General features: G+C 70.4%; 56 protein-coding genes and 1 riboswitch (2 of these 57 cut by a window edge). Of the genes, 21 read left to right on the top strand and 35 right to left on the bottom strand.

From position 1 onward, the window contains the following. The 13 genes from KHU32_RS02900 to KHU32_RS23385 form a co-directional block, all read right to left on the bottom strand. A protein-coding gene (locus KHU32_RS02900) for a carboxypeptidase M32 (protein WP_213668527.1) crosses the window boundary here: on the bottom strand, positions 1–454 show its 5' portion. The gene continues 1,037 nt to the left of window position 1, outside the view; only the first 454 of its 1,491 coding nucleotides appear in the window; its start codon is at positions 452–454; its stop codon lies beyond the left edge, outside the window. Continuing rightward, positions 451–1,185, bottom strand: a complete 735-nt coding sequence (locus KHU32_RS02895) for an SURF1 family protein (protein ID WP_213668526.1) — start codon at positions 1,183–1,185, stop codon at positions 451–453. Before KHU32_RS02895 ends, KHU32_RS02900 begins: the two co-directional genes overlap by 4 nt. Before the next feature lie 109 nt (positions 1,186–1,294). Next, positions 1,295–2,131, bottom strand: a complete 837-nt coding sequence (locus KHU32_RS02890) for a cytochrome c oxidase subunit 3 (RefSeq protein ID WP_213668525.1) — start codon at positions 2,129–2,131, stop codon at positions 1,295–1,297. 205 nt (positions 2,132–2,336) lie between these two features. Beyond that, positions 2,337–2,957 carry a cytochrome c oxidase assembly protein gene (locus KHU32_RS02885; protein ID WP_249680516.1) on the bottom strand — a complete coding sequence of 207 codons (621 nt, stop codon included), beginning with the start codon at positions 2,955–2,957 and terminating at the stop codon, positions 2,337–2,339. Next, the gene (locus KHU32_RS23260; RefSeq protein ID WP_283771003.1) at positions 2,954–3,079 is read right to left on the bottom strand and encodes a hypothetical protein; all 126 of its coding nucleotides are present in this window, start codon (positions 3,077–3,079) and stop codon (positions 2,954–2,956) included. Before KHU32_RS23260 ends, KHU32_RS02885 begins: the two co-directional genes overlap by 4 nt. Beyond that, positions 3,076–4,029: a heme o synthase gene (locus KHU32_RS02880; protein WP_213668524.1), complete on the bottom strand. Its 954-nt coding sequence runs from the start codon at positions 4,027–4,029 to the stop codon at positions 3,076–3,078. The genes KHU32_RS23260 and KHU32_RS02880 overlap by 4 nt, the downstream gene beginning before the upstream one ends. Before the next feature lie 60 nt (positions 4,030–4,089). Beyond that, positions 4,090–5,691: a cytochrome c oxidase subunit I gene (gene ctaD, locus KHU32_RS02875; protein ID WP_213668523.1), complete on the bottom strand. Its 1,602-nt coding sequence runs from the start codon at positions 5,689–5,691 to the stop codon at positions 4,090–4,092. 73 nt (positions 5,692–5,764) lie between these two features. Next, positions 5,765–6,652, bottom strand: coding sequence for a cytochrome c oxidase subunit II (coxB, locus tag KHU32_RS02870; RefSeq protein ID WP_314076392.1), 888 nt, complete (start codon positions 6,650–6,652; stop codon positions 5,765–5,767). A gap of 207 nt (positions 6,653–6,859) precedes the next feature. After that, a complete protein-coding gene (locus tag KHU32_RS02865) occupies positions 6,860–7,189 on the bottom strand; it encodes an ArsR/SmtB family transcription factor (protein ID WP_213668522.1) in 330 nt (109 codons plus the stop codon). Between the two features lie 384 nt (positions 7,190–7,573). Then, complete coding sequence (locus KHU32_RS02860; RefSeq protein WP_314076390.1) at positions 7,574–8,188, bottom strand: class I SAM-dependent methyltransferase; 615 nt, start codon at positions 8,186–8,188, stop codon at positions 7,574–7,576. A 138-nt stretch (positions 8,189–8,326) separates the two neighbouring features. Then, positions 8,327–9,199, bottom strand: a complete 873-nt coding sequence (locus KHU32_RS02855; RefSeq protein WP_213668521.1) for a DMT family transporter — start codon at positions 9,197–9,199, stop codon at positions 8,327–8,329. Between the two features lie 136 nt (positions 9,200–9,335). Further along, complete coding sequence (locus tag KHU32_RS02850) at positions 9,336–9,842, bottom strand: GcrA family cell cycle regulator (protein ID WP_213668520.1); 507 nt, start codon at positions 9,840–9,842, stop codon at positions 9,336–9,338. Between the two features lie 198 nt (positions 9,843–10,040). Continuing rightward, positions 10,041–11,231: a TonB family protein gene (locus KHU32_RS23385; protein WP_213668519.1), complete on the bottom strand. Its 1,191-nt coding sequence runs from the start codon at positions 11,229–11,231 to the stop codon at positions 10,041–10,043. Positions 11,232–11,340: 109 nt separating this feature from the next. Here KHU32_RS23385 and KHU32_RS02840 point away from each other — a divergent pair, with 109 nt between their 5' ends. Continuing rightward, complete coding sequence (locus KHU32_RS02840) at positions 11,341–12,486, top strand: PQQ-dependent sugar dehydrogenase (protein ID WP_213668518.1); 1,146 nt, start codon at positions 11,341–11,343, stop codon at positions 12,484–12,486. On the opposite strand, the gene KHU32_RS02835 is transcribed toward KHU32_RS02840, so the two are convergent. Further along, positions 12,487–12,891 (bottom strand): GFA family protein, encoded by a 405-nt coding sequence (locus KHU32_RS02835; RefSeq protein ID WP_213668517.1) that lies wholly within the window; start codon positions 12,889–12,891, stop codon positions 12,487–12,489. Positions 12,892–12,956: 65 nt separating this feature from the next. On the opposite strand from KHU32_RS02835, the gene KHU32_RS02830 reads away from it, so the two are divergent. Beyond that, positions 12,957–13,574, top strand: coding sequence for a flavin reductase family protein (locus KHU32_RS02830; protein ID WP_213668516.1), 618 nt, complete (start codon positions 12,957–12,959; stop codon positions 13,572–13,574). Between the two features lie 14 nt (positions 13,575–13,588). Further along, positions 13,589–14,041 (top strand): DUF805 domain-containing protein, encoded by a 453-nt coding sequence (locus KHU32_RS02825; protein WP_213668515.1) that lies wholly within the window; start codon positions 13,589–13,591, stop codon positions 14,039–14,041. Between the two features lies 1 nt (position 14,042). Here the strand turns inward: KHU32_RS02825 and yddG are convergent, their stop codons facing one another. The 7 genes from yddG to KHU32_RS02790 all read right to left on the bottom strand — a co-directional run bounded on the left by yddG (position 14,043) and on the right by KHU32_RS02790 (position 20,862). After that, on the bottom strand, positions 14,043–14,882 hold the full coding sequence (yddG, locus tag KHU32_RS02820; protein ID WP_347265499.1) for an aromatic amino acid exporter YddG: 840 nt from the start codon (positions 14,880–14,882) through the stop codon (positions 14,043–14,045). Next, positions 14,879–15,928, bottom strand: a complete 1,050-nt coding sequence (locus tag KHU32_RS02815; RefSeq protein ID WP_213668514.1) for a DUF2252 family protein — start codon at positions 15,926–15,928, stop codon at positions 14,879–14,881. Before KHU32_RS02815 ends, yddG begins: the two co-directional genes overlap by 4 nt. 1 nt (position 15,929) lies before the next feature. Next, a complete protein-coding gene (locus tag KHU32_RS02810) occupies positions 15,930–16,562 on the bottom strand; it encodes a YciI family protein (RefSeq protein WP_213668513.1) in 633 nt (210 codons plus the stop codon). A 162-nt stretch (positions 16,563–16,724) separates the two neighbouring features. Further along, a complete protein-coding gene (locus KHU32_RS02805) occupies positions 16,725–17,543 on the bottom strand; it encodes an ABC transporter ATP-binding protein (protein ID WP_213668512.1) in 819 nt (272 codons plus the stop codon). Then, positions 17,540–18,325: an MlaE family ABC transporter permease gene (locus tag KHU32_RS02800; protein WP_213668511.1), complete on the bottom strand. Its 786-nt coding sequence runs from the start codon at positions 18,323–18,325 to the stop codon at positions 17,540–17,542. Before KHU32_RS02800 ends, KHU32_RS02805 begins: the two co-directional genes overlap by 4 nt. Beyond that, positions 18,322–19,362 carry an alanine racemase gene (gene alr / locus KHU32_RS02795; RefSeq protein ID WP_213668510.1) on the bottom strand — a complete coding sequence of 347 codons (1,041 nt, stop codon included), beginning with the start codon at positions 19,360–19,362 and terminating at the stop codon, positions 18,322–18,324. The genes KHU32_RS02800 and alr overlap by 4 nt, the downstream gene beginning before the upstream one ends. Beyond that, positions 19,363–20,862, bottom strand: a complete 1,500-nt coding sequence (locus KHU32_RS02790; RefSeq protein WP_213668509.1) for a replicative DNA helicase — start codon at positions 20,860–20,862, stop codon at positions 19,363–19,365. A gap of 309 nt (positions 20,863–21,171) precedes the next feature. Between KHU32_RS02790 and KHU32_RS02785 the strand changes: the two genes are divergently transcribed. Beyond that, positions 21,172–21,798, top strand: coding sequence for a hypothetical protein (locus KHU32_RS02785; RefSeq protein ID WP_213668508.1), 627 nt, complete (start codon positions 21,172–21,174; stop codon positions 21,796–21,798). Positions 21,799–21,802: 4 nt separating this feature from the next. On the opposite strand, the gene KHU32_RS02780 is transcribed toward KHU32_RS02785, so the two are convergent. After that, complete coding sequence (locus tag KHU32_RS02780) at positions 21,803–22,939, bottom strand: MFS transporter (RefSeq protein ID WP_213668507.1); 1,137 nt, start codon at positions 22,937–22,939, stop codon at positions 21,803–21,805. Between the two features lie 85 nt (positions 22,940–23,024). Here KHU32_RS02780 and KHU32_RS23255 point away from each other — a divergent pair, with 85 nt between their 5' ends. From KHU32_RS23255 to fdxA, 3 genes are all read left to right on the top strand, one after another. Then, positions 23,025–25,955 (top strand): helicase-related protein, encoded by a 2,931-nt coding sequence (locus KHU32_RS23255; RefSeq protein WP_213668506.1) that lies wholly within the window; start codon positions 23,025–23,027, stop codon positions 25,953–25,955. Between the two features lie 3 nt (positions 25,956–25,958). Further along, the gene (locus KHU32_RS02770) at positions 25,959–26,240 is read left to right on the top strand and encodes an RNA-binding S4 domain-containing protein (protein WP_213668505.1); all 282 of its coding nucleotides are present in this window, start codon (positions 25,959–25,961) and stop codon (positions 26,238–26,240) included. A 73-nt stretch (positions 26,241–26,313) separates the two neighbouring features. Continuing rightward, positions 26,314–26,646: a ferredoxin FdxA gene (gene fdxA, locus KHU32_RS02765; RefSeq protein ID WP_213668504.1), complete on the top strand. Its 333-nt coding sequence runs from the start codon at positions 26,314–26,316 to the stop codon at positions 26,644–26,646. A 75-nt stretch (positions 26,647–26,721) separates the two neighbouring features. On the opposite strand, the gene KHU32_RS22975 is transcribed toward fdxA, so the two are convergent. Next, positions 26,722–27,297, bottom strand: a complete 576-nt coding sequence (locus tag KHU32_RS22975; protein ID WP_249680515.1) for a hypothetical protein — start codon at positions 27,295–27,297, stop codon at positions 26,722–26,724. A gap of 130 nt (positions 27,298–27,427) precedes the next feature. Here KHU32_RS22975 and KHU32_RS22970 point away from each other — a divergent pair, with 130 nt between their 5' ends. Genes KHU32_RS22970 through KHU32_RS02745 form a run of 4 tightly spaced genes read left to right on the top strand, consistent with a single transcriptional unit; the run spans position 27,428 to position 29,652 of the window. Beyond that, positions 27,428–28,000: a CarD family transcriptional regulator gene (locus KHU32_RS22970; RefSeq protein ID WP_249680514.1), complete on the top strand. Its 573-nt coding sequence runs from the start codon at positions 27,428–27,430 to the stop codon at positions 27,998–28,000. 7 nt (positions 28,001–28,007) lie between these two features. Then, a complete protein-coding gene (locus KHU32_RS02755; protein ID WP_213668502.1) occupies positions 28,008–28,433 on the top strand; it encodes a SufE family protein in 426 nt (141 codons plus the stop codon). Beyond that, the gene (locus tag KHU32_RS02750; RefSeq protein ID WP_213668501.1) at positions 28,430–29,107 is read left to right on the top strand and encodes a Rossmann-fold NAD(P)-binding domain-containing protein; all 678 of its coding nucleotides are present in this window, start codon (positions 28,430–28,432) and stop codon (positions 29,105–29,107) included. Before KHU32_RS02755 ends, KHU32_RS02750 begins: the two co-directional genes overlap by 4 nt. Continuing rightward, entirely contained in the window at positions 29,104–29,652 is a 549-nt protein-coding gene (locus KHU32_RS02745) for a DNA-3-methyladenine glycosylase I (protein WP_213668500.1), read from the top strand. The genes KHU32_RS02750 and KHU32_RS02745 overlap by 4 nt, the downstream gene beginning before the upstream one ends. Before the next feature lie 15 nt (positions 29,653–29,667). Here the strand turns inward: KHU32_RS02745 and KHU32_RS02740 are convergent, their stop codons facing one another. After that, a complete protein-coding gene (locus KHU32_RS02740; protein WP_213668499.1) occupies positions 29,668–31,080 on the bottom strand; it encodes an MATE family efflux transporter in 1,413 nt (470 codons plus the stop codon). 4 nt (positions 31,081–31,084) lie between these two features. Then, a complete protein-coding gene (locus KHU32_RS02735; protein WP_213668498.1) occupies positions 31,085–31,864 on the bottom strand; it encodes an SDR family oxidoreductase in 780 nt (259 codons plus the stop codon). 151 nt (positions 31,865–32,015) lie between these two features. On the opposite strand from KHU32_RS02735, the gene KHU32_RS02730 reads away from it, so the two are divergent. Then, positions 32,016–32,591, top strand: coding sequence for a TetR/AcrR family transcriptional regulator (locus KHU32_RS02730; RefSeq protein ID WP_213668497.1), 576 nt, complete (start codon positions 32,016–32,018; stop codon positions 32,589–32,591). An 18-nt stretch (positions 32,592–32,609) separates the two neighbouring features. Here the strand turns inward: KHU32_RS02730 and KHU32_RS02725 are convergent, their stop codons facing one another. The 4 genes from KHU32_RS02725 to KHU32_RS02710 form a co-directional block, all read right to left on the bottom strand. Further along, entirely contained in the window at positions 32,610–34,412 is a 1,803-nt protein-coding gene (locus KHU32_RS02725; protein ID WP_347265498.1) for a chloride channel protein, read from the bottom strand. Between the two features lie 84 nt (positions 34,413–34,496). After that, positions 34,497–35,417 (bottom strand): homoserine O-succinyltransferase, encoded by a 921-nt coding sequence (locus KHU32_RS02720; protein ID WP_213668496.1) that lies wholly within the window; start codon positions 35,415–35,417, stop codon positions 34,497–34,499. 85 nt (positions 35,418–35,502) lie between these two features. Beyond that, a riboswitch (SAM-I-IV-variant riboswitch) is annotated at positions 35,503–35,609 on the bottom strand. A gap of 44 nt (positions 35,610–35,653) precedes the next feature. Next, on the bottom strand, positions 35,654–36,652 hold the full coding sequence (locus tag KHU32_RS02715; protein ID WP_213668495.1) for a glycosyltransferase family 4 protein: 999 nt from the start codon (positions 36,650–36,652) through the stop codon (positions 35,654–35,656). Then, complete coding sequence (locus KHU32_RS02710; protein ID WP_249680513.1) at positions 36,652–37,461, bottom strand: UDP-2,3-diacylglucosamine diphosphatase; 810 nt, start codon at positions 37,459–37,461, stop codon at positions 36,652–36,654. The genes KHU32_RS02715 and KHU32_RS02710 overlap by 1 nt, the downstream gene beginning before the upstream one ends. Before the next feature lie 196 nt (positions 37,462–37,657). Here KHU32_RS02710 and KHU32_RS02705 point away from each other — a divergent pair, with 196 nt between their 5' ends. After that, a complete protein-coding gene (locus KHU32_RS02705) occupies positions 37,658–38,518 on the top strand; it encodes a diacylglycerol/lipid kinase family protein (protein WP_213668494.1) in 861 nt (286 codons plus the stop codon). A gap of 68 nt (positions 38,519–38,586) precedes the next feature. Then, positions 38,587–39,261, top strand: a complete 675-nt coding sequence (locus KHU32_RS02700) for an RraA family protein (RefSeq protein ID WP_213668493.1) — start codon at positions 38,587–38,589, stop codon at positions 39,259–39,261. Positions 39,262–39,359: 98 nt separating this feature from the next. Here the strand turns inward: KHU32_RS02700 and KHU32_RS02695 are convergent, their stop codons facing one another. The 3 genes from KHU32_RS02695 to groES all read right to left on the bottom strand — a co-directional run bounded on the left by KHU32_RS02695 (position 39,360) and on the right by groES (position 41,815). Next, positions 39,360–39,560 (bottom strand): cold-shock protein, encoded by a 201-nt coding sequence (locus KHU32_RS02695; RefSeq protein WP_213668492.1) that lies wholly within the window; start codon positions 39,558–39,560, stop codon positions 39,360–39,362. Between the two features lie 275 nt (positions 39,561–39,835). Beyond that, positions 39,836–41,479, bottom strand: coding sequence for a chaperonin GroEL (gene groL, locus KHU32_RS02690; protein WP_213668491.1), 1,644 nt, complete (start codon positions 41,477–41,479; stop codon positions 39,836–39,838). A 48-nt stretch (positions 41,480–41,527) separates the two neighbouring features. Then, on the bottom strand, positions 41,528–41,815 hold the full coding sequence (gene groES, locus KHU32_RS02685) for a co-chaperone GroES (protein WP_213668490.1): 288 nt from the start codon (positions 41,813–41,815) through the stop codon (positions 41,528–41,530). A gap of 281 nt (positions 41,816–42,096) precedes the next feature. Between groES and KHU32_RS02680 the strand changes: the two genes are divergently transcribed. After that, the gene (locus KHU32_RS02680; protein WP_213668489.1) at positions 42,097–42,381 is read left to right on the top strand and encodes an usg protein; all 285 of its coding nucleotides are present in this window, start codon (positions 42,097–42,099) and stop codon (positions 42,379–42,381) included. A 14-nt stretch (positions 42,382–42,395) separates the two neighbouring features. Here KHU32_RS02680 and KHU32_RS02675 read toward each other — a convergent pair whose 3' ends face one another. After that, positions 42,396–43,082, bottom strand: a complete 687-nt coding sequence (locus tag KHU32_RS02675; protein ID WP_213668488.1) for a TVP38/TMEM64 family protein — start codon at positions 43,080–43,082, stop codon at positions 42,396–42,398. A gap of 10 nt (positions 43,083–43,092) precedes the next feature. Continuing rightward, positions 43,093–43,815, bottom strand: a complete 723-nt coding sequence (locus KHU32_RS02670) for a glycosyltransferase family 2 protein (RefSeq protein ID WP_213668487.1) — start codon at positions 43,813–43,815, stop codon at positions 43,093–43,095. A 107-nt stretch (positions 43,816–43,922) separates the two neighbouring features. On the opposite strand from KHU32_RS02670, the gene KHU32_RS02665 reads away from it, so the two are divergent. The 3 genes from KHU32_RS02665 to tldD all read left to right on the top strand — a co-directional run bounded on the left by KHU32_RS02665 (position 43,923) and on the right by tldD (position 51,041). Beyond that, positions 43,923–45,011 carry a COX15/CtaA family protein gene (locus KHU32_RS02665; RefSeq protein ID WP_213668486.1) on the top strand — a complete coding sequence of 363 codons (1,089 nt, stop codon included), beginning with the start codon at positions 43,923–43,925 and terminating at the stop codon, positions 45,009–45,011. Then, the gene (locus KHU32_RS02660) at positions 45,008–49,519 is read left to right on the top strand and encodes a PAS-domain containing protein (protein ID WP_213668485.1); all 4,512 of its coding nucleotides are present in this window, start codon (positions 45,008–45,010) and stop codon (positions 49,517–49,519) included. Before KHU32_RS02665 ends, KHU32_RS02660 begins: the two co-directional genes overlap by 4 nt. An 85-nt stretch (positions 49,520–49,604) precedes the next feature. Continuing rightward, the gene (gene tldD / locus KHU32_RS02655; protein WP_213668484.1) at positions 49,605–51,041 is read left to right on the top strand and encodes a metalloprotease TldD; all 1,437 of its coding nucleotides are present in this window, start codon (positions 49,605–49,607) and stop codon (positions 51,039–51,041) included. 12 nt (positions 51,042–51,053) lie between these two features. Here tldD and KHU32_RS02650 read toward each other — a convergent pair whose 3' ends face one another. After that, entirely contained in the window at positions 51,054–51,755 is a 702-nt protein-coding gene (locus KHU32_RS02650; RefSeq protein ID WP_213668483.1) for an SDR family oxidoreductase, read from the bottom strand. A 143-nt stretch (positions 51,756–51,898) separates the two neighbouring features. On the opposite strand from KHU32_RS02650, the gene KHU32_RS02645 reads away from it, so the two are divergent. The 3 genes in view from KHU32_RS02645 to lpxK are tightly spaced (at most 60 nt apart) and all read left to right on the top strand, a layout consistent with a single transcriptional unit that may run on beyond the window. Next, positions 51,899–52,582: a lysophospholipid acyltransferase family protein gene (locus KHU32_RS02645; RefSeq protein ID WP_213668482.1), complete on the top strand. Its 684-nt coding sequence runs from the start codon at positions 51,899–51,901 to the stop codon at positions 52,580–52,582. After that, entirely contained in the window at positions 52,579–53,850 is a 1,272-nt protein-coding gene (locus tag KHU32_RS02640) for a 3-deoxy-D-manno-octulosonic acid transferase (protein ID WP_213668481.1), read from the top strand. The genes KHU32_RS02645 and KHU32_RS02640 overlap by 4 nt, the downstream gene beginning before the upstream one ends. A 60-nt stretch (positions 53,851–53,910) precedes the next feature. Next, positions 53,911–54,313, top strand: partial view of a tetraacyldisaccharide 4'-kinase gene (gene lpxK / locus KHU32_RS02635; protein ID WP_213668480.1) — the 5' end (the start) only. It continues 545 nt past the right edge of the window; the window shows 403 of its 948 coding nt (coding positions 1–403); it begins with the start codon at positions 53,911–53,913; its stop codon lies off the right edge, out of view.

The following is a 54,313-nucleotide window of genomic DNA, read 5'->3' as shown; positions in this document are numbered from 1 at the left end:
CGTAGGCCGAAAGGCCGGTCACCGCCGAAAGCGCCTGCGCGGTCTCGCGCTGCAGGCGCAGCACCTCCTCCAGATAGGGGCGCACGGCGGCGAAGTCGGAACGCGCCTTGGCGTCGCGCCAGACCTTCTCGCAGGCGGAATTGGCGCGGGCGGCGGCCTCGACGAGCTCGGTCGAGAGCGCGGCGGAGCGGGCGTGGCTGCGGCGGATGAGCTCGAGATTGGCGGCCTGCCACTCGCCCTCGGCGGTCGCCTGGGCGAGGTCCGCCGCCATTTCGGGGGCGGTGAAGAGCTCGTGCGAAAGGCCGGCCAGGGCTGCGAGCTGCTCGCCGCGCGCCTCGCCGCCGCCACGCGGCATCATGGTGCTGGCATCCCAGTGCAGGACGGCCGCGGCCTCGCCGAGGGCGCCGATTCGGGAGAGGCGCTGCGTGACGCGCTGATAGGCGGCTTGGCTCATGTCTCGCTCAATCGCTTCCGGGACCAGAGGAGGAAGATCACCACCCAGGCTCCCGCGAGGCCGAACCAGGTGATGGCATAGCCGAGATGGGGGTTGTTCGGCTCGGGAAAGCCCGTCGCCGGATCCGGCAGCGCGCCGTGCCAGGGCGCGGGCGTGCTGCCGAGGCCGCTGGGCGCGGCCGGGCCACCCCGGGGAAGGACCACGGTCAGCGCGTATTCCAGCGCATAGGGGGCGCCCAGGGCAGCGGCCATGTCGCGGACGGCGAAGGTGTAATAGCGCTTCGCGGCGGCATCGTCCCGGGCGGCGAGGAAGCCGTGGCGCTCGGTGGGCCGTGCATAGCCGCTGACGGTGACCTCGCCCTCCGGGCGATCGATCCGGCCGCCCTCCAGCGGCACCCAGCCGCGCTCCACGAGCAGGGGAGGCTGGTCGCCGGGGCGATCCAGCACGGTGACGAGGCTGCCGCCGAGCGTGGTGCCGCGTACCTCCAGCCCGTAGATGGCCTCGGCGCCCGGGCGGAAGCGGCCGGTGGCGGTGATGCGGGTGAAGGCGGGCGTCTCGGCCACGGCGGGAACCGGCGGGCGGGTGGCGGCGACGGCGAGCTCGGCGAGGACGCCCTGCTTCCAGCTGAGGCGGTGGAGCTGCCACGTCCCGAGGCCGAGCAGCACCGCCAGGATCGGGAGGGCGAAGAAGCTCGGCAGGACGATGCGCTGCCAGGGGAGAGGGCGGCTCACGAAACGGTGCCCCTTGCCGGGCCCCGGGGGCCCTTCGGAAGTTCAGCTGCCCCGGGAAGGAAAAACCCGGGGCAGATAAAATTTGGGCCGGCTGAGCCGGCCCAAAAGATCAGTGATGCGCGATCTCGCCTGCGCCCCACCAGTAGATGGTGACGAAGAGGAAGAGCCACACCACGTCCACGAAGTGCCAGTACCAGGCGGCCGCCTCGAAGCCGAAGTGGCGCTCCGGCGTGAAGCCGCCGCGCATGGCGCGGAACAGGCAGACCGCCAGGAAGATGGTGCCGACGATGACGTGGAAGCCGTGGAAGCCCGTCGCCAGGAAGAAGGTCGAGGAGTAGATGCCGCCGCCATGGAAGGCGAAGGGCGCCTCGGCATATTCCCAGGCCTGCAGGGCCGAGAAGGTCATGCCGAGCAGCACCGTCAGCGCCAGGCCCCGCACCAGGCCCTTGCGGTCGCCCTGGATCAGCGCGTGGTGCGCCCAGGTCACCGTGCAGCCCGAGAGCAGCAGGATCATGGTGTTCAGGAAGGGCAGGCCGAACGGATCGAAGGTCAACGTGCCGGCCGGCGGCCAGATGGCGTTCACGGCGCCCGACACATGGGCCGGGTACAGGGCGAAGTGGAAGAAGGCCCAGAAGAACGCCACGAAGAACATCACCTCGGAGGTGATGAACAGGATCATGCCGTAGCGCAGGCCCAGCCGCACGACCGCCGTGTGGTAGAAGCTGTTCCGGCTCTCGTGCAGGACGTCGCGCCACCAGAAGAACATGCAGGCCAGCAGGGCCAGGACGCCGACGCCCAGGACCCAGTGGATGTTCTCATGGGCGAAGAGCACGATGCCGAACAGCAGCGTCGCGCCCGAGAAGGCGCTGAGCAGCGGCCAGGGCGACGGGTCCACCAGGTGGTACGGGTGTTTGTAGGGGGCGTGCCCCTCAACGTTGCTGGCCATGCTCGATCCTGCACAGTGTCGTTCCGGCGCCAGTCAGCGCCGGTCAATCGCGTCGCACCATCCATGGAAACGTGCGCGGAATCAAGGTGCGGGGCGTTGATATCCGGCCTGAAAGGCGCGTCAGGCCGCGTCGATGCGGGCGGCGGAGGAACTTCGCCCGGCGCGGGGCGCGATGGCGCCGCCGCGATCTGGAAAGCGGGAAGCCTCAGCGCTGGAAGCGCGCGTTCCCGACATGCTCGCCGGCATTGGCCAGCGCCCCGGCCCGCTCCGCGTCATGCAGGCTGCGGAAGAAGGTGTAGTTGATCGTGATGGTGCGGATGTCGCGCGTCTGCGGGTCCTCGGCGATCCGGGGATCCACCCAGAAGGCCAGCGGCATGTCCACGCGCTGGTTGGGCTCCAGCGTCTGGTCCTCGAAGCAGAAGCAGGCGGTCTTGTGGAAGTACCGGCCCACGATCTCGGGGGTGACGTTGTAGGTCGAGACGCCGGAGACGCTCTGGTCCGTCAGGTTGCGCGCCTCGTAGAAGGCCATCCCTTCCTCGCCGAGGCGAAGGTCCATGGACCGCTGCTGCGGGGCGAACTGCCAGGGCAGGGAGGGATGGGTGTTCGCGTTGAAGCGGATGGTGATGCTGCGCGAATCGGCCTGCGCCCCGGGGGCGGCCTGGCCTAGCATCGGCGTGCCGCCATAGCCGGTCATCTGGCAGAACATCGTGTAGAGCGGCACGGCGGCGAAGGAGAGGCCGACCATGAAGGTCACGAAACCCGCGGCGGCGAAGGCCACCCGGCGGTTGCGCTTCGAGACGGTGGCGGGGTCGGGACGTGGGATCATCGGACAAGCCTCACCATCGAGATGAGATAGAAGAGCAGCGCGAGACCGACGAGCGCCACGAGGATGGCCCAGTTCCGCCCGCGGCGGCGACGCTCGAACAGGGACTTTTCGTCAGGGGTCATGCCAGGATCAACCGGTCAGCCGCCAGGGCGGCGAAGAGAAGGAACAGGTAGTAGACGCTGTACTTGAAGCACTTCTTGGCCGCCGCGTCGCCCTGCAGGGAGACGCCGGACGCATCCTGCTCATCCTTCCAGACGAGCCAGGCGTGGCGGAGGAAGTTGGCGCCCAGCAGGGCAGCGACAACGCCATAGACGACCGTGTTGAAGCCCATCAGCCAGGGCGCGAGCGTGAGCGGCACCAGCAGGATGGTGTAGATCAGCACCTGGCGCCGGGTCTCGCGGGCGCCGGAGATGACCGGCAGCATGGGCACGCCGGCGCGCTGGTAGTCCTGATGCGCCCAGAGCGACAGGGCCCAGAAATGGGGCGGCGTCCACATGAAGATGATGGCGAAGAGGACCAGCGGCACCGCGTCGATCTGGCCCGTCACCGCGACCCAGCCGATGAGGGGCGGGAAGGCGCCGGCGGCGCCGCCGATCACGATGTTCTGGGGCGTCCGGCGCTTCAGCCACATGGTGTAGATGAAGACGTAGAAGCCGATCGAGCCCGCCAGGACGATGGCGGCCAGCCAGTTGGTGGCCAGGCCCATCAGGCCGATGGAGCCGATCGCGAGCAGGATGCCGTAGGCCAGGGCGGCGTCGGCGCCGATCCGGCCCGTCGGGATGGGCCGCTTCTGGGTGCGGCGCATGACCGCATCGATGTCGCGGTCGTACCACATGTTGATGGCGCCGGCGGCGCCGGCCGCGATCGTGATGCACAGGATGGCAGTCACGGCGAGGATGGGGTGCAGGTGGCCGGGCGCCACCGCCAGGCCGATGACCCCGGTGAAGACGACCAGGGACAGCACGCGTGGCTTGAGCAGGGTGATCCAGTCCCGCACCTCGGAGGTGTCGAGCGGGAGGGTTCCAGAAGCATCAAGGGGGGCTTGCGCCCCCCTTTCACCGTTTGCCGTCATGTCACTCATATCGGTTCCCGTGTGGCGCCCGATAAGGGGCCGGGCGCCGCAGCCGGGGTCTTACCTGATCCGCGGCAGTTCGTCGAAGGTGTGGAACGGCGGCGGGCTGCTGACCTGCCATTCCAGGGTCGTGGCGCCTTCGCCCCAGTAGTTGCCCGGCACCCGGACCTTCCGGCGGAAGGTGTCGAACATCACGTAGAAGAAGAACAGGAAGCTCGCGACCGAGATATAGGCACCCAGCGAGGCGACCAGATTCCAGCCCCAAAAAGCGTCAGGGTAGTCCGGGTAGCGGCGCGGCATGCCCTGGTTGCCCAGGAAGTGCATCGGGAAGAAGGTCAGGTTCACGCCGATGAAGGTCATCCAGAAGTGGATGCGGCCGAGCGTCTCCGAGTACTGGTAGCCGCTCATCTTGCCCATCCAGTAGTAGATGCCGGCATAGATGCCGAACACCGCACCCAGGCTGAGCACGTAGTGGAAGTGCGCGACCACGTAGTAGGTGTTGTGCAGGATCTGCGTGACGCCGGCATTGGCCAGCACCACGCCCGTGACGCCACCCACCGTGAACAGGAAGATGAAGCCGACGGCGAAGAGCATCGGCGTCTCGAGGCGGATGGAGCCGCCCCACATCGTCGCGATCCAGGAGAAGATCTTGATGCCCGTCGGCACGGCGATGACCATCGTCGCGGCCATGAAGTAGGCGCGCGTGTCGACGTCGATGCCCGACTGGTACATGTGGTGCGCCCACACGACGAAGCCGACCACGCCGATGGCGACCATGGCGTAGGCCATGCCGAGGTAGCCGAAGATCGGCTTCTTCGAGAAGGTCGAGATCACGTGGCTGATGATGCCGAAGGCCGGCAGGATCATGATGTACACTTCGGGGTGGCCGAAGAACCAGAACAGGTGCTGGAACAGCACCGGGTCGCCACCGCCGGCCGGGTCGAAGAAGGACGTGCCGAAGTTACGATCGGTGATCAGCATGGTGATCGCGCCGCCGAGGACCGGCACCGAGAGCAGCAGCAGGAAGGCGGTGACCAGCATCGACCAGGCGAAGAGCGGCATCTTGTGCAGGGTCATGCCCGGGGCGCGCATGTTGAAGATGGTGGTGATGAAGTTCACCGCGCCCAGGATCGAGCTGGCGCCCGCGAGGTGGAGCGCGAAGAGCGCCATGTCCATCGACATGCCCGACTGGTAGGTGTCGTCCGACAGCGGCGGATAGATCGTCCAGCCGGCGCCAGCACCCTGGCCCACGAACATTGAGCCGGCCAGCAGCAGGAAGGCCGGCACCAGCAGCCAGAAGCTGATGTTGTTCAGGCGGGGGAAGGCCATGTCCGGCGCGCCGATCATGATCGGCACGAACCAGTTGCCGAAGCCGCCGATCAGCGCGGGCATGATCACGAAGAAGACCATGATCAGGCCGTGGGCGGAGACGAAGACGTTCCACATCTGCCCATCGGAGAAGATCTGCATGCCCGGCTGCTGCAGCTCGAGCCGCATCAGGAAGGACAGGCCGATGCCGACGATCGCGGCGATGAGCGAGAAGATGATGTAGAGGGTGCCGATGTCCTTGTGGTTCGTGCTGAAGAACCAGCGGCTCACGAAACCTGGTGTGTGGTGATCGTGGTGGTCATCATGCCCATGCGCATTGGCGGAACTGGCCATGTCGAGGGTCGCCTTTCCTGTTCAGTAGCCCGCCCGGAGGCGGGTGAAGCTGTTCAAATCGGATGGCCGCGCGTCACTGACGCGCGGCGAGCTGGACCTCGGTGCCGGCATTGCCGCGGGCAGCTTCGGCGATCGCGACCGGGGCCGGGGCGGCGCCCGTCGAATCGGCGAAGCGCGTGCGGGCGCTGGCGACCCAGGCGTCGAACTCGGCCTGCGGGAGGGCGCGCACCACGATCGGCATGAAGGCGTGGTTGGTGCCGCAGATCTGGTTGCACTGGCCGTAGAAGGTGCCGGTGTGGTCGGCGCGCATCCAGGTCTCGATGGTCCGGCCGGGGATGCTGTAGCGCTGCACGCCGAGCGAGGGCACGAAGAAGCTGTGGATCACGTCCTGGCCGTGGGTGATGATGCGGATCGTGCGGTTCACGGGCACCACCAGCGGCTCATCGACATCGAGGTTGCGCAGCTGGCCGGGCTGGAGATCGGCGTCGGCGACCATGCGGCTGTCGAAGTTGAAGTTGCCGTTATCCGGATAGGCGTAGTTCCAGTACCACTGGCGGCCCGTCACGTTGATCGTCAGGTCGGCGTCACGCGCGCGGTCCTGGTAGTAGATCAGGCGGAAGGACGGGATCGCGATCACCAGCAGGATCAGCACCGGAACGACCGTCCAGGCGATTTCCAGCGCGGTGTTATGGCTGTTCTGCGAGGCGACCGGATTGGTCTTGTGGTTGTACTTCCACAGGCAAACGGCAAGCAGGGCCGCCACGAAGACCGTGGTGATGATGATGATCCACAGCAGCAGATCATTGAAGTCGTGGATGCGTTCCTTGATGGGGCCGCCGGCCGCCTGAAGGCCGATGCCCCAGGGCTGCGGCGCACCGACCATGTCCTGAGCCTGCGCTGCGGAGACGCTCGCTGCCGCGAGCACCGCCAATCCGAGATTTCGTCCGATACGCCCGATCACGCCGTCGCACCCTGCCTTCAACTGGAGGCGACGCCCGGGAGGGGGCCGCCCGGCAACCCCATCGGCCGCCAATTTCAAGCGTATCGCGTCGTTTCGCCTCAGGGGAAGCCATGTGGCGAAGGTCGCCGCGCCGCGCCCGGACCATAGAAGCAGCCAAAAGTCGCTACAAGCCTCGCTTCTGCGCGGCTGGATTGAATTTCAGCGAATTCAGCCCGCTTCGATCAGCTCTCCGTCGCCGCCCTCGGCCACATGGTCGACCATGTCCGTGAGCATGGAGCGGATGTGCGGATCGCCCACCATGTAGAAGACCTGCCTTCCGCGACGGTCCGCCTGCAGGAGCCGCGCCGCGCGCAGCAGGCGCAGATGGTGGGAGACGAGGCTGGGCGAGATGGCGAGCATTTCCGCCGTGGCACCGACCGAGACGGGTTGGTCGAGGCAGGCGAGGATGATCTTGAGCCGCGTGGGATCGCTCATCAGGCGGAACATCTCCGCCAGCTCCACCACCTCATCCTCGTCGATGCGCACGCCTGTCGCCATCCATGCAGCTTCGTCCGTGCTGCGGAACAATACAAGCCCTTGATACTGCAAAGGATTGATTTCATTGGAGACGTGAAGAAGTGAACAGCTATTCAGTGTTTAGCGAAGAGCTGTTTGGTCGCTTCTGTCGGCGGGCGGCAAAGGACTGGTTCTCTTCGCGGCGGGTCAACGAGAGGCCGATCTCGTCGCCTCGCTTGGGTGCGTGAATAAAGCGCGAATACAGAAGGTTATGGCTTGCGAGCAGGGCTGTTCGAATGATGGGCGCTAACCCTCGGCGCGGATCCATTCCGTCGGCGGCGATGCGAAGGCGAAGCGCCTGACCGATTCGCCGATGGGAAAAGCGCGGTCGGCGGCCAGGATCCTCCGGACGGAGGGTCGCCCCGATCAGCCCGGGTTCTTCACCTGGACGAGGGTGAAGAGCGACAGCGGCGGGCAGGATTCCATCCGCTCGATCGTGGCCTCGGCGCGGTCCAGCAGATCGCTGAGCATGAAGTCCGGGTGCCAGCCCAGGATTCGCGCAAGCGGCGCCGTGCTGCGCTCCAGCCACCAGCGGAAGCCCGAATCCGCGGCGAAATGGTTCACGAAGAGGAGCTGGCCGCCCGGGCGCACCACGCGCGACATCTCGGCGAAGAGCTTCTTGGCGTCCGGCACCACGGAGGCGGTGAACATGGCCACGGCGATGTCGAAGCTGTCATCGGCGAAGGCCATGCCTTCCGCGTCCATCTCCAGCAGCCCGTGGACGGCCGAAAGGCGCTCCTGCTTCACGCGCTCCTGCGCCTTCAGCAGCATGTCGCGCGACAGGTCGATGCCCACGACATCGAGGTCCCGGCGGTAATGCGGCAGGGCCAGCCCGGTGCCCACGCCCACCTCGAGCACGCGGCGGCCGCTGGATTGCGCGAGGCGGTTGACGGCGGCCACGGCGCGGCGCCGGCCGAAAGCGGAAACGCCCCCGAAAACCACGTCGTAGACGCCCGCCCAGCGGCGGTACGCATCCCGCACGGACGCAGCGTCCAGCGAAGCGCGAGGATGGGCGCGCTCACCCTCCGAGAGGCCGGAAATGGAAATGTGACTCGTCCCTCTGGTCGTCGAGTTGAACCGGGTTACTCCTCGCCCCCTGGTCGCGCAACCGCTTTATGCTCAGGCCTTGGGCAATCCGTTGCGCGGGCGTTGCGGCAGCGCGATGAGGACGCCGCCTGCGGCGATGATCGCCGCGCCCACCAGGGTCACCGCATCCGGCCAGTCACCGAAGACCAGCACGCCGGCGACGCTGGCCCAGATCAGCTGCGTATAGGAGAGCGGCGCCAGCAGGCTCGCCGGCGCGCGGGCATAGGCCAGGACCAGCAGCCCATGGCTGATGCCGCCCAGCACGCCGACGGCGATCAGCGCCGTCCATTCCAGGGCCGTGGGGGCGACATAGACGAAAGGCAGCGAGAGCGTGGCGATGGCGCCGGCGGTCATGCCGGTGTGCAGGATGGTGACGCGGCTGTCGTCCACCGTGGAAAGCTTCCGCGTCAGTATCTGATAGAAGCCGAACATCGTCGCCGTGGCGAGGGGCAGGAGATAGGCCCAGTGCAGCGGCGCGCCCGTCAGGAAGGGGGGACGGAGGGCGACCAGCACGCCCAGGAAACCGATCCCCACGCCCAGCCAGCGCCGGGCCGAGACGGCTTCCCGCAGGAAGATGGCGGCCAGCGCCACGGTGATCAGCGGTGAGGCGAAGCCGACCGCCGTGGCGTCCACCAGCGGAATATGGGCCAGCGCCGAGGTGAAGATGAGGCTGCTGCACAGCAGCAGCGCCGAGCGCGCCGCCTGCAGGCCAGGCGCGCGGGAGCGCAGCGGCAGCCGGCCGGAGGTGAGGCGAAGCAGCAGCGCCACGGTGAGGAAGGAGAAGAAGAACCGACCCCAGATGATCTGCAGCACGCTGAAATTGCTCGTCATGAGCTTCAGTGTGGTGTCCATCACCACGAAGATCATGAGCGCGCAAAGCTGGAGGAACACGCCCTGGAGCGTCATGGATGATCTTCGGGCGTCGCCGCCGCCTTCACCTGGGATGACGGGACGCTAACAACTTCGGAAGGTGGCGCGAAGCCACCCTGCCGTCAGGCCGGAGGCCGAAGCTCGGGCGGCGGCGGGGCCGCCCGGCGTGGGGTCAGGCGGCGTCCTCGCGGCGGTCCTTCACGCGGACATAGGCCAGGGAGGCATGCTCGGCGCAATAGGGCTTGCCCGGGATCGCGGCGTCGCAGCAGAAGCGGAAGCTCTCCGTTCCCGGCTCGCCGAGGGGCCAGCAGCAGGTCTTGGTGCTGACGCGCGGGAAGGCGCGGACCACCGCGACGGGCTTGGGCGGCAGTGCGGCCACCGGATGCGGGGCAGGCGGGGCGGCCTCGACCACGATCCGCGGCTCCTCGCGCCGCTGCGGCGTGGCGGCCGGCATGGCGGCGCGCAATGGCGGCAAGGTCGGCCGGCGGCCGGTCGCCACGGGGCGGGGCGCCGCCGGGTCGCGCCGGATGGGGCTGGGGCGGGCTGGCAACTGCAGCCGGTGCGCCTTGCCCACGACGGCGTTCTTGGAGACGCCCATGCGGCGCCCGATCTCGGCAGTCGAATGGCCCTCGGCCCAGAGCGCCCGGAGGCGGTCGATCGATTCCGTCGTCCAATCCATTGGGTAATCCCCCTCGCCTGACACCATATAGAGTAGCCAAACCAGGTATTGACACACAAGGTCTGGATTATCCCGAGTCGCCAGAAACTTGTGGAAAAGCGCTTGCACCGCGCTTTCGAGTCCGCCCGGAGCGTTCTGTGGGGCTTATGAATCACTTAGCGGTCTTCGGACAGTCTTGACGGCGCCGGAACTGCCCTCTCAGCGGCCCCCGCGCAGCAGCACGTAGTTCACCGTGAGGTCGATCGTGACATTGGGATCGGAGCCCGGCGGGAAGGCCGGCAGCCGCGCGCCGTTGAAGGGATAGGTCGTCCCGAAGTTCAGCGAGGGCGAGGTGGAGGGCCCCACCAGCTGCACGTTGCGCACCGTGCCATCCGCCGCGGCGGTGATGCGGACGCGGACCTGTCCGTCCTCGCCCCGGATGATCGCCTGCTGCGAATAATGAATGTTCTGGTCGAGCCAGCGGCGGAAGGCCGCCCGCCAGTCGGCCCCGACCTGCGCCCCGGAGACCCGCACCGACGGATCGCGCGAGGGGCGGCCCTCGGTCATGCGCGGATCGACCCGCAGGTCGAGCCCGCGCGCCTGCTGGCGGCCGGCCGGCGGCGTCGGCGGCCGGCCCAGCTGCACGCCGCCCGGCGCCCAGATGCCCGGCAGGTTGGGGCGCGGCGGCTGCGCCTGCTGGGCGGGCGGCGTCTGGCGCTGAGGCGGCGCGGGCGGAGGCGGCGGGGGAGGCGGCGGCAGGGATTCCGAGAGCCGGTCCGGCAGGCGGAGCTCCGTGGTGGGCGCGAAAAGCTCCACCGTGCCCGCCATGCGCGGCATCGGCGTGGGCTCCACCGGCGGGGCCTCGGGCGGCGGGACCTCGATCGGGGGCAGCGGCATCGCCTGTTGGACCGGCGGGGCGGGGATCGGCGGCACCGGGCTGGGCGGCGGGGGTGAGGGCGGCCGTGGCAGCTCCTGCTGCGGGGGAGGCGGCGGGGGCAGGCCGGGCTGGGGCGGGGCGTCGGGCGGCGGCGGGGCCTCCGCCGTCGAAGGCGGCTCGGGCGGCTGCGGCTCGGTCGGCACGCCCTCGGCGGGCTCCTCCTCGGGCTGCTGGGGCTGTCCCCCCTCGAAGACGATGTCGAAGGTCGGCGGGGCGAGCTGGTCCTGCGGCTTGCGCGGGTCCGGCCAGACATAGAGCGCCACGGCCAGCAGCACATGCGCGAGCAGCGACCCCAGCAACCAGACGTGGAAGCCGATCGGGGTGCGTCGCGGCGGATCGGCCCGCCAGCGCGGGCGGGCCGCCTGTGGGCGCCAGGCGGGCGGCAGCGGTTCCAGCCGCAACGCCGCGTGGCGCCGCGCGCCGAAGCGCGTGCGGGACCGGAGGCGGGAAAGGCTGGGTTTCGGGCGCGTCACGCCACAGGGCCGCACATCGCACCCGCAATATCGCAAATTCGTCCCGCTGCGAATCGGTGTCAGGTGACGAAGTGTTCCCATGTCGGTCGGGTCACCTGGAGATCGCGTCATGCCCCTGCGCCGCCGAAGCCTGCTTGCCGCCCCCCTGGCCTTGCCGATCCTGGCCGCGCCGTCCCTGGTACGGGCCCAGGAAGCCGAGACGTTCCGGTCGCAGCACGGTGCCTTCCGGCTCCGCACCTTCGCGACCGGGCTGGAGAATCCCTGGGGCGGCGGCTTCCTGCCCGATGGGCACCTGCTGGTCAGCGAGCGGCCGGGCCGCGCGCGGCTTGTCGCGCCGGACGGCACGGTGTCCGCCCCGCTGACCGGCCTGCCGGAAGTGGTGACGGGCGGGCAGGGCGGCCTGCTCGACATCCGCCCCGCGCCGGATTTCGCGACGACCTCCGAGGTGTATTTCTCCACCTCGACGCTGGTGACGGGCGGCGTCGTCACCCGGCTTTACCGCGCGCGGCTGGCGGGCCAGGGCTTCACCGAGGTCCGCCCACTGCTGGACGCCGTGCCGCCCCAGGCGCGCGGCCGCAACCATTTCGGCGGGCGCATCGCCTTCAGCCCGGATGGCGCGCATGTCTTCCTGACCTGCGGCGACCGCTACGAGCAGCGCGAGCGCGCGCAGCGCCTCGACGACCTGGCCGGCAAGATCCTGCGCCTGACCCGCGACGGCCGCATCCCGGCCGACAATCCCTTCGCCGGGAAGCAGGGCCAGCGTGGGGAGATCTTCTCCTACGGCCATCGCAATCCCCAGGGCCTCGCCTTCAACCCCGCGACCGGCAGCCTCTTCTCCGCGGAATTCGGCCCGCTGGGCGGCGACGAGCTCAACCTCATCCGGCCCGGCCAGAATTACGGCTGGCCGGAAGTCTCCTATGGCCGGGAATATTCAGGACAGCTGATCGCGAATGGCCGCACCGCCGGCCCCGGCTTCACCGACCCGGTGAAGTTCTGGGTGCCCTCGATCAGCCCTTCCGGCCTCGCCTTCGCGCCGCCCGAGGCCCCGGCCGTCTGGCGCGGCGGCCTCTTCCTCGCCTGCCTGCGCACGCCCGGCCTGCTGCGGCTGCGGATGGAGGGCGACCGCGTGGGCGCGGAGGAGCAGCTGCTCTGGGGCAGGGTGCGCCTGCGCCAGGTGATCTTCGCCCCGGACGGCGCGCTGCTGGTCCTGACCGACGAGGCCCGCGGAAGAATCCTGCGGCTCGAAGCGGCGTGATCAGTCCCCGGGGCGGCCGGGCAACCCGCCCAGCCCGTGGATCCAGGGGAGTTCCGAGCGGCGCCAGATCTGCCGCTTCGGCGCGAGCTCCCGTCGTTGGCGGATGCTGCCCCAGCGGATGCCCCATTCCTCGGCCTCGGGACCTTCCCCGGCGGTGAAGAGCGGCGTGCCGCATTCGGGGCAGAAGTACTGCCGCCGGCGGTGGCCGTTCTCGCCCGTCCTGACATAGAGCTTCGGCGCCTGGGCCGTGAGCCGCAGGTCCTGCCGCGCCGTCAGCACCGTGACGCGGAAGGGCGAGCCGGTGAGGGTCTGGCAATCCGTGCAATGGCAGATCGTGACCTGCTCGGGGTCGATCTCGGCCTTATAGGCGACGTGGCCGCAATGGCATCCTCCGTCGATCTGCATCGCCCGCCTTTTCCTTCTTGCGATCGCGGGCGAGTGTGGCGCCCCAACCTTCACAGGAACCCGGCATGCCGACCGACACGCATTTCTACGACCCCCGCCAGGGCCACGGCCTGCCGCACGACCCCTTCAAGGCCATCGTCGCGCCGCGCCCGATCGGCTGGATCACCAGCATGGACCGGCAGGGGCGCGTGAACCTCGCCCCCTACAGCTTCTTCAACGCCTTCACCGCCCGCCCGCCGATCGTCGCCTATGGCAGCGAGGGCTACAAGGACAGCGTGCGCAACGTCGAGGAGACGGGCGAATTCGTCTGCAGCATCGTCACGCGGGAGCTGGCCGAGGCGATGAACGAGACCTGCCGCGCCGTGGCGCCGGGCGTGAACGAGATGGAGCTGGCGGGGCTCGACGCCGCCGCCTCCACCCAGGTGAAGCCGCCCCGCGTGGCCGCGGCCCCGGCGGCGCTGGAATGCAAGCTGCTGCAGATCCTCCGGCTCAAGGACGTCGATGGACGTGAGCTCGAGAGCCACATCGTCATCGGCCAGGTGGTCGGCGTGCATATCCGGCGCGAATTCCTGAAGGACGGCATCTACGACACCGCGGCCAGCCGCCCCATCGCCCGCTGCGGCTATCGCGGCGACTATGCGGAGGTGACGAGCCTCTTCGAGATGATCCGGCCGGCGGACTGAAGGACCCGGACGCCATGTCGCCGCCGCGTTCCCGCCACCCGCTCCTCGGCTTCGAGGGGCGGATGGGCCGGGTCGCCTTTCTCGGCTGGGGCCTGCCCGTCCTGGTCGCGGGGCGGGTGGCGCTGGCGCCGGTCCTGCTGGCCTTCTCGGAGGAGGCGCCGGCCGTTTCGCCCGCGCTTCTCCTCGCCCTTGCGGTGTTGGGCGGGGCGGTGCTGCTCGCCGCGCTCTGGGCCCTGCTGGCGCTGATCGTGAAGCGCCTGCACGACCGCGACCTCTCCGGCGGGCACGCGGCCTGGATCATGGCCGTGCTGCTCTTCGCCGGCCTGATCGGCATGCCCCTCGATCCCCTGCTGGACGAGCTGGTCGCGATCTTCGCGCTGGGCCTCCTGGCCTGGCTCGCCATCGTGCGCGGCACGGAGGGGCCGAACCGCTTCGGCCCGCCCCCCGCCTCCCGACGCGAGGGTTGATTCAGGCCCTGGCGGTCGCCGCCAGCCAGCCCCCGCCGGTCACCAGCGCCAGTGCCGCCGCGACCTGCAAGCTCAAGGCGCCCTGGCCCGACAGGATCAGCAGCAGGGTGGAGGCCACCGGCACCGCATAGGCCAGCGTGCCGAGCAGGCGCGGGTCCCCGCGCTTCATCCCGATGTCCCAGAGGAAGAAGGCCGCGCCCACCGGCCCCAGGCCCAGCGCCCCCGCGGCGAGGAGCTGCCGCGCATCGGGGACCACGGTCGGTTCGAAGGCCAGGTGCGCCACGGCCGCCAGCACGGCCGAGGCGGCGCAGAAGCCGGCCACGACCTCGGTCGGCACCGCGGCCAGCCGCTTCGCCGTGACGGAGTAGAGCGCCCAGACCAGCGCGCAGCCGAGGGCGCAGAGCAGGCCGAACCAGGCCTCGGCGGGAAAGCGGGCGCCGCCGCCCAGCAGCGCCAGGCAACCGAGGAAGCCGAGCGCCGCGCCCGCGAGCCGTCGCGGCCCCAGCCGCAGGCCGAGGATCGGCGCCGAAAGCAGCACGATCAGCAGGGGCCACAGGTAGTTCAGGAGATTGGCCTCGACCGCCGGCGCATAGGCCAGGGCGGCGAAGTAGAGCGCGTGATAGCCGAAGAGCCCGCCCACGCCGTGGCCCCAGACGAGGCCCGGCTGGCGCAGCGCCGCGAGCCGCCCGCGAGCGGCGAGCATGGCGAGGCCCAGGACGCCTGCCACGCAAAAACTCATGGCGGTGAGCTGCAGCGGCGGGATGCCGGCCGCGAGCCGCGAGAACAGCGCCAGGAAGGCCCAGAGGACGAGGGCGCCGACGCCGGCGAGCGTGGCATTCACGGCGGCGGGGCGAAGCTCTTGAGATCCTTCCTGACCTGATCGGCGAGGCGGCGCGCGCCCTCGGCAAGCCAGCCGGTGCCGAGGGCCTTTTCCTCGGCCTTGATGGTCGGGGCATCGCCTTCCGCGTGGATATTGGCGATCTCGCCGCCCATCGCCTTCAGGAGGCGGTTCAGCGAGACCTCGCCGCCGGCCTCGATCTTCTGGGAGTCGGGGGCAAGGCGGCGCAGGACCAGCTTTTCCGTCGCCTGGAACCAGGGATCGGGCGCGCGATGGGGCGCGGTGGCCAGGGCGACCGGATCCGCGAGGCGCGAATGGGGCATGCGGGCATAGAGATAGGCCGAGGGCAGGCGGCTCTTCGCCTCGCGCGCCACGGGGCCGCCCCGCCAATTGGCCATGGCGACGAAGCGCGGGCGCCCCAGGCTGCCGAGGCCCGCCTGGCGCGGGGCGAAGGCGATGTCGGTCGCGCCCTTGGGCAGCGCGTCCTTGAGGGCCGCGAGGAAATCGGAGGGCGGATCCTCGCCCTCGTAGGCCAGCTTGCGCAGCTTCGCCCAGAATTTCTGGCGGGCCGCCAGCGGGATGTTTCCCGCCGCCCAGAGGGAATCGTCGCCCGCCTCCAGCACGAAGGGCTGCGGCTGGCCCAGCCGCTCATGATAGCCCTGCAGCAGGGCCTCCACGACCTCATGCGCGGGGGCCGGCGCCTCGGAAAGCAGGGCGCTGGCGGCGAGGCGGAGCAGATCGACCGTCCAGGGGAGCTCGGCCGCCTCGTCCAGGTCGTTCACGCCCCAGACCAGACGCCCCTCATCGTCGCGCCAGGTGCCGAAATTCTCCAGATGCGCATCGCCGACCGAAGGCACCTGGGTGACCTTGAGCAGGTCGGGAACGAGTTCGGGCAGGGTCTCGGCGAAGCGGAAGCAGGTGGCGCGCAGGAAGGCGAAGGGGCTCTCCGCCATCTTGCGGTGCTTCGTGTCCAGCTGGGCCTGCACGACGTCGATCCATTCGCGCATCCAGGCCTCGTAGGCGGCGTTGGATTCCGCGAAGGGACGCATGTCACGCGCCCCGGACGAGCGGCTTGTAGGGCAGCGGCGCGAAGCGGGTGACGAAGAACTGCATCTGCTGCCACACGCCCTGCGTCACATAGGGATCCTCGGCCCAGAAGGCGCGCGCCTCCTCCTCGGTGGGATGCCGCGTGATGGCGAGGGAGCCGACCATCTCGCCCCGGGCATCGAGCAGCGCGCCGCCCAGCGTCAGCGTCCCGTCCTCCGCGAAGGCCGAGACGCGGTCGAAATGCGGGCCCCGCGCGGACAGGCGCTTATCGAGCGCGTTGTCGCCATCCTCCGCGATCAGGACGGTGTGCGTGGGCTGGCTGGGCGTGGGGCCGTTCGGCAGGGGCTGGTAGGGCAGGGGCGCGATGCGGAAGGGCCGCGCCTCGTAGCTCTGCCACACGCCCTCGCGCGCGAAGGGCTCCTCGGAGAGGTACTCCTTCACCCCTACCTCATCCTCCTCGATGATCATGATGGAGCCGGCGATCGAGCCGTCGGCGCGGAAGGTGGGGAAGCCCAGCACGAGCCTGCCCTCCTTCGCCCAGCGCGTGATGATCTCGAGATGCCGGTCGCGCACCGCCATGCGGCGGTCCAGCGCGCCCTTGTCGGTGCCGTCCCAGCCGAAGATCGCGTAGGCCATGTTTTCCGCCTTCCTTCTGATCGCCTTCGGGCGCGGCGCTCCTGCCTCGGGGCCTGTGCTGCAACGCCCTGGCTGGCCGTCAGTCGCCGGCCGCGCCCGGATTTCTCCACGCTTCCGCCGTTCCGGCAATGGGCCGCCCGGGTAGGGCGGCCGCAGGCTGCGCTACTTCCGCAGTTCCATCTGGATCGGCCCTTCGCGCTCGCCGCGCGCGAACTGGTCGACCATCGCATTGCCGGTATCGCCCAGCGAGGCCGCGGGGCCGGACCAGACAATCCGTCCCTTGTGGATCATGGCCGCGTCGTCGCCGATGCGCCGGGCGCTCGCCATGTCATGGGTGATGGAGAAGGCGGTGGCGCCCAGCTTCTTCACGCAATCCACGATCAGCCCGTCGATCACCGCGCCCATGATGGGGTCGAGGCCGGTGGTCGGCTCGTCGAAGAAGATGATGTCGGGCTGTGCCGCGACGGCGCGGGCCAGCGCCACGCGCTTCTGCATGCCGCCCGAGAGCTCGGAGGGCGAGAGGTCGCCCACGCTGGCGGCCAGGCCCACCTGCGCCAGCACCTCGGCCGCCTTGTCGCGGGCGGCGGCGCGGGTGATGCGGCGCTGCGCGAGCAGCTTGAAGCAGACATTCTCCCAGACCGGCAGGCTGTCGAAGAGCGCGCCGTTCTGGAACAGCATGCCCGTGCGGTCGAGGATGGCCGCGCGCTCCTCGGGCGACATGCTCGAGACGTCCTTGCCGTCGATCTCGATCAGCCCCTCGTCCGGCTGGATGAGGCCGAGGATGCACTTGATCGTCACCGACTTGCCGGAGCCCGAGCCGCCCAGGATCACCATGGAATGGCCGGCCCGCACATCGAGGTCGACGCCGTCCAGCACGACCTTGCCGCCGAAGCGCTTCTTGAGCCCGCGGAGGCGGATCTTCGGCACGGCGCCGGCCTGCTGCTTCACACTCCGCTCCGCTTCCTGGTCGAAAGGGGTCATCGCGAGAAGAACGCTTCCGTGATCACGTAGTCCAGCGCCAGGATCAGGATGGAGGAGGCCACCACCGCCCGCGTCGTCGCCTGGCCCACGCCCTGCGCGCCGCCCTTGCTGTTATAGCCGCACCAGGTGCCCATCAGCGCGATGAGGAAGCCGAAGACCGCGGCCTTCACCAGCCCGCTCACCACATCCATGGTCTGCAGCACGTCGAAGGTCCGCACCAGGTAGAGCTGCGGCACGAAGCCGAGCTTCACCGTGCCGACGAGGAAGCCGCCGAAGACGCCCAGGATATCCGCCACGATGACGAGGAAGGGCATCGCCACCATCGCGGCCAGCAGCCGCGGCGCGACGAGGTACTTCATCGGGTCGGTGCTCAGCGTCGTCAGCGCGTCGATCTGGTCGGTGACGCGCATGGTGCCGATCTCGGCCGCCATGGCCGCGCCGATGCGGCCCGCCACCATCAGCCCCGCCAGCACGGGGCCGAGCTCACGCGTGACGGAGAGCACCACCACGGAGGCGATCGCGCTCTCGGCATTGAAGCGGGAGAAGCCGGTGAAGCTCTGCAGCGCCAGCACCATGCCGGTGAAGAGCGCGGTCAGCGCCACGACGGGCAGCGAGAAATAGCCGATCTCGACCAGGTGCCGCCCGAACTGCCGGAACGGGAAATGCGGCCGCACGACATGCGACAGGCCCGCCAGCGCGAAAAGCGCGACGCCGCCCAGCGACTGGCATGTGGAAAGAAGCGAGCGCCCGATCAGCGCCAGGAAATCCAGGAACCTGGTCATGCCGGAAGGTAGCGACGCTCGTAGCGATTGCCCAGCGAGGTCAGGATCTCGTAGCCGATGGTCCCGCAGAGGCCGGCCAGCGCATCGGCATCCTGGGCGGGGCCGAGGAGCTCGATCATGTCGCCGGGCGCGGCCTCGGGCACGTCGGTCACGTCGAGGGTGATCAGGTCCATCGAGACGCGGCCGATCATCGGGACCGTGGCGCCGCGGATCACACCCTTCGCCCGGCCGTCGATGGCGCGGGGCAGGCCGTCCGCATAGCCGGCGCTGATGGTGGCCACGCGCGTCGGCCGCGCCGCGGTCCAGCTCGCGCCGTAGCCGACCGTCTGGCCCGGCTCGATGCTCCGCACCTGGAGCACCGGGATTTCGAGGCGCACCACCGGCTCCATGGGGTTGGGATGCCCGGGCGTGGGGTTGATGCCGTAGAGCGCGCAGCCCGGCCGGGCGAGATCGCTCGCGAAACGATCGCCCAGGAAGATGCCGGAGGAATTGGCGAAGCTGCGCGGCGCGGGCGGCAGGCGGCCGCAGGCCTCGGCGAAACGTTCGGCCTGCCGGGCGTTGAGCGGGTGGGACGGCTCATCGGCCACGGCCAGATGCGTCATGACGTAGAGCAGCTCGACGCCCTCGAAGGGCGAGGGATCGCGCGCGAGCGACTCGAGCTCCGAGGCATCGAGGCCGAGCCGCGCCATGCCGGTATCCAGCTGCAGGATCGCGGGGCCGCGATGCGCGCGGATCTCGTCGAAGGTGTTGAGCACGGGCGTGAGGCCGGCTTCGCGCGGGCCGGCGCCGCCGCCGAGCACGGCGATCATCGGCCCCTCGCCGAGGGACTGCCGCAGCCGGACGCCCTCCTCGGTCTGGGCCACGAAGAAATGCTTGCATCCGGCGGCCCGCAACGCGGGAGCGACCTGCGCCGCGCCGAGCCCATAGGCGTCGGCCTTCACGACGCCGGCGACCGCGCCGGAGGAATGAATGGCGCCGAGCTTCCGCCAGTTGCGGACGATCGCGCCGAGATCGATGGTCAGCAGGCCCTGCGGCATTCAGTCGCCATAGCTTTGCACGTGCTCGGTGTCGAGGTCGCCGAAGCGGGTGAATTCGGCCTCGAAGAACAGCGGGATGGTGCCGGTGGGGCCATGGCGCTGCTTGGAGATGATGAGATCGGCCTTGTTGTGGGCGCGCTCCATGTCCTGCTGCCAGCGGGTCATGGCGTCCTGGAACTTGGAATCGTCCGGGAAGTTCGTGATCTTCGGCTCGCGCTGCTTCAGGTAGTATTCGTCACGATAGACGAACATCACGCTGTCGGCGTCCTGCTCGATCGAGCCGGATTCGCGAAGATCCGAAAGCTGCGGCCGCTTGTCCTCGCGCTGCTCGACGGCGCGGGAGAGCTGGGACAGCGCGATGACCGGCAGCGACAGCTCCTTGGCGATCGCCTTCAGCCCCTGCGTGATCATGCTGATTTCCAGCACGCGCGACTCGGGTCGCGTGCCGGCCGCCGGCCGCATGAGCTGGAGGTAGTCCACCACCACCAGGCGCAGGCCGCGCGTGCGCTGGATGCGGCGGCAGCGCGTGCGCAGCGCCGACAGGGTGATGGCCGGCGTGTCGTCGATGAGCAGCGGCAGCTGCGACAGCTCCCGGCTCACGCCGACGAAATGATCGAATTCGCGCTGGCTGATCTCGCCGCGGCGGATGCGGTCGCCCTGGATGCGGCTGGCTTCCGACAGAAGACGGTTGGCGAGCTGGTCGGAGCTCATTTCCAGCGAGAAGATCGCGACCTGGCCGGGGCGGCCGCCGGTCTCCTCGGCTTCCTTCAGCAGGGCCTTGGCCGCGCCATAGGCGATCTTGGTGGCCAGCGCCGTCTTACCCATGGCGGGACGGCCGGCGAGGATCATGAGATCCGAATCGTGCAGGCCGCCCATCTTGGCGTCGAAGTCGCGCAGGCCGGAGGCGAGGCCGGACACGCCGCCGCCATTCTCCTTGGCCTTGGCCGCGATCTCCACCGCGCGGGTCAGTGCGCGCTCGAAGGTGATGGCGCCGCCTTCGCTGGCCTTCTGCGTCGCGAGGTCGAAGAGCATCTGCTCGGCGGCCTCGATCTGCTCCTTGCCCTCGAGCTCCGGCTCGGCGCCGAAGGCGCGGTTCACCACCGTCTCGCCCAGGTCGATGAGCTGGCGGCGGATGTAGCAGTCGTGGATGAGGCGGCCGTACTCGCCGGCATTCACGATGCCGACCATGGCCGAGAGCAGCTGCGCCAGATAGGCCGGCCCGCCGACCTCCGCGAGCTCGCCCGTGTGTTCGAACTCGCGCCGCAGCGTCACCGCGTCGGCGAGCTGGCCGTTCTCCACCCGGCGGCGGATGGCGGCGTAGATGCGGCCGTGGATGCCGTCGGCGAAGTGCTCCGCCTCCAGGAACTCGCTGACCCGCTCATAGGCCTTGTTGTTGGCCAGCAGCGCGCCCAGCAGCGCCTGCTCTGCCTCGAGGCTTGCGGGGGGCAGGCGGGTGCCGAGGCCGAAGAGGCCCCGATCCTCGGGTTGGATGCTGTTCATGAGCGGGGGAGACTAGCCCGGATGACCGTCCCACGGCCATGGGCAACGCCTGTGGATAACGGGGGCAACCCCTGGGGCGCCCGCGGCCAAAACGCGAATCCCGTCTCATTAAGGAGGCGACGCGACTTCTGCGACAGGAATGGCACCGTCGCGACAAAAACCATGTCCGGGCATCGTTGACCGCCAGGGTATCGGGAGGCTTGTAGATATCGCGCCTTTTGTTCGGCCGGCGCGGGCAGGGCGGATCCGGGGAACGGGCCTGCCGGATTGCCTGGGACCGGCCATCGAATCGACCGAGGTAGGAGAGCCATGGCCATCAACGACAGCCAGTTCCTGGGCACCCTTCGCGAGAGCAACCGGGACTATGCCCGCGGCTGGTCCTCCGGCGCCAGGACCTTCATGGGCGGGATCACCTACCCGGAGGAGAACAAGCTGCGCCCGGGCCTCGTGCTCATGCGCATCGGCCATTCGCGCGATGCGGCCGGCAATGCCATGCCCGACTGGGTCAACCTGACCTCCCCCTGGTGGATGACCAGCTCGACCTTCCTCGACATCGTGGGCCGGGGCGAGGATGCGGGCACTGAGATGAACCAGATGTTCCGCATGAAGCTGGCCCTGACGCCCGATTTCGGCGTCAGCGACACGATCTTCTGGGTGCGGACCAAGCAGTCCTTCCGTTCCTGGGCGGGACGGGCGCGGCCGGTGATGGAGGATCCCAATCCGGTGGTCCGGGAGAAGCAGGGCCGGCCCCTCGGCTGGCTGGGCGGGTGGGAGGTCGTGCAGAACTTCATCCCCGGCCTGCGCGACTTCGCGACAAATGCGCCCACTTCTGCCGCGCTGGACGGTTTCGAGGTGCTGCCGAAGGTATCGCTCAGCAGCTATGCCACGCTGCGGAACGGCGGCTTCAACCCGTTGAAGTGGCCCTGGCCGGCCTGAGCCCTCAGGCCCTGGCCGCCTCGGCCTGCGCCCGGCCGAGCCGCAGGGCGAGGAGGAAGGCGATCCCGCACAGCGCGGCCATGGCCAGGAAGGCCTGGCCGCCGGCGACCGCATAGATCAGGCCGCTGCCCCACATCAGCGCCCCCGAGGTGGCGCTGATCGCCGAGGCCACCAGCGTCTGGGCCCGCGCGCTCACCCCCGGCGGGAGGCCCAGCAGCGCCTGCATGGTGGCGAGGTGCATGGCCCCGAAGGTCGCGCCATGCAGCGTCTGCACCACGATCAGCGCCGCGGGCTCCACCGTCAGGGCGAAGGTGCACCAGCGCAGCACCCCCGCGCCGGCGGCCAGCAGCGCGAGGCCCCGCACGCCGAGGCGCAGGACGAAGGCCCGGCCGTAGACGAAGAGCAGCACCTCCGAGACGACGCCGAAGCCCCAGAGCACGCCGATGAAACCCGTGGTCAGCCCCGCCGCCTGCCAGTGCAGGGTCGAGAAGGCGTAGTAGGCGGCATGGCTGCCCTGGACCATCGCGGCGATGGCCAGGATCCGCACGAAGCCCGGCTCGCGCAGGGGCGCCCAGAGCGAGCCCTGCGCCGTCGCCCCCGCCCGGCGCGCATCGGGCAGGCGCAGCGCCAGGAAGGCGGTGGCCAGCAGCGCCCCGGCCAGGATCCAGGCCGCCGCGCGCGGCCCCCAGAGGCCCACGGCCTGCCCGGCCGCGACCGCGCCCAGGATATAGGTGATGGAGCCCGCCGCCCGGATCCGGGCATAGTCGAAGCCGTGCCGGCGGATGGCGCCCACCGCCAGCGCGTCGGTCAGCGGGATGACGGGCGCCATGGCGATGCTGTGCGCGATCTGAACCGCCGCCAGCAGGGCCAGCCCCGCCGCCAGCCCGAAGCCGGCCGCGCCCGCCGCCGCGACCAGGGCGGTGGCCGCGAGGATGAGCCGCACGTCGCCCGCGCCGTCGGCGATCCGGCCACCCAGCGGTGCCGCCAGGAGCCGCATGATCGAGCCCGCGGCCAGCACGCCGCCGACCTGCCCGGCGGTCAGTCCTCCCTCCGCCAGGATGGCCGGAAGGAAGGGCGTCATGGCGCCGATACCCAGGAATTGGGCGCCGTAGATCAGGGCAAAGCTGCGGGGAGGGGACACCGGCGGCAATCTCGCCTCGGGGCCGCCAAGTTGCAATCACCCGTGCATGGTCCATAAGGCTACCGACTTTTGCTGGAATACGGTCATGTTCGACGCTCGCGTGAAGGCCATTCTTGGCCCGACCAACACCGGAAAAACCCATCTCGCGATGGAGCGGATGCTCGCGCATTCGTCCGGCATCATCGGATTCCCGCTGCGCCTGCTCGCGCGCGAGAACTACGACCGCATGGTCGCGCAAAAGGGCGAGGCGAATGTCGCGCTCATCACCGGCGAGGAGAAGATCATCCCGCCGGAGGCGAAATGGTTCGCCTGCACCGTCGAGGCCATGCCGCTGGACCGCAAGGTCGAGTTCCTGGCCGTGGACGAGATCCAGCTCTGCGCCGACCCTGATCGCGGCCACATCTTCACCGACCGGCTGCTGCATGCGCGCGGCCTGGTCGAGACGATGTTCATGGGCGCCGAGACCATCCGCCCGCTGCTGCAGCGCCTGGTGCCGCAGGTCGAGATCGAGACGCGGCCCCGCCTCTCCAAGCTGACCTATGCCGGCCCGGTGAAGCTGACGCGCCTGCCGGCCCGCAGCGCCGTCGTCGCCTTCTCCGCCCAGGAGGTCTACGCGATCGCCGAGGCCATCCGCCGCCGCCGCGGCGGCTGCGCGGTCGTGATGGGCCGCCTGAGCCCGCGCACGCGAAATGCCCAGGTGAAGATGTACCAGGACCGCGAGGTGGACTTCCTCGTGGCGACCGACGCCATCGGCATGGGCCTCAACATGGACGTCGACCACGTCGCCTTCGCGAGCCTGCAGAAGTTCGACGGCAATTCGCCCCGCGCCCTGTCCGCGCAGGAAGCCGCGCAGATCGCCGGCCGCGCCGGCCGTGGCATGCGCGACGGCACCTTCGGCACCACCGCCGAATGCCCGCCCTTGTCCGACGACATGGTCTCGAAGATCGAAGGGCATCATTTCGAGCCGCTGCAGTCGCTCGTCTGGCGCAACAGCGACCTCGACTTCTCCAGCGTCGACGCCCTGCTCGACAGCCTGGGCGCGCCCTCGCCGCAGCCCGGCCTGACCAAGGGCAATGACGCGACCGACCACATCACCCTCAGCCAGCTCGCCCGCGAAGAGGCCATCCGCAAGCTCGCCTCCTCCCGCAGCCGCGTCGAGCTGCTGTGGGAAGCCTGCCAGATCCCCGATTTCCGCAAGCTGGCCGACGACACCCACACGCGCCTCTGCGCGCGAGTCTTCACCAATCTGGCCGAAGACGGCGTGCTGCCTTCCGACTGGATCGCCTCGCAGATCGCCTCCTGCACCAGCACCGAGGGCGACCTCGACACGCTGATGTCGCGCCTCTCGTCCATCCGCGTCTGGGCCTATATCGCCGCCCGCGCCGACTGGGTGCGTGACGCCGCCGTCCAGCAGGAAGCCGCCCGCGCCGCCGAGGACGCCGTCTCCGACGCGCTGCACGAGCGCCTGACGGCCCGCTTCGTGGACCGCCGCGCCGCCCATCTGATCCGCAGCCTGGACAACACGGAGGACGAGCTCCTCTCCGCCGTCACGCGCCAGGGCGAGGTGGTGGTCGAGGGCCATAAGGTCGGCCAGGTGGTCGGCTTCGAGTTCCATCCCGAGGCGACCGAGGGCGGCGAGGAGGAGAAGAAGCTTATCCTCCGTGCCGCGCGCCGGGCCCTGGCGCAGGAGATTCCCCGCCGCCTCGCCGCGCTCGAGACCTCCAAGGCCGAGAGCCTGGCGCTGACGCCCGAGCACCGCATCACCTGGGAGGGCGCCGAGATCGCGCGCCTGAAGACGGGCAGCGAGCCGGGCAAGCCGCTCATCGAGATCAACGCCTCCGAATTCCTGGACAGCCCGCAGCGCGAGCGCGTGCGGACGCGGCTGGCCGGCTGGATCGAAGGCATCGTCACCAAGGACCTCGCCGCCATCGCCGCGATCGAGGCCAAGGCCGCCGAGGACAACACGCTGCGCGGCCCGGCCTTCCAGCTGCGCGAGACGCTCGGCCTCAAGCCCGGCGACACGCGCAACAACACGGGCCATGAGCTGCGGGCCAAGCTGAAGGCGATCGGCATCCGCGCGGGGCGCTTCGCGCTCTACGTGCCCGAGGCGCTGAAGCCCCGCCCCATGGCGCTGCGCGCGCAGCTCTGGGCGCTGAGCTACGACCTGCCGACGCCGCCGCTGCCGGCGCCCGGCCTGGTCTCCATCCCGGCCGATGGCGTGATGGCGCTGTCCTGGCCCGAGGGCTTTGCGCCCATCATGGGCTGGGTCTCAGCGGGGCCCGTGCTGCTTCGCCTGGACGTCGCTGAGCGGGTGGCGGCCGAGCTCGGCTACCTGACCCGCCGCGCGCCCGCCGCACTGCCGCCGGAGATCCTGGGCCGCTTCGGCATCAAGGGCGAGGCGTTGGAGCCGGTGCTGGCCGCGCTGGGCTTCCGCCTCATCGCCTCCGAGCCGCTGCCCGAGGACATGCACGGCCCCGTGCTGCCGACGATGGTGGCCTGGGCGCGCCCGGCCGCGCCGCCGCGCCGCCAGAACCAGAACCACCCCAATCGCGGCCGTGGGCCGAACCCCCGCCGTGCGGCTCAGGGCCAGGCCCCCGCCGCGGAGGGCGAGGCGCCGGCCGAGGGTGCCGAGGCGCCGCGCCGTCACGAAGGCCCGCGCCGCGACCGCAATCGCGGCCCGCGCGACGGCCAGGGCGCGCCGCGCGGTCCCCGCCCCGAGGGCGCTGCGACCGAGGCACCTCGTCCCGAGGGCGGTAACCGCAATGAGGGCGGGCGCAACGAGGGTGGGCGCAGCGAAGGCGGCCGTAACGACGGCGGCCAGCGCCGCGACGGCAACCGTGGCCAGTTCGCCGGCAAGGGCGGCCCGCGCCGCGACGACCGGCGCAACGGCCCGCCGCGCGATCGCGACCGTGATCGTTCGGGCGGCCCCGAGACCCGGACCTTCCACGAGGACCGCCCTGCGACCAGCGCCGAGGACAGCCCCTTCGCCGCGCTGATGAAGCTCAAGCTGAAGTAACGGATGGAGGCGGGGGGAGAATTCCTGCGCCTCGATGCCTGGCTGTGGCACGCCAGGGTTGCCAAGTCCAAGTCCCTGTCGGGCGCGCTGGTGGAGGCGGGCGGTTTCCGCCTCAATCGCCAGCCCGTCACCAAGGCCCATGCGCGGATCAGGGTCGGAGATATCCTGACCTTCGCCTGGGGTGGCGAGGTCCGCGTCTGGCGGGTCCTGGCCCTCGGCGAACGCCGCGGGCCGCCCGCCGAGGCCCGCCAACTCTATGAGGAGATCCGGGAGGGTCAGTCATGACCGACCGGCGCTTGTCAACGCGGTGACAGCACGTCATTTCTACCGCGACTGCGAAGATTCAGGAGCCGCCTTCGTGACCTATGTCGTCACCGAAAACTGCATCAAGTGCAAGTTCATGGATTGTGTGGAGGTGTGCCCGGTCGACTGCTTCTACGTCGGCGAGAACTTTCTGGTGATCCACCCGGACGAGTGCATCGATTGCGGCGTCTGCGAGCCCGAATGCCCCGCCGAGGCGATCCTGCCGGACAGCGACGACAAGGCGACGGCCTGGCTCGAGATCAACCGCAACTACGCGCAATCCTGGCCGAACATCACCCGCAAGGGCGAGCCCCCGGCCGACGCCGAGGAGTGGAAGGACAAGCCCGACAAGGCCGCGCTGCTGAGCCCGGAGCCGGGGACGCCCTGAAGCCCGTCTCGCCGGAGGGGAGCCTGCCCATGGGGCGGGATGCCTCTCCATGCGTGACTCGGGGCCTTTTTTGTGCTATATGATGACGACGGAAGCGCAATCTCCGCGACCTCTGAGCAAGGGGTTCGAGGGGATGAGGCGCGTTCGGCTCCCTCCTCTCTGGGTTGCAGGAGTCTCGTCGCAAATGGCCACGTCGCCTCGGAGCGGAACCTCGTCCGCGCGCGTCAGCAAGCCCTCGCCTCCCGCCAAGAAACCAGCCGCCAAGGCCCAGCCCGCCAAGACGGCGAAGGCGCCGCCGCGACCGGCCGCGAAGGCATCGCCCGCCAAGTCTCCGAAGGCCGCCGTCGCCAAGCCTGCCGCCAAGGCGGTCGCGAAAAAGGCCGCCCCGGTCGCCGCCAAGGCAGCCTCCAAGCCGGCGGCCCGCCCGGCCACCAAGCCTCCTGCGGCGCCCTCCAAGGCGGCAAAGCCAGTGCCGAAGCCCGTCCCTACCCCCGCCCCGAAGGCGGCCGCGAAGCCAGTTCCGAAGCCTCCCGCGGCGGTCCCGGCGGCCGCCAGACCCGAAGCCCCTCTGACGAAGGCAGCAACAAGTCCAGTGACCAGCAACAAGGCCCCCCTGGCCGACAAGTCCCCTCCGAAGGCTCCGGCCAGCAAGCCGGCGGAAGCTCCCGCCGCTGCCGCGCCGGCCTCCCCGCGCCCCACCATCATCGTCGCCGCGCCGCCCAACATGCCGGTGCGCGGAAACAACCCCATGTCACCCCGTCCGCCTGTGGGAAGGCCCAATATGCCGCCATCTTTCGCCGTTCGTAGTCCTGGCCGCCCCGGCTTCGCCGAGGGTCAGGCCCCCACGCCGCGTCCGCCCGCCGCCAAGATCGAGCTGAAGGCGGGCGACCATGTCGTGTACCCGACCCATGGCGTCGGCACCGTGCAGGGCATCGAGACGATCGAGGCTGCGGGCATGGAACTGCAGATGATCGTCGTCACCTTCGACGAGAACCGCATGACGCTGCGCGTGCCCGTCAACAAGGTGCCCACGGCCGGCCTGCGGAAGCTCTTCACGCAGAAGGAGTTCGACGCGGCGATCGACACGCTCAAGGGCCGCGCGCGCATCAAGCGCACCATGTGGTCGCGCCGCGCGCAGGAATACGAGGCGAAGATCAACAGCGGCGATCCCATCCAGATCGCCGAGGTCGTGCGCGACCTGCAGCGCAATGCCGGCCAGCCCGACCAGTCCTTCAGCGAGCGCCAGATCTACGAGCAGGCGCTGGAGCGTCTGGCCGCCGAATACGCGGCCATCGAGAAGATCGACAAGCTGACGGCGAGCGACCGTCTCGTCGCCTTCGCCAAGGCCAGCTGAGGCGACCATGTCCGTCGAAGCCCCCGTCTCCGGCATCGAGGAGGTGATCACCGATCTCGAGGAGGGCTTCGCCCTTTTCGACGATTGGGAGGATCGCTACCGCTACCTCATGGAGATGGGCCGGGAGCTCCCGGTCCTCACCGAGGCGGAGAAGGTGGAGGCGAACCTCGTGCCCGGCTGCCAGTCGCGCGTGTGGTTCATCCCCCGCCGCGAGGGCGACCAGCTCTTCTTCCGCATCAACAGCGACGCCGCCATCGTCCAGGGGCTGATGGCGCTGGTGCTGCGCGTCTTCAACGGCCGCACGGCGGGCGAGATCCGGGAGGTCGATCCGAACTTCCTGCAGCGCCTCGGCCTCGGCGAGCATATCTCGCTGTCCCGCCGCAACGGCGTGGCGGCGGTGCTGGCGCGCGTCCAGGCGGCGGCACGCGGTTGAGGGTCCTCCTCTTCGGCGCCACGGGCATGGTCGGCCAGGGCGTGCTGCGCGAATGCCTGCTGGCGCCGGATGTGACGGAGGTGGTCTCCCTCGGTCGGCGCGCGACGGGAACGGCGCATCCGAAGCTGCGCGAGATCGTGCGACCCAATCTCGACGACTATGCCGGCCTCGAGGCGGAGCTGACGGGCTTCGACGCCTGCTTCTTCTGCCTCGGCATCTCCTCGGTCGGCATGGCGGAGCCCGAATACCGCCGCGTGACCCATGACCTGACGCTCGCGGCCGCGCGGGCACTGGCGCCGCTCAATCCGGGCATGACCTTCGTCTATGTCACCGGCTCGGGCACCGACAGCACGGAGCAGGGCCGCATCATGTGGGCGCGCGTGAAGGGCGCGACCGAGAACGCGCTGCGGCACCTGCCCTTCAAGGCCGTCTTCTTCTTCCGCCCGGGGATCATCCAGCCGCTGCACGGGGCGCAGCCGAAGGTCCGCTGGATCCAGGCCACCTACCTGCTGCTCGGCCCCTTCCTCGGCCTGGCGCGCCTGCTGCTGCCCCGGTCGGTGCTGACGACCGAGGTGATCGGCCAGGCCATGCTGAATGTCGCGCGGCGGGGCTTTCCGAAGCCGATCCTGGAGACGGCCGATATCGATGCCGCCGCGAGGGGCGCCCCGGCGTGACCGGCCGGCAACGCTGCCGCTGGTGCGAGTCCGACCCGTTGCTGCGCGACTACCACGACGCCGAATGGGGTGTCCCCGTGCGGGATTCCCGCGCGCTCTGGGAGCTGCTGAACCTGGAGGGCGCGCAGGCCGGCCTCGCCTGGATCACTGTGCTGCGTAAGCGCGAGGGCTATCGCCGCGCCTTCGCCGGCTTCGATCCGGAGAAGGTCGCCGCCTTCGGCCCCGCGGATGTCGAGCGGTTGATGGGCGATGCGGGCATCATCCGCGCGCGTGCCAAGATCGAGGCGACCATCGGCAATGCGCGCGCCTACCTCGCCATGCAGGCCGCGGGCGAGGATTTTGCCGACTTCGCGTGGTCGATGGTGGGCGGGGCGCCGCTCAAGGGCGATGGCGTCACGGTGCCGGCCAGCACCCCGCTCTCCGAGGCCATGTCCAAGGCGCTCAAGAAGCGGGGCTTCAAGTTCGTGGGCCCGGTCATCGCCTATTCCTGGATGCAGGCGGCCGGCATGGTGAACGACCACGGGGCCAGCTGCTTCCGGCGCTGATGGGGCGAGGGAGGCCTATCGCCCCCAGGTCGCCCTCGAGAGCATCACCATGCAGCACATCGCCGCATAGGCCACGAAGGACAGCGCCACGATCGCCGCCAAGGTCGCGATGCCGGCGCCGAGGAAGCTGACCGCCACCCAGCCGAGCCCGGCCGCGATCACGAGCCGGCCTGCGACGCCGAGGAGCGGCCAGAACATGTGCCCCGCCCCCTGGCCCGCGAAGGACAGCACGAAGCCCAGGCCGAAGAGCCCATAGGCCGGCGCCACGATGCCAAGATAGAGCGCCGCCGGCGCCAGCACCTCCGGATCCTGGGTGAAGAGGTGCGTCCAGAGCTCGGGCCGGAAGGCCACCACGAGGCCCACCACGCCGGTGAAGGCGGCCCCCACGAGCGCGCCCGTCCAGGCCGCCTCGCGCGCGCGGGCGCGCCGGCCGGCGCCGATATTCACGCCCACCATGGTCAGCACAGCCGAGGACAGGCCGAAGAGCACCGGGATCAGCAGGTAGTCGAGCCGCGAGGCGACGCCGTAGCCCGCCAACGCCTGCGTGCCGAAGAGGCCCATCGCCCCCGTCACGAGGATCACGGTCAGGTTGGTCAGCACGGTGCTGACGGCCGTCGGCAGGCCCACCTTCAGGATATCGGCGAAGAGCCGCCATTCCAGCCGCGCCCAGCGCAGCGTCAGGCTGCCGCGGCGCGAGGACATGTACCAGAGCAGCGCGAGCGCGGCGCCGCCGAAGTACAGCGCGAAGGCGAGGCCCGCGCCGGCGATGCCCAGATGCGGAATGGGGCCGAAGCCGAAGATCAGCGCCGGGGAGGCCGGGATCATCACCAGTGCGCCGAACAGCGTGACCAGCGCCGGCACCTTCACATTGCCCGCGCCGCGCAGCGCGGCGGCGAGCAGGTTCACGATCCAGATCGCGATGGAACCCGCGAAGATCCAGTTCGAATAGACCAGCGCGGCCTCCAGTGCCTCGCCGCGTCCGCCGAGCAGGTGGTAGAGCCAGGGGCCGCCCTGGATGGTCGCCCAGGTGAAGAGCCCGCCGACGATGATGGCCAGCACGATGGCATGCAGCACCAGCGCATCCGCATCGCGCTGCCGGCCCGCCCCGACGGCGCGCGCGACGGAGGAGGCCACGCCGCTGCCGAGCCCGCCGCCCGACATCATCATCATGAGCATGTAGACCGGGAAGACGAGCGTCACGCCCGCCAGCGCATCCGTGCCGAGTAGGCCGACATAATACCCCTCCGCCACGTTCACCGCCGTCTGCGCGATGAGCACGGAGACGGTCGGCAGCGCGAGGCGCAGCAGGGTCGCGAGGATGGGGCCGTCCAGCAGGGCGGCGCGCGCCCGGGCCTTCTGGTCCAGCGGTGGCCGCCCTACCGCCGGGGTGACGGAGGCGGGGGTGACGGAGAGGGCGGCCTCGCTCATGGCGTCAGGCCGCGGCGCGGTAGATGGGCGCACCGGCGGGGGCGCCCGTATGGCCACCATCCACCACGATCTCGGCCGCCGTCACGTGGCGCGCATCCTCGGAGGCGAGGTAGAGCACGGCCTTCGCGATATCCTCCGCCGCGCCCATCTTGCCGAGCGGGATGGCGCGGGAGATCTGCGCATCCACCGCGTCCATGGCCGCCTCGGTCGGCGCGGCGTAGGACCAGATCGGCGTGCGCGTGCCGCCCGGCACCACCAGGTTCACCCGGATGCCGCGCGGCGCCAGCTCGGCGGCCAGCACGCGGGACATGGCGCGCAGCCCGGCCTTGGCCGCCGCATAGGCCGACCAGCCGGGCACGCCCAGCACCGCGTGGACTGATCCGTTGAGGATCACGGAAGCGCCCTGGCCCAGATGCGGCAGCGCGGCCTGCACGGTCAGGAAGCTGCCGTCCAGGTTGTTGCGCACCATGTGCGAGAAGGCCTCGGCACCGGTCTCGCCGAGCGGGGTGGCGCCGCCGATGCCCGCATTGGCGAAGACGATGTCGAGCTTGCCGAAGCGCGCGATGCCAGCGGCGACGGCGGCCTCCAGCGCGGCGGCGTCGGTACTGTCGGCCTGCACGGCCAGGGCCTGTTCGCCGAGCTCGCGCTGGGCGGCCTCGAGCGCCTTGGGGTTGCGCCCGGTGATGACGACCTGCGCGCCCTCGCTCACGAAAAGGCGCGCGGTGGCGAGGCCGATGCCGCTGCTGCCGCCCGTGATGAAGGCCGTCCTGGTTGCGAGGCGCATGGAGATGGTCCTTTGTCCGCCGAAGCCCTGGCGCTTGAAGTGCCGGGGCTGGTTATTAGATTACGACCGTAATTAGAGCTGACGATCGTAATTCAATGGGCGTCGCACCAGATAAACGCTCAGCTAAACGCGATGTCATGCGAGGGGCGCGATGCGGTACGGCAAGGGTCACAAGGACGGGACGCGGCAGCACATCGTCGAGGTGGCGGCCAGGAAGTTCCGGGAGGAGGGCGTGGCCTCGGCGGGCATCGCCGGCCTCATGGCCGAGGCGGGGCTGACCAACGGCGCCTTCTACAACCATTTCGACTCGAAGGATCACCTGGTCCGCGAGGCGCTGGAACACGCGCTTGGCCAGACGGCCCGGCGCTACGAGGAGGCGCCCTTCACGGCCGAGGAGTGGATCCGCGGCTATCTCAGCCCCACCCATCGGGACAGCCCGGGCCAGGGCTGCGCGGTCGCAGCGCTGGTGGGCGAGCTCGCCCGTCAACCGGAAGCGACGCGTGCGGGCCTGACGGCCTCGCTGGGCCGTACCGTCGAGCGCATCACCGCGGGAATGGGCGGGGAAGGGACGCCGGAGGAGCGCGAGCGGCGCGCCCTGGCGATCTTCGGGCTCATGGCGGGCACGCTGCAGCTCGCGCGGGCGGTGACGGACCGCGAGCTCTCGGACCGCATCCTGGCCGGCGGGCTGGAGACGGCGCTGGGCCTGATGGGGAAGCCAGCGGGCTGAGGATGGCGGGGGGCGGCCTTAGCTGAGCCCGACCTCCTCCTGCCGGCGCTTGTCGATCTCCTCGCCGTAGCGGCGCAGCACATGGGCCGCGGTCAGCGAGCCGATGACCTTGCGGCTCTCGGCGCCGTCCAGCACCGCCAGAGCCTCGACCTCCACGCTGTCGAAGACCGCCATGGCCTCCTTCGCGTTCATCGCCGGCAGCAGCGCCACGTCCTCCAGCTTCACCAGGGGCGTGATGGTCTCGGCGGTGGCCTCGATCGCATGCGCCTCCACCACCATCACCACGCCGGCGTAGCGCCCGGCCTCGTCCAGCGCGATCACGCGCTCCGTCGAGCCCAGCGGGAAGTCGCGCCGGAAGGAGGCGAGGCTGGTGTCGGAGCGCACCGTCCGCACGTCCCGCCGCATCAGCTTGCCGACGGTCAGGTCACGCAGCCAGCCCACGTCATGCGCCGAGCGGATCGTCTCGCCGCGCAGGTGGAAGCGCCAGGTGGCGAAGGAGTAGCCGAAGGTGCGCCGCGTCACGAGGCCGGAAACCGCGACCGCCGTCAGCACCGCGCCCGCCACGGCGAAGTTGCCGGTGCTCTCGAGCGCGAGGAAGGTCATGGCCAGCGGCGCGCCGATGACCGCCGTGCCAAAGGCGCTCATCCCCACCACGGCCAGGAAGAGCGGGTCCACCGTGTGCAGGCCCACCAGCGGCAGCAGCGCCACGAAGACCTTGCCCAGCAGCGCGCCCATCAGCAGCGAGGCAAAGAACAGGCCGCCGCGGAAGCCCGCGCCCAGCGAGAGCGCGGAGGCTGCCGCCTTCACCACCAGCAGCACCACCACGGCCTTCAGCGACGTTTCGGTGCTGAAGGCGAAATGCAGCGCGCCATGCCCGGCCGAGAGCGCGCCCGGCGTGATCAGCGCCAGCGCGCCCACGCCCAACCCGCCGATGGCCGGCCGCAGCGGCACCCAGGGCACGCGCTTGAACAGGTTCTCCAGCCGGCTCACGCCCACCATCAGCGCGATGGCCGCGAAGGCGCAGAGCGCGCCCAGCGCCAGCGCCAGCAGGTAGCCGTCCCAGGCGGGCGAGGGCACGCCGCCCGGCTGTACCAGATAGGTCTGCCCACTCAGCAGCCGCGTCGTCAGGATGGACATGACGGCCGAGGCCACCACCGGCGCCAGCGAGGCGATGGCATAGGTGCCGATCACCAGCTCGAAGGCGTAGAAGGCGCCGGTCAGCGGCGCGTCGAAGGCGGCGGCGATGGCGCCGGCCGCGCCGCAGCCCACCAGCACGCGCAGATCGCCGCGCCGCAGCCCGAGCTTGCGCCCCAGCCGCGAGGCGACGCCCCCGCCCACCTGCGTATAGCCCGCCTCCAGCCCCACCGAAGCGCCGAAGCCGTTGGAGATGATGTTCTGCACGGCCACCACGGCGCCGTCCCAGAGGGACATGCGGCCGCCGTGCAGCGCATTGGCCTCGATGGGGTCCACCGGTTGGCGCGGCCGCCAGCGCGCGATGCCGATGTTCACGAGGCCCAGCACCGCGCCGCCGATCGTGGGGATGAAGAGGAGCTGCCACCACTCCACCCCATGCGCGAGGCTCACGCCATGCGCCACGCCCTCGCCGAAGAGCAGGATGTGCAGCCCGCGCGCCGCCGCGCTCATCGCGGTGGCGAGCAGCCCGGCGGCGATGCCGGTCAGCACGGCGAGGAAGACCAGCCCCGTCTCGCCGCCGCGGAGCCAGGCGCGGAACGCGGCGATCCGATCCGAGGGCGGCGCGGCCGCCTCGGCGAGGAGATTCGGATCGAGCGGCTGGCCGGCAGCCGAAGGCGGTGGCGTCACGGGCAGGAAACCAGTCTGGTCAGGCCATCCTAGAACCCGCAATCGGGCAATTCGGCGGCACCTCCGCGCCGGGCCGCGGTGTTTTCAGCGGCTGCCGATCTCGCCGATGTCGAAGGGCGTCGTCTGGTAGAGCTGGTTGATCCAGTTGCCGAAGAGCAGGTGCGCGTGGCTCCGCCAGTGGTTCAGCGGCGGCCGCCGGGGATCGTCGTCGGGGAAGTAGTTGTGCGGCGGCGCGATCGGCTTTCCGGCGGAGACGTCGCGGAAATACTCCTCGCTGAGCGAGCTCGAGTCGTATTCGATGTGGTTGAACATGTGCAGCGCGCGATGCGCCGGATCCTCCAGCAGGCAGAGGCCGGCCTGGTCGGATTCCATCAGCACGCGCAGGCCGCCGCCTGCCGGGATGTCCTGTCGCCGCACTTCGGTCCAGCGCGAGACGGGGATGGCGAAGTCGTCCGAGAAGCCGCGCAGATAGGGCGAGGCCGGCGCCAGGTTCCGGTGCTGGTGCACGCCGAAGGCCTTCTCCGCCAGGGCGTATTTGGGCATGCCGTGGAAGTGGTGGACGGCCGCCTGCGCGCCCCAGCAGACGTTGAAGAGCCCGTGCACATGGGTCTGCGTCCAGTCGAAGATGCGGCGCAGCTCGTCCCAGTAGGTCACCTGCTCGAAGGGCAGCGTCTCGACCGGCGCCCCGGTGACGATGAAGCCGTCGAAGCGCTCGGCGCGGATGTCCTCCCAGTCGCGGTAGAAGGAGAGGATGTGCTCGCCCGGCGTGTTGCGCGCGACGTGGTTGGTGATCTTCACGAGCGTGAGCTCGACCTGCAGCGGCGTGGCGCCGAGTAGCCGGGCGAACTGCGTCTCGGTCCTGATCTTGTCCGGCATCAGGTTGAGCAAGGCGATCCGCAGGGGCCGGATGTCCTGGCGCCGCGCCTCGGCCTCGCCCATGAGCATGACGCCCTCGGCCTCGAGCGTCGCGCGGGCGGGAAGGTCGTTCGGGATTCTTATCGGCATCGACAGGATGCCTTCGGCCGGTCGGCCGGAAACCATGAAGCCATGCGAGCCCTCCGTGTCACGGGAGAGGAGCTGACGCTGTGGCTGGGACCCGTTTGGTTGCCGGTTCGGCCACATCCTCCCTTGCGGGAGCGCCACCTTGCCCGGGAGGCAGGTTGGCGTTGGGCGTCGGCCCAACTCCTGATGTGGCGCCATCCGTAATCGGCGCCGCGGCGCTTGGCAACAGGTGTCGCGGCTCAGGCCTGCAGGGTGACCAGCTGGTCGCGGAAGGTCGCCGCGCAGGCGGGCCAGGAGAAGCGCTCGGCCTGGGCCCGCGCCTGCGGGCGCGGTACCTCCAGGGCGGCCAGGCTGGCCCGCTGCAGGTTCTCGTCCAGCACGCCGCCCGGCCCCACCACGTCGCGCGGGCCCATGACGGGATAGGCCGCGACGGGCGTGCCGCAGGCCATGGCCTCCAGCAGCACGAGGCCGAAGGTGTCGGTACGCGAAGGGAAGACCATCACATCGGCGCCGCGATAGGCCTGGGCCAGCTCCTCGCCATGCCGCCAACCGGCGAAGTGGACCGCCGGATAGCGCGATTGCAGGGCCGCGCGCTGCGGCCCGTCGCCGACGACGACCTTCGTCCCCGGCAGGTCCAGCTCCAGGAAGGCGGCGATGTTCTTCTCGACGGCGACCCGGCCGACATAGAGGAAGATGGGGCCGGGCAGGCCCGCCCAGGCGTCGCGCGCGCCGTCCTGGAAGAGCGCAAGGTCCACGCCGCGCGTCCAGGGCAGCACATGGCGGAAGCCGCGCCGCGCCAGCTCCTCCTGCAGGGTCTGCGTCGCGGCGAAGGTGCCGACGCCGGCATTGTGGAAGCGGCGCAGCAGCGCCCAGGTGAAGCCCGGCGGCAGGCCGGTGCGCGCCGAGATGTATTCGGCGAAGCGGGTGTGGAAGCTGGTGGTGAAGCGCCAGCCGCGCTCATGGCAGATGGCCCGGGTGGCGAGGCCCAGCGGCCCCTCGGTCGCGATGTGCAGCGCGTCGGGGCGCGCCGCGTCGAACATCCGGCGCAGCGCCGCGCGCGGCCGGAAGGCGAGGCGGATGTCGCGATAGCCGGGCAGGGCGAAGCCGCGGAACCGCTCCGGCCCGATGACCTGGACCTCGTCGCCGCAGGCCTCGAGCTCGCTCGCGACGCGCTCGAGCGTGCGCACCACGCCGTTCACCTGCGGCCGCCACGCATCGGAGACGATGGTGAGGTGCATCAGGCGGGCATGACCTCGCGCAGCCGTTGCGGCGCGCGCTGCAGCGCGGCCCAGTCCAGCAGCTCGAAGCGGCCGTCGTCATGCTCGACGAGGGCGGTGCAGCTCTCCACCCAGTCGCCGTCGTTCATGTACATCACGCCGTTCACGACGCGCATCTCGGCATGGTGGATATGGCCGCAGATCACGCCGTCCAGCCCGCGGCGCCGGGCCTCGCCGGCCAGCGCCACCTCGAAGCGATCGATGGCCTTCACGGCCTCCTTCACCTGGCGCTTCAGCCATTGCGACAGCGACCAGTAGGGATAGCCGAACTTCCGGCGCGCCAGGTTGAACCAGCGGTTCAGCACCAGCGCCGTGTCGTAGGCCCAGTCGCCGAGATAGGCGAGGAACTTGGCGTAGCGGATGACGCCGTCGAACTCGTCGCCGTGGATGACCAGGAAGCGGCGGCCGTCGGCACCATGATGCACCGCCTCGCGCATCAGCTTCACGCCCGCGATCTCGAGGCCGAGCCATTCGCGGAACATCTCGTCATGGTTGCCGGGAATGTAGGTGACCTTGGTGCCGCTCTGCGCGAGATCGAGCACGCTGCGGATCACCTGGTCGAATTCGTCGTGCCAGTACCAGGACTTGCGGAGGCGCCAGCCGTCGATCACGTCGCCGACGAGGTAGAGGTGATCGCATTCCACGCGCCCGAGGAAGTCGAGCAGCATGTCGGAGCGTGCGCCGCGCGTGCCGAGATGGATATCGGAGACGAAGACGCTGCGCACCCGCATCCTGCCGCTTTCCGATCCGACGATGTCGCGTGGCGCCATCCCTCAGCTCCATCCGTGAACGCCCCCGGAATGAGGTCTGGAAATGGCCTTTGCACGTGAATCTTCGATGACCTCCGCAGGCGCCGCATGCCTCCTCCGAGGACGCGGCGACGTCATGGAATCATCTCCGGGACGTCATGCTTCCGGTGTAGGAATGGTGGCTTGCGCGCGCCTCTCCGGGACGTCGATCGGCCTCATGCTCGTCATCTTCAATCCCGCGGCCGGATCGCGCCGGCGACGGCGGCTCGCCCGGGCGATGGCGGTGCTGGGCGAGGGCGCGGTGCTGGCGGAGACCGCCGGCCCGGGCGATGCGCGCCGCCTGTCCGAAAGGGCGGCACGCGAGGGGCATGATTGCGTCGTGGCGGCAGGCGGCGACGGCACGATCGCCGAGGTCGCAGCGGGTCTGCAGGGCAGCGGCGCGGCGCTCGGCATCCTGCCCTTCGGCACGGCGAACGTTCTGGCCTTGGAGCTCGGCCTGCCGCTGACCGCAGAGGGCGCGGCCGAGGTGATCAAGGCGGGACGCGAGGCGATGCTGAGGCCGGGGATCGCGTGGCATGCGGGCGGCGAGCGGCTCTTCGTGCAGATGCTGGGCGCGGGTCTCGACGCCGCGGTGGTGCAGGCGGTGCCGCCCGGGCTGAAGCGCGCGCTGGGGAAAGGGGCCTATGTCTGGCAGACGCTGCGCGAGCTGGCACGGCATCGCTTCCCGCCGCTGCGCTTCTCGGCCGATGGCGGCGCCTGGGAGGAGGCCTCGGGCCTCATCGTCACCAAGGGACGGCTCTATGCGGGGCGGCACCTGGTCGCGCCCGGCGCCTCCCCGCTGGAGCCGGGCTTCACACTGGTGGTGCAGCGGCGCGTGGGCATCGGGCGGGCGCTGCTGGCCGGCGCCGCGCTGCCGCTGAACGCGCTGCACCGGCTTCCCTTCATCGAGCTGCGCCGTTGCGCCGCGGTCGAGATCGAGGGGCAGGGCGTGCTGACGCAATGCGACGGCGACCGCGGGCCGGCCCTACCGCTGCGGATCGAGGAAGCGTCGCACCCGCTGCGGGTCCGGCTGGGGTAAGGCAGGCCGCGGGTCTTCCCCGACCGCCGTCGCCGTGGTGCCATGCGGCCGATTCCTGGAGGATTCTCATGACTGTCGGCTTCCGCATCCGCCCCATCAGCAACCGGGTGGATCCCTCGCTCGTCGCCCGCGCCGCCAAGCTTCCCGTCGCGAATATCGGCGACGTGATGAACCGCCTGCAGGCGCTGTCCGGCACCTTCCATTCCTTCGGCGGCAAGAAGCGGCTCTGCGGCCCGGCCTTCACCGTGAAGGCGCGTTCGGGCGACAACCTGATGCTGCACCGGGCGGTGGACATGGCGGAGCCCGGCGACGTCATCATCGCCGACGGCAATGGCGACCTGACGGTCGGGCTGATGGGCGACCTCATGCTCGGCCACGCGACCAAGCGGAAGCTCGGCGGCGTGATCGTGGACGGTGCAGTGCGCGACATCCCGCAGCTGGCGAAGATGGACCTGGGCGTCTGGGCGCGCGGCCATACGCCCGCCGGCCCCTTCAAGGACGGCCCGGGCGAGATCGGCTATGCGGTCTCCTGCGGCGGGCAGGTGGTGATGCCGGGCGACCTCATCTGCTGCGACGAGGACGGCGTGGTGGTCGTGCCGCTGGCCGATGCCGAGCGCGTCATCGCCGATGCCGAGAAGCACCAGGCCAAGGAGATCCAGGCCGAGAAGGAGATCCAGGCCGGCACCTGGCCGCGCGACTGGGTGCTGCAGAGCCTGCGGGAGAAGGGCTGCGAGGGCGCCTGAGGCGCCGGCAGCAAAAAGGCCCCGCGCGAGGTTCGCGCGGGGCCCTTCCGGACCGGGGCGCGGGACAGGCCCGCGCCTCGTTCAGAGTTCGATCTGTCTCAAACCTTGAGGTTGACGGCGGCGGTCTTGCCGCGCTCCTCGGTGAGGTCGAACGTCACCGACTGGCCGTCATTGAGGCCCTGGAGCCCCGCGGCCTGGACGGCGGTGATGTGGACGAACACGTCCTTGCCGCCACCGGCCGGCGTGATGAAGCCGTAACCCTTGGTGGCGTTGAACCATTTGACGGTGCCAGTGGCCATCCGCTTTCTCCTATCAATACGTGCGGAGAGTTCCGACACGAGATGCCTCCTCCGGCCGGACAAACTGTGGCGTCCAGCCCGTCCTATGGAGAGGTATCTGGGGTCGGCACGGCTAGCGAAGGCAGGCTCCAAAAGCGCAGAACGGGAGGAGGAAGTCAAACAACTAAGTGAGGCACCCTCCGAAATCTCCCGGAACCGGTTGAATCGGCTACACAAAAAAAGAAGGCGGCCCATGAGGGCCGCCTTCCTATTCGGTACAGGCTTTGGACCCGGACTTAGAAGTCCATGTCGCCCATGCCGCCCATGCCACCGGGGCCGCCGGCCGGAGCCGCCGACTTGGCCGGCTTCTCGGCGACCATCGCCTCGGTGGTGATGAGCAGCGAGGCGACCGAGGCCGCATCCTGCAGCGCCGTGCGCACGACCTTGGTCGGGTCGATGATGCCGGCGGCCACCAGGTCCTTGTACTCGTCGAGCTGCGCGTCGTAGCCGAACACCCAGTCGTTGCTGCGGAGCACTTCGCCCGCGATCACCGCGCCATCCTTGCCGGCGTTCTGGGCGATCTGCTTGACCGGCGCCTGGATCGCCTTGCGGACGATCTCGATGCCGACCTGCTCGTCGCTGTTCAGGCCCTTGAGCCCGCCCAGGTTGGTCGAGGCGCGCAGAAGCGCCGTGCCACCACCGGGGACGATGCCTTCCTGAACGGCGGCGCGCGTCGCGTGCAGCGCGTCGTCCACGCGGTCCTTGCGCTCCTTCACCTCGACCTCGGTGCTGCCACCGACGCGGATGACGGCCACGCCACCGGCGAGCTTCGCCAGGCGCTCCTGCAGCTTCTCACGGTCGTAGTCCGAGGAGGTCTCCTCGATCTGCGCCTTGATCTGCTCGCAACGGCCCTCGATCTCGCTCTTCTCGCCAGCGCCGTCGACGATCGTGGTGTTCTCCTTCTCGATGCGGATGGTCTTGGCCTTGCCAAGCATCTGCAGCGTGACGGTCTCGAGCTTGATGCCGAGGTCCTCGGAGATCAGCTGGCCACCGGTCAGGATCGCGATGTCCTCGAGCATCGCCTTGCGGCGATCGCCGAAGCCCGGAGCCTTCACGGCCGCGATCTTCAGGCCGCCACGCAGCTTGTTGACCACGAGCGTCGCCAGGGCCTCGCCCTCCACGTCCTCGGCGATGATGACGAGCGGACGGCCGCTCTGCACCACGGCCTCGAGCAGCGGCAGCATCGGCTGGAGCTGGGAGAGCTTCTTCTCGAAGATCAGGATGTAGGGCTGATCCATCTCCGCGATCATCTTCTCCGCATTCGTGATGAAATACGGGGAGACGTAGCCACGGTCGAACTGCATGCCCTCGACGACGTCGAGCTCGGTCTGGATGGACTTGGCTTCCTCGACGGTGATGACACCCTCGTTGCCGACCCGCTCCATCGCGGAGGCGATCATCTCGCCGATCTCGGTCTCGCCATTGGCCGACAGCGTGCCAACCTGCGCAACCTCGGCAGAGGTCGTGATCTTCTTGGTCTTCGCCTCGAGCTCCGCGACGACCACGGCCACGGCCTTGTCGATGCCGCGCTTGAGGTCCATCGGGTTCATGCCGGCGGCCACAGCCTTGGCGCCCTCGCGGACGATGGCCTGGGCCAGAACCGTCGCGGTGGTCGTGCCGTCACCGGCCGTGTCGTTGGTCTTCGAGGCCACTTCGCGCACCATCTGGGCGCCCATGTTCTCGAACTTGTCGGAGAGCTCGATCTCCTTGGCGACCGTCACGCCGTCCTTCGTGATGCGCGGGGCACCGAAGGACTTGTCGATCACCACGTTGCGGCCCTTGGGACCCAGCGTCACCTTCACGGCGTCGGCCAGGATGTCCACGCCACGAATCATACGTTCACGCGCCGAAGCGCCGAACTTCACGTCCTTAGCAGCCATTGTGTCACCTCAAATATGTTGTGGGAGCGAAGAAGGGGAGCCGCCTGATTAGGCGACGATGCCCATCACGTCCGATTCCTTCATGATCAGCAGCTCTTCGCCGTCGATCTTCACTTCCGTGCCGGACCACTTGCCGAACAGGATGCGGTCGCCCGCCTTGACGTCGAGCGGGCGGACATCGCCCTTCTCGGAGATCGTGCCAGCGCCGACGGCGAGGACTTCGCCTTCCTGCGGCTTTTCCTTGGCGTTGTCGGGGATGATGATGCCGCCCGCCGTCTTCTCTTCGGCCGCGATGCGGCGAACGAGGACGCGGTCGTGCAGGGGACGAAACTTCATGGGGCTCTTTCCTCCTGAATAATCAGGGCTGGGTAGCTCCCTCCGCCGGGTAATGGCACTCGGCGTCGGGGAGTGCCAAAGGGTCTAAGAGGCGCCCCGGTATGAGTCAAGGCAAGAAGCAGCACTCTCGGGGTTAGAGTGCTAATGCGCTGTAATAGAAAGAAATTTATGGAATCGTTCCCGCCTGGCATGCCAGGCTGACATTCCTGTCCGGCCCCTGGGAATCGCCGCAGAGGAGGGGCCGGCCGGACGCGATTGATCAGCGAAGGAGGTCGGAACGCATGTTCGAAGCTCTGGTGCCCGTGGTCCGCCCTTCCGGCTGGCATCCCGACTGGCGGCTGATGACCGCCGAAGTGCTCTACGGCATGCCGGACCACCCCGCCGTCCTTCAGACTTTCATCTGGCAGAAGCACGACCTGGCGCCGGAATTCCCCGAGCTGGCGCGCTTCCTGGACTTCTGGCGCCGGGAGATCGAGGGGCCGCTGCACTCCGTCCGCGTGGCCAGCGAGGCGCTGATCCGGCCGGCTGAGCTGCGCTACTCCAACGGGGTGTTCACGCTGCACTGAGCCGGGAGAGGGGGCTATGGCCCCTTGAAGCTGGCCTCGTCGCCCACCGCCCGGCCGGCCCGGTGCCGCCGCATCAGCCAGACGCCGAGGCCGATGCTGATGGCCAGCAGCAGGCCGGAGAGGACCAGCTGCCAGGCGCCGTCCACCCGCACGCCCTTGCCGAGCAGCGCGAAGACCACCGTCTGTGGCACGTAGCCCAGCAGCGAGGCACTGAGGAAGGCGACGGCCGGGATGCCGGACATCCCAGCCAGCAGGTTCAGCGCCAGGTTGTTCCCCACCGGGAAGAGCCGGAGCGCCAGGGTGGCCCCGAAGGGGTTTTCCCGGAGCAGCGCCACGATCGGTCGCAGCTGCGGCCCGAACCGCCCGGCCAGCCGCCGCTCCGCCCAGGCGCGCCCCACGGCGCTCGCCCAGAAGAAGGCGATGGCGCAGCCGAGGAGCTGCGCCGCCAGCGCGAGGCCGACGCCGACCACCGTGCCGAAGGCATAGCCACCCAGGAAGGCCACGGCCTGCCGGGGAAGGCCGGCCGCCAGGGCAGCCGCGCCGATCAGGAGGAACAGGCTTTCGCCGAGCAGCCCCTGGTCGCGGATATAGAGGTCCACCCAGGCCGTGCCGGGCGCCGCGCCCAGCAGGCGCAGGAGCAGCCCGCCGAGGGCCAGGCCGGCGGCCATGAGCAGGAAGCGGCCGAGGGCGGCCCAGCTCATGGGAGGCCCGTCACGGTTCCTCGACCTCGGGGCGCTTGCCCCGCCGCTGGAGCCAGGCGACCCCGATGAGGTCCAGCAGGCTCACGGCCAGCCGGTCGAGCGTGCCGTAGTTGGAGACGCCGCGCACCCGGGGGCGATGGTTCACGGGCTCGCTCACCACCCGCGCGCCGGCACGCAGCGCCAGGGCCGGGAGGTAGCGATGCATGTGGTCGAAATGCGGGAAGCCCAGGAAAAGGGCGCGGGGGAAGAGCTTCAGCCCGCAGCCGGTATCGGGCGTGGCGTCGCGCAGCAGGCGGGAGCGGACGCCGTTGGCGATCCGCGAGGAGCGCCGCTTCACCCAGGTGTCCTTCCGGCTCACCCGGTGCCCGGCAACCAGGATGTCGCCGCCGCCCTCGCGCTGGGCGCGGTCCAGGAGGTTCGGGATATCGGCCGGGTCGTTCTGGCCGTCACCGTCCAGGGTTGCGATCCAGGTGCCGCGTGCCGCCTTCACGCCGGTAACCACGGCGGCCGACTGCCCGCAGCTCGCCCGGTGCCGGAGCCAGCGCAGCGGCACCTCGGAGGCGGCGACCTCCGCCAGCACACGGGGGGTATCGTCCGTGGAGCCGTCGTCGACATAGACGATCTCGTGCGCGACGCCGGCCAGGGCGGCCTCGATCTCGGCGACGAGCGGGGCGATGTTCGGGGCCTCGTTCCGCACGGGAATGACGACCGAAACGAGCGGTGCGGCGGACATCGGCGCGCGTTACCAGCGCCGCGCCCCGGCCACAAGCCCGGCCCCTCGCCGCAGCCGCGGATTTCCCTTGGGCTGCCAAGCGGAAAGATCGCTATTATACCGAGCAGATGCCGTTAGACGTCCGCCGCCATTCCCCTGCTTCCCCCGCTGTCCGGGCCGAGGAGACCTCCTCACGCGCGGTGGCCTATTGGCTGCTGGCGGTTGCGGCCGCCATCTGGGTGATGATCGCCCTCGGCGGCGCCACGCGCCTGACGGGCTCCGGCCTCTCCATCATGGAATGGGCGCCGGTCGCGGGGATGCTGCCGCCGCTTTCCGAGGCCGAGTGGCAGCGGCTCTTCAACCTGTACCGGACCATCCCGCAATACGAGCTGGTGAATGCCGGCTTCGGGATCGAGGGCTTCAAGCGCATCTTCTGGCTGGAGTGGATCCACCGTTTCTGGGGGCGCCTGCTCGGCTTCGCCTATCTGTTACCCTTCCTGTGGTTCTGGTGGCGCGGGCAGATCCCGCGCGGGCTGATGCCGCGGCTCGGGCTCCTTTTCGTGCTGGGCGGCATGCAGGGGGCGATCGGCTGGTTCATGGTGGCCTCGGGCTTCGAGGCCGACCGCACCACCGTCTCGCCCTACCGGCTCGTGATCCACCTCGGCATGGCCTTCCTGCTCTTCGCCGCCATCGTCTGGACGGCGCTCGACCTGCTGCGCGGCCGGCCGGCCGTCGGCGCCGCGGGGCCCGCCACGGGCAAGGTCCGCCGGCAGGTCCTGGCCGCCTTCTGGCTGGCCGCGCTGACCATGCTGGCGGGCGGCTTCGTCGCCGGCATCCGGGCGGGCTTCACCTACAACACCTTCCCGCTGATGGACGGGCGCCTCGTGCCGGCCGGCTACCTCGACCTCGATCCCCTCTGGCGGAACCTGACGGCCAATATCGCGGCCGTGCAGTTCAACCACCGGCTCGTGGCAACGCTGACGGCGCTGGCGATGGTGGGCGCCACCATCGCCGCCTGGCGCCGCCTGCCGGACGGCTTCGCCCGCCGCGCGGTGTTCGTCATGGCCGGCGCGGTGGCCGCGCAATACGCGCTCGGCATCGCCACGCTGCTGAGCGTGGTCCCGCCGGCGCTCGGCACCGCGCATCAGGCGCTGGCGGTCGGCGTGCTCGCGGCCGGCCTCTGCGCCTGGCACGCGCTGCGTGAACCGGCTCCATGAGTTCCGGCGAGATCGACGCGCCTGAGGCGGAAACGCTGGCGGCGCTGCCGATCGCGCTGATGGCCTTTTCCGGGGAGGGCCGCCTCATTCTCGTGAATGGCGCGATGCTCGACCTGCTGGGCATGCGCACGACGGAGCTGCCCCCCGGCACGGCGGAACAGGCGGTCCTGCGCCTCCTGGCCGTCCAGGGCGTGCTGGGCGAGGGGGATGCCGAGGCGCGGCTGGCTGAGCTCCTGGAGCTGGCGCCGGAGCGCCATCCCCGGCGCCTGCTGCGCGACGCCACGGGGCGCGGGCTGGAGTTGCGCCTGGCGCCCCTGCCGGGCGGCGGCCGGCTTCTCTGCCTCGCCGACGTCTCGGAGCTCGTGGAGGCGGGCGAGGCGGCGGAGGCCCGGATGCGTGCCGTCTCCGAGGTGCTGTCCCGCCTCGGCACCGGCGTCGCGCAGTATGATTCCGAGCGCCACCTGATCCTGAGCAACCCGGCCTATGCCGAGATGGTCGGCCTTCCCCCGGACGCGGTGCGCGAGGGCATGACGGTCACCGAGATCGTCCAGCGCCAGTACGAGGCCGGCGAGTTCGATGCGGAGATGGCGCAGCACAGCTCCGCGCGCCTTTCGGCCTATCCCCAGGCGATCACCGCGCGCTTCGAGCGTTCGAAGCCCGATGGCCGGACGCTGCGCGTCGACAACCAGCCCATGCCCGATGGCGGCTGGCTCGCCGAGCTCACCGACATCAGCGAGAAGCACGATGCGGAGCAGGAGGCCCGGCGCCGCATCGCCCGGCACGACGCGCTGATGCACGCGCTGCCGGTGGGCGTCGCCGTCTACGGGCCCGACCTGCGCTGCACGCTGGTGAATCCGGCCTATAACCGGATCCTGGCGCACAGCCCCATCTCGGTGGGCGACCACCTGCGCGACATCCTGATGCGCCGCGCGCTGGCCGGTTATTTCGGGCGGGGCGTCGACCCCGAGGCGGAAGTGAACCGCCGCCTTCCCCTCGTCGCCGCGCCCTATAGCTTCGAGCAGAGCGCGAGCGGCGTGACCACCGTCAACCGCAGCGTGCCGCTTCCCGGCGGCGGCCACGCCATGGTCGTGACCGACGTCACCGAGCTTCAGCACGCCCAGGCCGAGATCCGCGATCGGATCGAGCTTTTCTCGACCATGATCGAGAGCACGCGGCACGGCATCGTGATGTTCGACGCGCAGGAGCGCGTCATCGCCTCCAACCGCCTCGCGGCCGAGCTGTGCGGCATCCCGGCCGAGAGCTTCCAGCCGGGCACGACGCTGGAGGAACTGCGCCGGCTGCAATTCGCCGCCGGCGGGCATGGTGCCGGCGAAACGGCGGAGGCCTTCCTCGCGGAGCGGCGTCGTGTCGGCCTCTACGGGCCCGACCGTTACCACCGGCGCAACAGCCAGGGCATGACGATCGAGGTCGTGACCGACAAGCTGCCCGGTGGCGGCTTCGTCCGCAGCTATACCGACGTGACCGGGCAGGTCGCGGCGGAGGCCGAGGCGACCCGCCGCGCCGCGACGTTGCAGACCGTGCTCGACAACATGCGCCACGGCGTCATCCTCTACGACGCCGCGGGCCATATGATCACCGCCAATGCGCTCGGCGCCGACATGGCCGGGATTCCGCGCGAGGACATGGTCCCGGGCGTGCATTTCGACGCGCTGCGGAACCTTCAGATCGAGAGCGGGGAATACACCCAGGACGGCGATCCGACGTCCCGCACGCGGCTCGGCAACTACACGCGCCGCCGGCCGGACGGCACGGTGGTCGAGGTCCGTTCGGATCCCACGCCCGAGGGCGGCTGCATCCGCAGCTTCACGGACATCACCGCGCTCACCCGGGCGCAGGAGGAAGCCGCCGCGCATGCCGCCATGGTGCAGGCCATGCTGGACAATATGCGCCACGGCATCGCGCTGTTCGACGCCGAAAGCAGGCTGCTCGCGGCGAATGCGCTCTGCGGCGACCTGATGGGGCTCGGCGCATCGCTCCGCCCGGGGATGCTGGATAGCGAGATCCTTCGTGCCCAGGCGGCCGCGGGCGAGTTCGGTTGTGCCGATGTCGCGGAACGCCTCGTTTCCGAAGCCCTCAACGCCCCTTGGGGCGCGATGCGGCGTCGCCGCCCCGACGGCACCGAGCTGGAGCTGGTGACGAGCCCGGTGCCCGGCGGCGGCTTCGTCCTCACCCTCACCGACATCACCGCGCGCGTCGTCGCCGAGCGCGAGCTGAAACGGCGCGCCGGCGTGCTGACCACGACGCTGAACGCCACCCATCAGGCGATCACGCTCTACGACGCCCAGACGCGCGTCGTCGCCGCCAATGACGTCGCGGCGCGCCTCGCGGGCTTCGCCGACGGCATGTCGATGATCGGCATCAGCCATGCCGAGGTCATCGCGGGGCAACGCAGGGTCGACGGCATCGCCCCCGACGGCGATCCCGAGGGTGCCGCCTTCCTGCGCAGCCTGGATCGCCGCCAGCGGCATCGCTACCAGTGGCGCCGGTCCGACGGCTCGGTGCTGGACATGATCTCCGACCCGGCCAGCGACGGCGGCTACGTCGTCTCCGCCTCGGACGTGACGGAGCTCGTGCTCGCGCGGGAGGAGGCGCAGCGCCGCGCCGGCATCCTGCAGGTGATGCTGGACAACAACCACCAGGGCATCGCGCTCTTCGACCGCGACAAGCGCCTGGTGGCCGCCAATGCGCTTGCCGGCGAGCTGATGGGGGTCGCGGACCGGCTCGTCCCCGGCACGCCGCAGCATGAAATCCTGGAGGCGCAGCTCGCGCGCGGGGTCTTCTCCAGCCCCGGCGAGAATGCCGCCGGCTGGGTCAGCCACTTCAGGAACCTGGACCGCAGCGTGGCGCATCGCACGCAGCGCAACCTGCCGGACGGCCGGCGCCTCGACATCGCCTCCGACCCCACGCCGGATGGCGGCTACGTCGTCTCCATCGCGGACATCACCGCCCTGGTGCGCGCGGAGGCCGAGGCGGAGCAGCGGGCCGGCATCCTCAAGACGATGCTCGAGAACAATACCTCAGGCATCCTGCTCTACAGCGCGGACCGGCGGCTGGTGGCCTATAACGCGCTGGCCTCGGAGTTCAGCGAGATCGACGATCTCGGGATCTGGGTCGGTCGGACCCTGGAAGAGAACCTCGAGGTCCAGGCGCTCTCCGGCAATCTCGGCGAGGGCGAGGCGGGGCGGCGCAACCTCGAGCGGTTGAGCGCGCTGGACCGGAGCATCCCGCACCGGAACCGGCGGCAGGCGAAGGGTGGACGCACGCTCATCGTCAGCTCCGACCCGACGCCCGATGGCGGCTTCGTGGTGTCGCAGACCGACGTCACCGCCGTCGTGCGCGCGGAGGCCGAGGCGGCGCGGCGCGCCGAGATCCTGGGCGTCATGCTCGGCAATATCCGCCATGGCATCGCGCTCTTCGACGCGGGAGGGCGTCTCGTCGCCTCCAACGCCAAGCTCCTTGAGATGCTGGAGCTTCCGGAAGCCCTCCTGCCGATCGGCATGAGCTTCGAGGCGATGATCGGGATGCTCTACGAGCGGGGCGAGTACGGCACGGGCGAGGAGGCGCGCGGGCACGCCGATCTGATCCGCGCGCATCCACGCAGCAAGCCGATCCAGTCCATCCGCACGCGGCCCAACGGCGCGATCATGGAGGTCGTCTCTGATCCGACGCCGGATGGCGGCTGGGTCATCACCTATACCGACGTCACCGAGGACCGCCGCATCCGCTCGGAGCTCGAGGGCGCGCGGGCGGCGTCGGAATCGGCGAACCGCGCCAAGTCGCGCTTCCTCGCCACCATGAGCCATGAGCTGCGCACGCCACTGAACGCGGTGATCGGTTTCTCGGAGGTGCTGAACGGCCGTTCCTCGCCCGAGCAGATCGAGGAATTCTCGGCCGCCATCCAGGAGGCGGGGCGGCACCTTCTCTCGCTGATCGACGACATCCTGGACATTACCCGCGCCGAGAGCGGCAGCCTTCCCGTGGTCGTCGAGACGGTCACGCTGGGCCCTGTCTTCGAAAGCGTCGTGCGGATGATCGGCGCGGCGGCGGCCAGCGGAAAGCTGCTGCTCGCCACCGACCTGCCGGCTGCGCTGCCGCGCCTGCACGCCGATGAGCGCCGGCTGCGCCAGGTGCTGCTGAACCTGCTCAGCAATGCCACGAAGTTCACCCCGGCGGGCGGCGAGATCGCGATGCGCGCCCGCGCCGATACCGCCGGCCTCACCATCGAGGTGGCCGACACGGGGATCGGCATCGCCGCGGCCGATCTGTCGCGGGTGTTCGAGCCCTTCACGCAGATCGACAGCGCCCTGGCGCGGCGCTTCCCGGGCTCCGGCCTCGGCCTGCATCTCTGCCGTGCGCTGACCGAGGCGCAGGGCGGCACCCTGGTGCTGGAGAGCAAGCCCGGCATCGGTACCACCGCGCGCCTCCACTTCCCCGTGGACAAGATCGTCGAGGCGGACCGCCCGGGGCTTGCCCCCGCCGCCCCGTGACCTCCCGCGCGAAGGGTCCTTGCGCGAAGGGCCTGCGCTGAACACCTATGACGGAGGCGCCGCCGCCTCCTGGACGGAAGATCCCATGCCGCTCGATACCCCGCTCGCTGTCACCGACCGCCTCTTCTATGCGGAGCTCGATCCCGAGGCCGCGAAGCGCCGCCTGCGCGACGCCACCCAGGGTGCCGAGGATGGCGAGCTCTTCTTCGAGTATCGCGAGAGCGAGGCCATCAGCCTGGAGGACGGCCGCATCCGTTCCGCCAGCTACGACACCGCGCGCGGCTTCGGCCTGCGCGCCATCCAGGGCGAGGCGGCGGGCTATGCGCATTCCGGCGAGATCACCGACGCGGCGCTGGAGCGCGCTGCCGCCACCGTCGGCGCGGTGAAGCAGGGCCGCAGCGGCACGCTGGATGTCGGGCCGCGGGCGACCAACACGCAGCTCTATGACGCCGCCAATCCGCTGAGCGCCATGGGCTTCGCGGAGAAGACCGCGCTGCTGCTGGAGCTCGATGCCTATGCCCGCGCGCTGGATCCGCGCGTGACGCAGGTGATGGCCTCGCTGACCGGCGAATGGCAGGCGGTGCAGATCGTCCGGCCGGACGGGCTGCGCGTGGCCGATCTGCGGCCGCTGATCCGCTTCAGCGTGAGCCTGGTGGTCGAGCAGGATGGCCGGCGCGAGACCGGCAGCTACGGCACGGGCGGCCGCTTCGCCTATGCGCGCGTGCTGGACGATGGCGGCTGGCAGCGCGGCGTGAAGGAGGCGCTGCGCCAGGCACTCGTGAACCTCGAGGCCGTGCCGACGCCGGCCGGCGAGACCGAGGTGGTGCTCGGCCCGGGCTGGCCCGGCATCCTGCTGCACGAGGCGATCGGCCATGGGCTGGAGGGCGACTTCAACCGCAAGAAGACCTCGGCCTTCGCGGGGCTGCTGGGCCGGCGGATCGCCGCCCCCGGCGTGACCGTGGTGGATGACGGCACCATCGCCGACCGTCGCGGCAGTCTCACCGTGGACGACGAGGGCACGCCCACCGGGCGCACCGTGATGATCGAGGACGGCATCCTGCGCGGCTTCATCCAGGACCGGCAGAACGCGCGGCTGATGGGCGTGATGCCGACCGGCAACGGCCGCCGGCAGAGCTACGCGCACAGCCCGATGCCGCGCATGACCAACACCATCATGCTGGGCGGCGACGCCTCGCCGGAGGAGATCATCGGCAGCGTGAAGAAGGGCATCTACGCCGTGAACTTCGGCGGCGGCCAGGTGGACATCACCTCCGGCAAGTTCGTCTTCTCGATGAGCGAGGCCTATATCATCGAGGACGGCAAGATCGGCGCGCCCGTGAAGGGCGCGACGCTGATCGGCAACGGGCCGGATGCGATGACCAAGGTCTCGATGATCGGCAATGACAGTGCCATGGATCCCGGCATCGGCACCTGCGGCAAGCAGGGGCAGGGCGTGCCGGTGGGCGTCGGTCAGCCCACCCTGAAGATGACCGGGCTGACCGTGGGCGGCACGCGGATCTGAGGGGGCCGCCCCTCAGACCGAGCGCGTGATGCCGCCGTCGACGCGGAGGTTCTGGCCGGTGATGTAGCCGGCGCCTTCCGAGAGCAGGAAGGCGATGGTGGCCGCGATCTCCGCGCTGCGGCCGTAGCGGCCCATGGGGATGCGGCCGCGGAACTCCGCCTTTTCCGGCAGGCTGTCGATGAAGCCCGGCAGGATGTTGTTCATGCGGATGTTCTCGGCCGCGTAGCGGTCCGCGAAGAGCTTCGTGTAGGCCGCGAGCCCGGCGCGGAAGACGCCCGAGGTCGGGAAGACGGGATCCGGCTCGAAGGCCGCGAAGGTCGAGATGTTCACGATCGCGCCGGACTTCTGGGCCTGCATGATGGGCGTGACCAGCCGCGTCGGCCGCACGGCGCCGAGGAAGTAGACGTCGAGGCCGCGGTGCCAGTCTTCGTCGGTCAGGTCCAGCACCGGCGCGCGCGGGCCATGGCCGGCACTGTTCACCAGGGCGTCGATCCGGCCCCAGCGCGCCATGGTCAGATCCACCAGCCGCTTCAGGTCGTCATTGGACTGGTTGGAGCCGGTGACGCCGATCCCGCCCAGCTCGGTCGCCAGCGCCTCGCCCTTGCCGGAGGAGGAGAGGATCGCCACGCGATACCCGTCGGCCGCCAGCTTCCGCGCCGTAGCCGCCCCCATGCCGCTGCCGCCGGCCGTCACGATCGCCACTTTCTCGACCATCCGAAATCCCTCCCTGGTTCGCGCAAACGTCGCAGGGCGACGGGGCCGCAGCAAGGGGCGCGGGGCAGGGTGGGAGGTCTTGCACTTGCATCCTGGGCGCTGCCGTGCGACCGCGCTGCTAGGAAAATGCCTGATCGTTCCGCATGCTGCGCCGGCTGACGCGCCACCCCACCTTCCAGGCCTGCGCCGCGCATCTGCTGGGGCTCTACCTTGCCCTGGTCTATCGGACGACGCGGTGGCGCCTGATCGGCGGCGAGCATATCGATGCCGCCTTCGCCGCGCATGGCACGGTCATCGCCGCCTTCTGGCACGAGAACCTTCCCGTCATGCCCAAGCTCTGGAAGCTCGGCCAGGCGCGCGCGGGGCTCGGCACCGGCCATGTCCTCGTCTCCCGCCACCGCGACGGCCGCTTCATCGGCGCCGTCGTGAACCGCTTCGACCTGACCATGGTCCATGCCTCCTCCTCCAAGGGCGGCGCGGCGGGCATGCTCGCGCTGATGCGCCTGCTGCGCGGCGGCGCCTTCGTCGGCATCACCCCGGACGGGCCGCGCGGCCCGCGCCGTCAGGCCGCTCCCGGCGTGGCCCAGCTGGCGGCGATGAGCGGCAAGCCGGTCCTGCCCGTGGCGGGCCGCAGCTCGCGCGGCATCGCGCTGCGGAGCTGGGACCGCATGGTCATCCCGCTGCCCTTCGCGCGCGGCGTGCTGGTGGTGGGCGCGCCCATCCTGGTCCCAAGGGACGGGGCCGAGGCGGCGCTGCCGCTCGTCTCCGCCGGCATGGACGCCGCCTGCGACGCGGCCGATGCGGCCATCGGGCTGCCGCGCGCATGAGCCGCGCCTGGCGGATCGCCGCGACCCTCGCCGCCCCGGCGCTGCGTTGGAACCTCCGGCGCCGACTGCGCCAGGGCAAGGAGGAAGAGGGCCGCCTGCCGGAGCGCGAGGGCCATGGGGCGGACCGCCCGGCGGGGCCTCTCCTCTGGCTGCATGCGGCCAGCGTGGGCGAGACGCTGGCCATCCTGCCGCTGATCGACGCGCTCCTCGCCCGCGATCCGGCCCTGCATCTGCTCGTCACCACCGGCACCGTCACCTCGGCCGGGCTGCTGCCGCAACGCCTTTCGCCCGCCGCGGCAGCCCGGGTGATCCACCGTTACGTCCCGCTTGACGTTCCGGCCTGGGTGGCCCGCTTCCTGGACGGCTGGCGGCCGGATGCGGCCTGCTTCGTCGAGAGCGAGCTCTGGCCCAACCTGCTGGGCGCCTGCGCGGCACGCGGCATTCCGATGGCATTGCTGAACGCCCGCATCTCAGCGCGCTCCTTCCGCCGCTGGCGCAGCTTCGGAGGCTGGCTGATCCGCCGCCTGCTGAACCGCTTCACGGTGATCGTGCCGCGCTCCCCCGAGGACGCCGAGCGCCTGGAGGCGCTGGGTGCCAGGTGCCTGGCCCCGGCGGGCGACCTCAAGCTCGCGGCAGAGCCGCTGCCGGCCGACCCTGCGAAGCTGCAGGCGTTGAAGGAGGCCATCGGCCCGCGCCCGGTCCTGCTCGCCGCCAGCACGCATCCGGGCGAGGATGAGCTGGTGCTGGCCGCGGCGCGGGAGCTGGCGCCGCGCTTCCCGGAACTGCTGACCATCATCGTGCCGCGCCACCCTGAGCGTGGTGCGGCGATCGCGGCCCTGGCCGAGGCCCCGCGCCGCGCCGAGGGCGCGCTGCCCGGTCCCGGTCCGACCTATGTCGCCGATACGATCGGCGAGCTCGGCCTCTTCTACCGCCTGGCCTCCATCGCCCTGATCGGGGGCAGCCTGGTGCCGCATGGCGGCCAGAATCCGCTGGAGGCGGCGCGGCTGGGCTGCCCGGTGATCTTCGGCCCACATATGGGGAATTTCACGGACGCGACCGCGACCCTCCTGGCCGCGGGCGCGGCCCGCCAGCTGCCCGATGCGGGCGCGCTGGCGGCGGCCGTTGCAGATATGCTAACGCATCCGGAGAGGGGTGCCGGCCTTGCGGAGGCGGCCGCCCGTGTGGTTTCCGCCGCCACTGGCCTTCCGGGCCGGCTGGCGGGGGCGCTCCTGGATCTGCGGCCGGCCAAGGCGGCGGAGAGGGCTTAGAGAGAGGACTGGAGCATCAGCATCAAAGCGCCCGATTTCTGGGGACGCCGGGGGGGAATCATGCCCCTGCTGCTCTCGCCCGTCGCTGCGATCTATGCCGGGGCAACCGCCCGGCGCATGGCCCGGCCCGGCTGGCACGCCCCTATCCCCGTGATCTGTTGCGGCGCGGTGACCGCCGGCGGCGCGGGCAAGACCACCCTGGCCATCGATATCGGCCGTCGCCTGGCGGCGCGCGGGGTGAACAGCCATTTCCTCCTGCGCGGCTATGGCGGCAGCGTGAAGGGCCCCATCCGGGTCGAGCCCGCGAAGCAGGGCAGCGAGGTGGTGGGCGACGAGGCCCTGCTGCTCGCGGCCCTGGCGCCGACCTGGGTGAGCGCCGACCGCGCCGAGGGCGCGCGCCGCGCCGTGGAGGCCGGGGCCGCCGCCATCGTCATGGATGACGGGCTGCAGAACCCCACCCTCG

The sequence above is a fragment of the Roseococcus pinisoli genome (genome assembly GCF_018413645.1).
Classification (GTDB): Bacteria; Pseudomonadota; Alphaproteobacteria; order Acetobacterales; family Acetobacteraceae; genus Roseococcus; species Roseococcus pinisoli.
This window is presented reverse-complemented; position numbering and strand designations above follow the sequence as displayed.

Excerpts from the sequence above, each read along its gene's own strand:
- KHU32_RS02890 (WP_213668525.1), bottom strand. The coding sequence starts at position 2,131 with ATGGCCAGCAACGTTGAGGGGCACGCCCCCTACAAACACCCGTACCAC.
- KHU32_RS02885 (WP_249680516.1), bottom strand. The coding sequence starts at position 2,957 with ATGATCCCACGTCCCGACCCCGCCACCGTCTCGAAGCGCAACCGCCGG.
- KHU32_RS23260 (WP_283771003.1), bottom strand. The coding sequence starts at position 3,079 with ATGACCCCTGACGAAAAGTCCCTGTTCGAGCGTCGCCGCCGCGGGCGG.
- KHU32_RS02880 (WP_213668524.1), bottom strand. The coding sequence starts at position 4,029 with ATGACGGCAAACGGTGAAAGGGGGGCGCAAGCCCCCCTTGATGCTTCT.
- ctaD (WP_213668523.1), bottom strand. The coding sequence starts at position 5,691 with ATGGCCAGTTCCGCCAATGCGCATGGGCATGATGACCACCACGATCAC.
- KHU32_RS02865 (WP_213668522.1), bottom strand. The coding sequence starts at position 7,189 with ATGGCGACAGGCGTGCGCATCGACGAGGATGAGGTGGTGGAGCTGGCG.
- KHU32_RS02855 (WP_213668521.1), bottom strand. The coding sequence starts at position 9,199 with ATGACGCTCCAGGGCGTGTTCCTCCAGCTTTGCGCGCTCATGATCTTC.
- KHU32_RS02850 (WP_213668520.1), bottom strand. The coding sequence starts at position 9,842 with ATGGATTGGACGACGGAATCGATCGACCGCCTCCGGGCGCTCTGGGCC.
- KHU32_RS02840 (WP_213668518.1), top strand. The coding sequence starts at position 11,341 with ATGCCCCTGCGCCGCCGAAGCCTGCTTGCCGCCCCCCTGGCCTTGCCG.
- KHU32_RS02835 (WP_213668517.1), bottom strand. The coding sequence starts at position 12,891 with ATGCAGATCGACGGAGGATGCCATTGCGGCCACGTCGCCTATAAGGCC.
- KHU32_RS02830 (WP_213668516.1), top strand. The coding sequence starts at position 12,957 with ATGCCGACCGACACGCATTTCTACGACCCCCGCCAGGGCCACGGCCTG.
- KHU32_RS02825 (WP_213668515.1), top strand. The coding sequence starts at position 13,589 with ATGTCGCCGCCGCGTTCCCGCCACCCGCTCCTCGGCTTCGAGGGGCGG.
- KHU32_RS02815 (WP_213668514.1), bottom strand. The coding sequence starts at position 15,928 with ATGCGTCCCTTCGCGGAATCCAACGCCGCCTACGAGGCCTGGATGCGC.
- KHU32_RS02810 (WP_213668513.1), bottom strand. The coding sequence starts at position 16,562 with ATGGCCTACGCGATCTTCGGCTGGGACGGCACCGACAAGGGCGCGCTG.
- KHU32_RS02805 (WP_213668512.1), bottom strand. The coding sequence starts at position 17,543 with ATGACCCCTTTCGACCAGGAAGCGGAGCGGAGTGTGAAGCAGCAGGCC.
- KHU32_RS02800 (WP_213668511.1), bottom strand. The coding sequence starts at position 18,325 with ATGACCAGGTTCCTGGATTTCCTGGCGCTGATCGGGCGCTCGCTTCTT.
- alr (WP_213668510.1), bottom strand. The coding sequence starts at position 19,362 with ATGCCGCAGGGCCTGCTGACCATCGATCTCGGCGCGATCGTCCGCAAC.
- KHU32_RS02790 (WP_213668509.1), bottom strand. The coding sequence starts at position 20,862 with ATGAACAGCATCCAACCCGAGGATCGGGGCCTCTTCGGCCTCGGCACC.
- KHU32_RS02785 (WP_213668508.1), top strand. The coding sequence starts at position 21,172 with ATGGCCATCAACGACAGCCAGTTCCTGGGCACCCTTCGCGAGAGCAAC.
- KHU32_RS23255 (WP_213668506.1), top strand. The coding sequence starts at position 23,025 with ATGTTCGACGCTCGCGTGAAGGCCATTCTTGGCCCGACCAACACCGGA.
- KHU32_RS02770 (WP_213668505.1), top strand. The coding sequence starts at position 25,959 with ATGGAGGCGGGGGGAGAATTCCTGCGCCTCGATGCCTGGCTGTGGCAC.
- KHU32_RS22970 (WP_249680514.1), top strand. The coding sequence starts at position 27,428 with ATGCCGCCATCTTTCGCCGTTCGTAGTCCTGGCCGCCCCGGCTTCGCC.
- KHU32_RS02755 (WP_213668502.1), top strand. The coding sequence starts at position 28,008 with ATGTCCGTCGAAGCCCCCGTCTCCGGCATCGAGGAGGTGATCACCGAT.
- KHU32_RS02740 (WP_213668499.1), bottom strand. The coding sequence starts at position 31,080 with ATGAGCGAGGCCGCCCTCTCCGTCACCCCCGCCTCCGTCACCCCGGCG.
- KHU32_RS02735 (WP_213668498.1), bottom strand. The coding sequence starts at position 31,864 with ATGCGCCTCGCAACCAGGACGGCCTTCATCACGGGCGGCAGCAGCGGC.
- KHU32_RS02730 (WP_213668497.1), top strand. The coding sequence starts at position 32,016 with ATGCGGTACGGCAAGGGTCACAAGGACGGGACGCGGCAGCACATCGTC.
- KHU32_RS02720 (WP_213668496.1), bottom strand. The coding sequence starts at position 35,417 with ATGCCGATAAGAATCCCGAACGACCTTCCCGCCCGCGCGACGCTCGAG.
- KHU32_RS02715 (WP_213668495.1), bottom strand. The coding sequence starts at position 36,652 with ATGCACCTCACCATCGTCTCCGATGCGTGGCGGCCGCAGGTGAACGGC.
- KHU32_RS02710 (WP_249680513.1), bottom strand. The coding sequence starts at position 37,461 with ATGGCGCCACGCGACATCGTCGGATCGGAAAGCGGCAGGATGCGGGTG.
- KHU32_RS02705 (WP_213668494.1), top strand. The coding sequence starts at position 37,658 with ATGCTCGTCATCTTCAATCCCGCGGCCGGATCGCGCCGGCGACGGCGG.
- KHU32_RS02700 (WP_213668493.1), top strand. The coding sequence starts at position 38,587 with ATGACTGTCGGCTTCCGCATCCGCCCCATCAGCAACCGGGTGGATCCC.
- KHU32_RS02695 (WP_213668492.1), bottom strand. The coding sequence starts at position 39,560 with ATGGCCACTGGCACCGTCAAATGGTTCAACGCCACCAAGGGTTACGGC.
- groL (WP_213668491.1), bottom strand. The coding sequence starts at position 41,479 with ATGGCTGCTAAGGACGTGAAGTTCGGCGCTTCGGCGCGTGAACGTATG.
- groES (WP_213668490.1), bottom strand. The coding sequence starts at position 41,815 with ATGAAGTTTCGTCCCCTGCACGACCGCGTCCTCGTTCGCCGCATCGCG.
- KHU32_RS02680 (WP_213668489.1), top strand. The coding sequence starts at position 42,097 with ATGTTCGAAGCTCTGGTGCCCGTGGTCCGCCCTTCCGGCTGGCATCCC.
- KHU32_RS02675 (WP_213668488.1), bottom strand. The coding sequence starts at position 43,082 with ATGAGCTGGGCCGCCCTCGGCCGCTTCCTGCTCATGGCCGCCGGCCTG.
- KHU32_RS02670 (WP_213668487.1), bottom strand. The coding sequence starts at position 43,815 with ATGTCCGCCGCACCGCTCGTTTCGGTCGTCATTCCCGTGCGGAACGAG.
- KHU32_RS02665 (WP_213668486.1), top strand. The coding sequence starts at position 43,923 with ATGCCGTTAGACGTCCGCCGCCATTCCCCTGCTTCCCCCGCTGTCCGG.
- KHU32_RS02660 (WP_213668485.1), top strand. The coding sequence starts at position 45,008 with ATGAGTTCCGGCGAGATCGACGCGCCTGAGGCGGAAACGCTGGCGGCG.
- tldD (WP_213668484.1), top strand. The coding sequence starts at position 49,605 with ATGCCGCTCGATACCCCGCTCGCTGTCACCGACCGCCTCTTCTATGCG.
- KHU32_RS02650 (WP_213668483.1), bottom strand. The coding sequence starts at position 51,755 with ATGGTCGAGAAAGTGGCGATCGTGACGGCCGGCGGCAGCGGCATGGGG.
- KHU32_RS02645 (WP_213668482.1), top strand. The coding sequence starts at position 51,899 with ATGCTGCGCCGGCTGACGCGCCACCCCACCTTCCAGGCCTGCGCCGCG.
- KHU32_RS02640 (WP_213668481.1), top strand. The coding sequence starts at position 52,579 with ATGAGCCGCGCCTGGCGGATCGCCGCGACCCTCGCCGCCCCGGCGCTG.